We start from the raw sequence: 54430 nt of genomic DNA, 5'->3' as shown, positions 1-54430 counted from the left end.
TGCTTGCGCTTCCTTCTTTAAGATAGCGGCAGCACTTTTCATCATGCGAACAGCCCCTTTTATATTTTGTCGGCGATAGTGATAAAGGGATACAGCAATTTGAATCAGCCCCACCCAATATATGTCTCGTTGTCCGGCAGGCTTCCTCTTCCAATATTCTTCTAATATTTCATGGCATTCAAAATAATCACGATCGCCGTGAAAATGAACCAAATATTGTATGTAGGGTTCTGGATACATATACACACGCTCCTTTTTTCTATTGTACCATAAAGCGAAACTTCACCAGTTATATACAAGTGAATAAAAAAACGTCTTTTTATAGTGGGGAGAGGTCATCCGCATGCAGAAGCGGTCAAACCTTTGTAGCGGTTCATGCAAGGGTAAACCAGAGAGAAGAAGCATGCCATATTCCCTTTTGGTTGCACATAGCACAAAATGTCGAAATTATCATTCACTCATATATAGATGCTTTTTTCAAATGGTGTTAGTTGAGCTAATCGGGCTCTAATGTCCTCCGGCAAGTATACAGACAGAGCGGGGTAAAGAATAAGCGGCCAGAATGTGTTCTGGCCGCACCGTTCATTAGCAGAAGCAAGCTGCTCCAACAATAATCAATAAAATAAAGAGTACCACGATTAATGCAAAGCTGCCTAATCCATCAGCATGATGTCCCATAGTTTTTTACCTCCTCAGCTTTTTACAATGTATCATATGTATAGGATAGGCTGGTGTGCGTAGGCATTCGTCTAGTTTTGGGTGAATTTCCCAAAACTAATAAATTTATGGAATCGGTGAGGGGAAATTTATGAAAATGGTTGGATAGTCTTCTGCCATGCTCTATACTTATACTGTTATAGAAAAAAGTTGGTGGGATGTTTTGTGCAATATAATATTAAAGTCGATGCATTTGAAGGTCCTTTGGATTTGCTTTTGCATTTAATCAATCGTTACGAAGTTGATATATATGATATTCCTGTAGCTGTCATTACAGAGCAGTATTTGAGTTATATTCATACGATGAAAGAACTGCAGCTTGATGTCGCAAGCGAATATTTGGTCATGGCCGCCACTCTGCTGGCTATTAAAAGCAAAATGCTGCTTCCGAAGCATGAGGATGAAATATTGGATGAAGAAGATGCAATGGCTGAAGACCCGCGTCAAGAGCTGATGGAGCGATTGCTTGCATATAAAAAATATAAGCAGGCTGCCATAGAACTGAAAGAGCGCGAACAAGATCGCGCCCAGCTGTACACCCGGTCTCCTATGGATTTAACCGGCTTTCAAAAGCAGGAACCGGAAGAGCGCCTTCCTGTAGACGTAACGCTTTACGATATGCTGGCCGCTTTGCAAAAGCTCATGCGCCGCAAGAAGCTGCAAAAACCCGTTGCAACGAAAATTGTCCGTCAGGAGATCCCTATTGAACAACGGATGGATGAAATACTTATTTATTTGGAAAGTGCAAAAGGAAGACAAAGCTTCTACAGCTTATTTCCTGAAGATGACCGGGACACGCTGGTCGTGACTTTTCTGGCTATCTTAGAGCTAATGAAAAAGAAAATGATTACAATTGAGCAGGATCAAAACTTTGAAGAAATTTATCTGTTTAAGTGTTAGAGAAAGGAGCAAGCATATTGAATCGCAGTGAACAAAAAGCAATTGTGGAAGGATTGCTCTTTGTTGCGGGTGAGGAGGGCGTATATCCGGAGCAGCTTGCTCATGTACTCGATATATCCCTAGAGGAAGCGACCTCACTCGTAATGGAGCTCAAGCAGACTTATGCAGAGCCGGATCGCGGCTTTCAGCTTGTGCAGTACGCAAATGCTTATCGATTAACAACAAAAAAAGAACATGCTATGTATTATAAAAAGCTTGTAGAAACGCCAACATCTACGTCTTTATCACAAGCTGCACTAGAAACGCTTGCTATTATTGCATATCGTCAGCCGATTACGAGAACAGAAGTTGAAGATATACGCGGCGTAAAGACGGATAAAGCTTTGCAGACCCTTGTGTCACGGCTGCTTATTAAAGAAGTGGGGCGGGCAGAGGGAACTGGAAGACCTATTTTGTACGGGACAACAAAAGAATTTTTGGATGCGTTTGGCTTACAAACACTTAAAGAACTTCCGCCGCTTCCAGAAGAGGGCGCGGAGCTTGAGGAAGCAGATTTGTTTTTTGATTCCTTGCGCCAAATCCCAAATAGTTAAGTCTGGCAATTGCCAGGCTTTTTTGATGTCCGGCTCCGCCGGCAAGGCGCTGCCACCAGAGAACCTCCGTCGCACAAAGGTAAAAAGCGCCTTTGAGGACGGAGAACCTCTGTTTCTGCGCCTGAACGAGCCGGTTCCGCTTTTCTTGGAATAGACATACTGTAAAATGAGATACTAAACAGAAAAAGGAGAAGAGGCGCATGACGTACGTGCGGGCAATCTTTTTTTGTTTCGTTCTTTTGATATGCGTTGGCTTATCTGGTGTGTCATATGCAAGATACGATTTTTCTGTACATACGAGTAAAATTATTTCTCAAGAAGAACGAGGACACCATCAGCTCTTTGTACCAAAGCTCACCGTTACTTTTTTAAAGGTAGGCCAAGGAGATGCGACATTAATCGTTTTGCCGAACGGAAGAACGATTCTTGTAGACGGAGGTCCGCATGAAGCGGGAGAAGCAATCATTCATAAGCTTATTGAAAAAAGAATGAAACAGCTTGATTTAGTAGTCAGTACTCATCCGGATATGGATCATATTGGCGGACTTATTTCCGTTATTCAACAAATTCCCGTCACGATGGTATTAGACAGCGGAAAACATTATTATTCATTAACATATCACATGTATGTAAAAAGTGTCCGTAAGCGGAATATCCCGTTTATTTATGCACGGGAAGGTCAATTTTTACCTTTGGATCCCAATGTTTCCATACAAGTGCTGAACAATGGGAAAGGAAAAAATGGGAATAACGAATCATCTATTGTTTTAAAAATTCGATATAAAAAAGCGGATTTTTTATTGATGGGAGACGCGGATACGAAAACAGAAAAAAATATTATGAATACATATGACGTTCACGCTGATGTTTTGAAGGTTGGACACCACGGTTCCTATACATCGTCGGGTAAGGATTTTTTGCAGAAGGTAAACCCTCAATTTGTCGTCATTTCTTATGAAAAAGGGAACCCCTATGGTCATCCGCACAGGAGTGTAATGAAACGTCTCCATCGCTATGGAACGCAAATTTACACAACAGCCTCGCGGGATATTGAATTTCAAACAGACGGAGAAAGCATAAAAATTCAAAACGGCATGCCTCTTCCATTATTGAAATAACATTAGCTGATATTCAAAAAAATAAGGCGAGAATACCCCCACTTCAAGCGTGTGAATGGTGTAGTGTAACGGTAAGTGGGGGATGAATCGCCTTCGCACAAGAGATAGGCTCGTTCCATCTCTATTGTACGAAATGTAAAAATTTTATAAATAAATAGAACGTATGTTTTATTTGTGGTAAAATGAGGAATAGACAGGAGGTGAATCTATGATTCGAGCGAAACGAGTCTATTTCCAAACCTCAAAGACAAATCTGCAGCGATTGTTTGACTGCAACCGCGAGTCCGCCAAAGTATGGAATGATTGTTTGCGTCATGCAAAGGCGTATCATCTGCAACATAATGGAAAACGGATCAACAAGTCTGCCCTCCAAGCTCTGACGAAAGGAAACTACCACTTACATTCTCAAAGCATACAAGCTGTATTTGAAAAGTACTTGTTCGCCAGAGATGCCACAAGAGCTGCCCTCCTAAAAGGAATCAAAACCGCCAAATATCCCTATAAACAAAAGAAACACTACAATACGAAATGGAAGAAAGACGGCTTTTCTGTTAAAGAGAATGGCACCATTCATTTGTCGATGGGCATCCATAACGGAAAACGAGAACAGCCCATTGTCGTATCTGTAAATCCTGCGACCTTACCCGAAGGAAAACTGAAAGAAATTGAACTGGCATGGGACAATGGACTTTACTTAGCCATCTCTTATGAAAACGAAGAACTCCCCATGAAATACGCGTATACAAATTCTGCAGGTGTAGACATGGGAGAAATCCACTCAATCGCGGCGTTTTGTGAAACCGGTGAAGCACTCATTGTCACAGGCAGAAAAATTCGCTCCATCCATCAGCTGCGCAATAAAAAGCTGGGGGAACTTCAACGTCTCATGAGTAAATGCAACAAGTATTCCCGGCAATGGAAGAAATACAATCGCGCGAAGCAGTTCGTCCTGTCTAAGTCAACAAAGCAGCTACAAGATGCCCTCCACAAGACCACGAAGAACTTCGTCGATTGGTGCCTGGAAAACGAAGTGAAGCAAGTTTTCGTCGGCAATCCAGAAGGCGTACAGCGAAGGAAACAGAAAAAACGGACGAAACACGTCAACCAAAAGTTGTCAAATTGGTCATTTGGCACACTCCGCGCGTATTTGGCGTATAAACTGCACGCAAAAGGCATTCTTCTGTTTCTCGTAGACGAAGCGTACACTTCTCAAACATGTCCATGTTGTCAAAGAAGAAAGAAGGTGCGGACACGCAACTACGTTTGTGCGTGCGGCTACGAAGAACATCGGGACATTCATGGTGCTCGCAACATCTTGGCAAAAGAACTGTACGGAGAGATGCGTCATATCTCGGAAGAAACGAAGAGAAAGTATCTACGGATTGCGTAAGCAAAAAGTAGTAGACGGTGTGTTCCCACCCTTCTGTATGTGCAGAAGTTGCTTAGTCAGACAAAGGAAGGAGCCCCTGCATAGGTGCAGAGAGGAGATGGCAAATCCGCTTCTCATGGGACCTTATCTTTGTTGGTGCTAAGAAACCTCCACTTCAAGGAGCGAAAGCGAGTAAGTGGGGGAGGTTCATAGTTCTTCATAATACGTCACATGCCAAAGTGTTTCATGGCATCCGTTTAGCAGTATATCGAGGTCATGCAAAAGGCGGTGTGCTTTAGCGCCTTTATTTGCTCCTTTTATGCATTTTCTACATATATTTTGGCGCACAGCTGAAAAAAATCCGTTCTTTCCAAAGAGAAAAATAAAATGTAATTTCAAATGTATAGACAACTACTCGTATGTATATTATGATGAATGTAGATAAACAGAATATACATGTATATCTTATGTAGAAGGAGAGATTGCTATGGAGCAAAGAGTGATCATCAATGCTCAAATTTACACAGGAGATACTATACTGCAAAACGGTTTTATCCGTTATAAATTAACTATTGAAGAGATGGGGCTCATGGCTCAATATGAGCCAAAAGAAAATGAGATTATCTATAACGCAGAAGGAACAATCATCATACCCGGCATGATTGATGTGCATATACACGGCGGTTACGATGTAGACACGATGGATGCTGACGCCGACGCTTTAATCCGTTTAAGTAAACAGCTGCTGAAAGAGGGAGTCACAACGTTTTTCCCGACAACAATGACACAATCGCCAGAAGCAATTGAACAGGCGCTTCGTGCGGCGAAGGAAGCAAAAGATAGAGGCGCTCACTTTGAATATATTCATCTGGAGGGGCCGTATGTATCCAAAAAACGTGCGGGGGCGCAGCCGCTGGAATATATTGTGCCGCCAAATGTCAAACAGTTTCAGCACTGGCAAGAAGCGAGCGGAAATTTAATCAAGCTTGTCACATACGCGCCGGAGGAACAAGGGGCGGAAGCGCTTGAACATTATTTTGAGGAAACGGACGTAATAGGAACGATTGGACATACAGACGCCGTATTCGAACAGCTGCAAGAAAGAAAGATTCGTCATGCTACACACTTATACAATCAAATGAGAGCCATGCATCATCGTGAGCCTGGAGTCGTGGGACATGTTTTATTAAATGAAGAGACGATGGTAGAGATCATTCCCGATGGTATTCACATTCACCCCGAAATGGTAAAGCTTGCTTATCGTTTAAAAGGTCCAAGAAAAATAAGCGTTATTACAGACGCAATGCGGGCGAAAGGGCTAGAAGATGGTGCATATGAGCTTGGCGGTCAGCCTGTAATTGTAAAAGAGGGAAAAGCGATGCTCGAGGATGGAACATTAGCCGGAAGCGTACTAAAGATGGATCAGGCATTTCGCAACATCATCGCTTTTACAGGCTGCTCCGTTGAAGAAGCGGTTTGGATGACGTCCATTAATCAGGCGGAGGAATTCGGCCTAATCAACAAGGGTGTGCTCAAAGCCGGCAAGGATGCAGACTTTGTGATTTTAAATCGAGACTTATTTATTCAGGACACAGTACGTCTTGGAATCCATGAAACAGAGGTGAAATAACATGAAGATTATCGCAGTCAATACACCGCAGGGGATGGCAGAAGCAGGATATGAGTTAGTTCAGCAAACAGTAGAGGAGAATAAACATCCTGTTCTCGGCATGGCGACAGGAAGTTCTCCTCTTGGCATATATGCTCTGATGAGAAAAAATAAACTTGATGTAAGGCATGCAATCACAGTAAACTTAGATGAGTATGTGAACTTGTCTTCTGAAGATAAAAACAGTTATCATTATTTTATGAACAAACAGTTATTCCATCATTTATCATTCGCGCAAACTTTCATACCAAATGGCATGGCACAGAGTTTGGAAGAAGAATGTAAGCGTTATGATAACGTGATTGAAAATCACCCAATCGACCTGCAAATTCTTGGAATTGGTGAAAACGGCCATATTGGTTTTAACGAACCAGGTACATCGTTTGCTTCTGGAACTCATATCGTGAAGTTAACAGATTCCACAAGACAAGCAAACCGCCGCTTTTTTGAAAAAGAAGAGGATGTGCCGACACATGCCATCACTATGGGAATAGCGTCGATTATGAAGGCAAAACAAATTGCATTGCTTGCATCGGGGCTTAAAAAAGCGGAGGCAATCAAGACGTTGCTCGAAGGACCGGTAACAGAAGAATGTCCTGCAACGGTGCTTCGCAACCATCCGAACGTAGTGATTATAGCCGACCGACAAGCGCTATCTCTATGCAGCGAGGAGAGTTTTCATGAGCATCAACAAGTATTCTCCATTTCCGATTTATTATCAAATTCAAGAGTGGATTAAGCAGAAAATTGAAGCAGGGGAATGGAAGTCCGGTGATAAAATTCCATCGGAAAATGAATTGTGCGATACATTTGACGTGAGCCGGATGACGATTCGACAAGCGATTAATAATTTGGTGGAACAAGGCTACCTGTATCGTAAACGCGGAATCGGTACATTTGTGCAGCTGCCGAAAGTAGAACAGCGGCTGCAGGGAATGACGGGCTTTACAGAAGATATGAAGGCACGAGGCATGAAGCCGAGCAGCGCATTATTAAGCTTCGAGCTTGTTTCTGCCTCTGCAAGGGTTGCCGATAAACTCCATCTAGAAGACGGGGCGTCTGTATATGAGGTACGCCGTATTCGTCTTGCGGATGATGAACCGATCGCTTTTGAAACAACTTATCTTTCACCGCTTGTAGTAAAAGAAATCAATGAAGATATTTTGCAAAACTCTCTATATGAACATTTAGAACAGAAGCTCGGTTACAAGCTGCTTCGTGCTACGCAGACGATTGAAGCAGCAGTTGCTGCAGAAGAAGAAGCGCCGCATCTACATATTTCAAAGCGAGCGCCTGTCCTTGTCGTGGAGCAAACATCTTATGCAGAAGATGATGTGCCGCTGGAGTATGTAAAGTGTATTTATCGGGGAGACCGGTATAAGTTTATTACAAACATCTCTAGGCAAAAATAAATTTTCCGCTACGATGGTAGTGTCGATATATGTATACACCTTTAATTTTTTGTAAGCTTCTTTCTGCCTGTCTTCAGACCATGCTGCTCTCGTTTTTTGCTGAAACAGTTCTCTGAAATTTAAAGTATCGATATAGAGAAAATGAAAATGTTATTTCAAAAAAGAAAACCTGCGACTGAAACGAAATGTTTTAATCGCAGGTTTTCTTACTTTACAAATGAACTGTTGTAGTTTTGTACATATTCAACCGCCTGTTTTACTGTCTTCACAAGATGGTCGGCATGCTCTTTTACCGCATCGTCAGCAATTTCCATCGCAAAGCTGTGAGGTGTCAGCTGAAACATGGAAATATCATTATAAGAGTCGCCGATGCAAGCCATTTCTTCCGGTTTGACATTGTGCTGCTTTAATAATAGGGAGATGGCGGCTCCTTTACTCACATTGGCTGGCACAACATCTAAGCAGTTTTTTGCGGAAATAAATGTGCTTACGTATGCAGAAAACTTTTCTTCCACCTTTTTTTGCATTTCCAGCAAATCTGCTTCTTCTCCGCCGATGGAAATCTTGTTCGGTATAATAGAAACGCCGGCTTCTTCTGCTAAATGCGGCATTTCAATTGAGGTCATTGTTTCTTTCTCTTCCAGCTCCAACACGATAGGCGTTTTTTCCTCAATATAATAGTTATGCTCATCGCTCACATAGCGGATGAAGCGATCACCGCGCGTCATATTGATAAGATCTTGTACAATATGGGGATCAAAAGCTGCCGAAAACAGCTGCTCATTTGCATGTGTATAAATAAACACGCCATTTACACTAATTCGGTGAAAATCCGTTCCTACATCTTTCATGAGAGCTGCAATTTCGTTATCCAATCGGCCTGAAGCAAAGCAAAGAATAACGCCTTCTTCAGCCATCGTACGCAAGGCTTCCAGATCTTCCTTATCGATAAGACCGCCGTGCTGCATCATCGTCCCGTCAATATCGCTTACAAACATTTTAATCATCGAGTATGCTCCTTTTTGAATAAGCTGTGTATAAAATATGCTCTGTTTTTTATTATAGTAGTCTAGATAAGAGATGTCTAAAAAAGGACATTTTTAATAGATGGCAATGTTTTGCATTGACGAAAAAGAACTTTGTTCTGTAACATGAAAACAAATTGCTTTTTGCGTACAAAGGTGGGGTTGTATGAATGAGTGTCTCGAAATCAAGAAAGTTTTAAACAATAATGTTATTATTGCGTCACATCCAAAGCATGAAGAAGTGGTCGTCATTGGTAAAGGGATAGGGTTTGGAAGAAAAGAAAATGATACATTGCCGGGAGAATTGGCGGAGAAAATGTTTGTGCTGAAAAATGAACGGGAGCGCGAACAATATAAGATGCTCGTGCCTCATGTGAGTGAGCAGCTCATTGAAATCATGAATGATGTAATGCTGTACATTCAAGAACGAATCGAATCTCCGCTGAATGAGCACATTCATATTGCTTTAACAGATCATATTGCGTTTGCCATTAGAAGACTTAAACAAGGCTTTGCGATGGATAACCCTTTCTTACTGGAAACGAAAGCATTATATCCGCAGGAGTACAGGATTGCTGCTGAAGTGGTAGATTTAATCAATAAGCGCTTGAATATCCATCTTCCGGAAGGAGAAATTGGATTTATCGCTTTGCACATATACAGTTCTACAACGAATTCAGAAGTATCCTCCGTCAATCAAAATTCACGTCTGATTGCGCACCTTGTGTCGCTGATTGAAGAGCAGCTGGAACTTATAATGGACAGGGAGAGCATTCATTATTTGCGGCTTGTGCGCCATCTTCATTATGCGATTGAACGTGTGAAAAACGGGGAAAAGGTCGAAGAACCGAAGCGTTTTGTCGAAGTTTTGAAAGAGGAGTATCCAATTTCTTATAACTTGGCATGGAAGCTTATTAAGGTCATGCAAAAACAATTGCAAATGCAAATATATGACGCTGAAATCGTATATTTAACGATGCATTTGCAGCGTCTTGTACAAAGCAAGGTAGAAGTGGAGTAAAGTGTCAAGAGATGTCGAAAATGTAAACGTTGAAAAAAACAGTTGAATCGCTTACATGACTTATGTATAATAGCTTACAAGAAAGTTCATCGTTTTCGACAAACGTTACGTACCGGTAAAAGAAACCGTTTGCGTGAACCGTAATGACAGTTGAATATGTACTTATTTTATACTCATTCGACACGTGTTACTGATTCGATCAGGCATGAGTGAAGAAGAGGTTGGAATGCTAGCTGCTGAAAGGGACATACTACCCTTTGATAGCTATTTTCTACCTTTTTTCCTCATGCCTTTTTGTGTTTGTCAAAAGCGAACATAAAAATAAAATAACAAGGGAGGAAGAGTCTAAATGTTCAAGAAGCTATTTGGTGTTCTTCAAAAAGTCGGTAAAGCGCTTATGCTTCCAGTTGCGATTTTGCCGGCTGCAGGTATTTTGCTTGCGTTTGGTAACGCGCTCCAAAATCCAGCTTTAACAGACCGCATTCCTGCTCTAAAAATTGGATGGTTTGTAATGATTGCTAAGGTTATGGAGCAATCTGGGGATATTATTTTTGCTAACTTAGCACTTCTATTTGCAGTAGGGGTAGCAATAGGTTTAGCTGGAGGAGAAGGCGTAGCAGGTCTTGCTGCAATTGTCGGTTTCCTTATCATGAACAAAACGATGAGCGTGGCGCTAAGCGTTGCGAACAAAATTTCAATCATCAGCGATAAGATTCCAGTTAATGTAGGCTTTAAAGAACCGGCTTATGCATATGTATTGGGAATTCCGACGCTGCAGACCGGCGTGTTCGGCGGTATCATCGTCGGTGTTCTGGCTGCGTATTGCTATAACAAATACTTTAATATCGAATTGCCGTCTTACTTAGGATTCTTTGCAGGCAAGCGTTTCGTGCCAATTGCGACTGCTACATTCGCTTTGATTCTCGGTTTGGTTATGTGTTTCATTTGGCCGCCAATCCAGCATGGGTTGAACGCATTTTCCCACAATATGATTGATGCCAACAGAACGTTGGCTGCACTCGTGTTTGGAATAATTGAGCGTTCTTTAATTCCGTTCGGACTGCATCACATTTTCTATGCTCCGTTCTGGTTTGAGTTCGGACAATACGTGGATAAAGCAGGAAACATCGTTCACGGTGACCAAAAAATCTTCTTCGCTCAGCTGAAAGATGGGGTGCCGTTAACAGCAGGTACGTTCATGACTGGTAAATTCCCGTTCATGATGTTCGGTCTTCCGGCCGCTGCATTGGCGATGTATCACGAAGCACGTCCAGAAAACAAAAAATTAGCTGCAGGTATTCTTGGATCAGCAGCTTTAACATCTTTCTTAACTGGTATTACCGAACCGATCGAATTCTCATTCTTGTTCGTGGCTCCTGTACTGTTCGGAATTCATGCGGTTTTCGCAGGTCTCTCTTTTATGGTTATGCAGATTCTCGGCGTTAAAATCGGTATGACATTCTCAGGTGGTTTAATCGACTTCCTATTGTTCGGGGTACTTCCAAACCGCACTGCTTGGTGGTGGGTAATTATCGTCGGCTTAGTATTCGCTGTAATCTACTACTTCGGCTTCCGTTTCGCAATCCGCAAGTGGGATCTTAAAACGCCAGGCCGCGACATTATCGCTGACAATGATGATGAAGGTGCTACAGTCGAAGCGGGCGAACTTCCTCATGAAATCTTAGCAGCGCTTGGCGGAAAAGAAAATATTGCTTCTTTAGACGCTTGTATCACTCGTTTACGTGTACAAGTTAAAGATCAAAAAGATGTAAATAAAGGCCGCTTGAAAGATTTAGGCGCAGCGGGCGTTCTTGAAGTAGGAAACAACATTCAAGCCATTTTCGGACCGAAATCCGATACGCTGAAATCGCAAATTCATGACATCATGAAAGGCCGTACGCCTCAAATTGTCAAAGAAGTGCAGCCTGCTCAAGAAGCAGCTGTGACAAATACAGCAGAAGAAATTGCAATACCAATCGAAGGAAATATCCTTCCGATTACGGCAGTTCCGGATCAAGTGTTCTCTGGTAAAATGATGGGTGACGGTTTTGCAATTGAGCCTACGGAAGGTACGGTTGTATCTCCTGTAAACGGTGAAATCGTAAATGTGTTCCCGACAAAGCATGCAATCGGCATTCAGTCTGAAGGCGGAAAAGAAATTCTGATCCACTTCGGTATTGATACAGTAAAGCTAAACGGCGAAGGCTTTGACATTTTAGTTGCACAAGGCGATAAAGTAACGCAAGGCCAACCGCTATTAAAAGTTAACTTAGACTTTGTGAAAAACAATGCGCCTTCTATTATGACGCCAATTGTGTTCACAAATTTGCAAGAAGGTCAGCAAGTTGTTCTTGCGAAAGAAGGAACAGTAACAAAAGGTCAAAAAGGCGTAGTAATAATTAAGTAATTTGACGAAAAAAGTTCATAATTTATAATAGGTGATATGGTTGACCCCATGTCCCCTATTGTATAAAATGTAATAGTGTCGATATGTTGTCTATACAACTAAACTTTACGATTAAAGGAGATTATAATTTATGGAAAAGATCTTTAAAGTAACTAGCGATTCTGGTATTCACGCTCGTCCGGCAACTCTTCTTGTTAACACAGCAAGCAAATTCAATTCTGATATTAACTTAGAATACGTAGGGAAAACTGTAAACTTAAAATCCATCATGGGTGTTATGTCCCTTGGTATTCAACAAGGTGCAGAAATTAAAATCACTGCAAACGGTGATGATGCGGCTCAAGCACTAGCAGCTATTGAAGAAACCATGAAAAACGAAGGATTAGGAGCATAATGTCTCTAAACATTAAAGGGATTGCCGCATCAAGCGGAATTGCTATTGCAAAGGCATACCGTTTAGAAAATCCTGAGTTGACAATCGAGAAAAAATCCATTGCAGACGCAGGTGCAGAAATTGCACGCTTAGAAGCTGCTCTAGATATAGCAAAAACAGAACTGGCTGCAATTAAAGACCACGCGTATGCGGAACTGGGTGCAGACAAAGCGGCTATCTTTGAAGCGCATCTACTTGTTCTGAACGACCCTGAGCTTGTAAACCCTGTTAAAGACAAGGTCACAAATGAACATGTAAACGCTGAATATGCGATGAACGAGGTTGCAACGATGTTTGTAAACTTGTTTGAGGGCATGGACAACGAATATATGAAAGAGCGTGCAGCAGATATTCGCGACGTAACAAAACGTGTTCTTGCTCACTTGTTAGGCGTTAATTTCTCTAATCCAAGCACAATTACTGAAGAAGTCATTATTATCGCAGAAGATTTAACGCCATCTGATACAGCTCAGCTGAACCGCACATATGCAAAAGGCTTTACGACTGATATTGGCGGACGCACATCCCACTCTGCTATCATGGCTCGTTCCATGGAAATTCCAGCTGTTGTAGGGACAAAGGTTGTTATGGAAAAAATCCAAAATGGCGATCTTGTTATCGTAGACGGCTTGGACGGCGAGGTTATTGTAAACCCTTCTGAAGACGTTCTTCACGCTTACGAAGAAAAGAAAGCGAAATTTGAAGCGCAAAAAACAGAATGGGCAAAGTTAAAGAACGAAGCGACTGTTACAAGCGATGGTATTCACGTAGAGCTTGTTGCAAACATAGGTACTCCAAAAGATGTAAAAGGCGTTCAAGATAATGGCGGTGAGGGCGTAGGCTTGTATCGTACAGAGTTCTTGTACATGGGCCGCGATAACCTTCCAACTGAAGAAGAGCAGTTTGAAGCATACAAAACAGTTCTTGAAAACATGGAAGGAAAGCCTGTTGTCGTTCGTACGCTTGACATTGGCGGAGATAAGGAGCTTCCATACTTACATTTACCAAAAGAAATGAACCCGTTCTTAGGGTACCGTGCAATTCGTCTTTGCCTAGAAGAGCAAGAGATCTTCCGTACACAGCTTCGTGCATTGCTTCGTGCAAGCGTATACGGAAACCTGAAAATCATGTTCCCAATGATTGCAACGCTAGATGAATTCCGTCAAGCAAAAGCAATCCTGCTGGAGGAAAAAGCAAAGCTTGTTGCAAATGGTACAACTGTATCTGCGGATATTGAGGTAGGTATGATGGTAGAGATTCCGGCTTCTGCTGTTCTGGCAGATCAATTTGCAAAAGAAGTGGACTTTTTCTCCATTGGAACGAACGACTTGATTCAATATACAATGGCAGCGGACCGTATGAACGAACGTGTGTCTTACTTATATCAACCATACAATCCTGCAATCCTGCGTCTTGTAAAAATGGTCATTGACGCAGCGCATAAAGAAGGCAAATGGGCTGGTATGTGCGGTGAAATGGCAGGGGACCCTCTAGCAATTCCATTGTTAATCGGACTTGGCTTGGATGAGTTCAGCATGAGTGCAACATCCATTCTTCCTGCGAGAACACAAATCCACAAGCTTTCCAAAGCACAAATGGAAAAATTGGCGCAAAAGGCTTTGAACATGTCTACGGCTGAAGAAGTAGTAGAACTTGTGAAAAGCATGTCATAAGAAAAGAGCTAGCAATGCTAGCTCTTTTCTTTATGGTTTCCATACGACATTAATATGTTCCTTTATTAAACAGGCAGTATCTTTTATCTGTTGAATAATGGAAGAAAAACACTAAAGAACAGATCAGATGCTTCATTTGTATAAGCTTGACAATTGTCTTTGTTTTTAATATGATTCGTTCATGAGTTTAAGCGAACGAAAGGATGGACAAATATGAGTCAAAAAGCTATAGAAACATTTCGTGCCTGTATCCCTTTGTTCCAGGCATTGAGCGATTCAGCAAGACAAGATATCATTTTATTATTAGCGGAGAATGAAGCTCTTACCGTGAATGAAATCACTGAGAATTCTACTTTATCGAGACCGGCCATTTCCCATCATTTAAAAATATTGCGTGATAATCGCCTCGTGTCCATTGAACAAAAGGGGACGCAGCGTTACTATTCTCTTTCTATAGAAGCTTCTGTCGTCATGTTGAAGGAATTAATTCAAACAGTGGAAGAAACTTGTATGTAATATGAAAAAGTATAAAATTGGAGCATGTCCAGCTTCAGCGGTTAGGCGCTGTCACCTAAGAACCCCCGCCACGCTTTTTGGGGCAGAGGTTCTTAGGTTCTCCGCCTGAATGAGCCGGTTCTGCTTTCCCTATATGACAATTGCTATAATGTCGGCGATCCGTACCCGCAGAATGCCTGACCGCGGAATACTGCCTCCTGAAAATAAGGCGATATTATCTGAAAAACCTTCAAATGTAATGGTATTGTAGGTAAAGAAGCTGTTGCGGATGACTAGCTGTGTAATACGCGCCCCTGGAGACAGCCTCTTCAACAGGCCCTTATTTTCATCGGAATCATGCTCATGACGTTTGTAATCCTCTCTGTAAGCCCAGAACATGTCTTTTCACTCCCTTTACACTTATTCATATTCGGTTTCTTTAGGAAGCGATTGGACAAATGGAGAATTTCAGAATATAAAAAAGCGCCTCTGTCAAAAGAGACGCCTTCTTATACTTGTCTTGTTTTATAACGAACAATCAAATAGACCGGAAATGCTAATAAAAACGGAAACAGCGACTGTGAAACTTGCTCAAATATTCCCTTTTGCAGCTGTGCCTCTTTCGCGAATTGCAGCATAGAAATGTTGAATACGTCGCCCATCAAGTAAAGAAGCAAAACGGTAACAAGATAGCTGAGCACCGCCATAAAGCTTCCATGAATCCTCAAACTTATTCCCCCACTTTTTCTATTTTGTAATCATTGTAGCATATTTGTAATAAAAAATACATTAATACGTATCGGGGAGAACATAAATAACATAGCAGCGGCGGTCTTCATCAATTTCTGTGCTGTCTCGTTTACGAAGTCCAATCGTCGGAATATCAACATAATCCTTCAATAAATATCGTATAATTTCCCAGTTTGGATCGAGGAATATATGCTTCCTACGTATTTAGAGGCTGATGAGTTTGCCAAGAAGGGAATTCCCTATGTGAAAAAGCCGACATTCGGCCGAGAAGGCGATACAGTTGAAGTGTATGATGAGACAGGGGAAAAAGCGCTGGAGGATGTACATAAATCGTATGAGGAATACGGCTTTGTGTTCCAGCAGTATTGGATGCCGTGTGGGCGGGAAAATTACAAATAATCTTTCGTATTACTTGCCGTTAAGCATAAAAAAGGACGAGGCCTAAAATTACACCTCGTCCTTTTTTATGCTTATTTTACCCATTCTGTAATTTTATCAAGCTCCATGCGAGAGGATGGATGGCCTGGTACAGTTGCTTTACCGACAGTAATTAGCATAACCGGCAAATAGCGGGATGGCACTTTAAATTCTTCAATGAATGCTTGGGCATTATATCCGCCAATCGGGCAAGTATCCCAGCCCTTTGCTTTTGCAGCGAGCATAAATTGCATCGCAGCAAGAGAAGCGTTGCATACTGCTGCGTCACGTGCATATTGCGTATTTTTATAAGCACCTGCCACATTCATGGCGAGGCGTTCTTTTGCTTCAGGCATCATAAACCCTTGTTCTACAAGAGGACCGAATACTTCCTCCAGGTTCTGCTCTGCTTCTAGGTCGCCTAAAACAGCAATCACTGCAGAAGCATCTACGATTTGCTGTTGATTGTAAGCGATTGGATAGAGGCGCTGCTGCACGTCTTTTCCGTGAAATACGAGAAATTTCCAATGCTGCAGGTTCCATGCAGATGGCGCTTTACCTGCGGCCAGCAATAGCTCGTCCAGCTCCTCTTTCGTTATTTCTTTCTCTGAGTTGTAAGCGCGCGTGGATGTACGTTCATTCATTACAGTGAAGAAGTCTTTATTAGCTGTAGTTATCATAGTGTCCCTCCGTAATAGCTTTTATGAAAAGTAAGTCTGTTGAAAAAATTCTCATGCTTACATTTAGTAAGTATGAGGATTTTAGAATATACTAAGCGGCATGGAAGTGTCAAGTGATTTCATCCTTACTATTAGTATGTCCGAAATGTTTTGTCTGTATGGAATGTGCGCCCTTTTTTCAAAAAAGGGATATTGGCACAAACTTGCAAGAAGCGAGGCTCATACAATAAGAAGGTGAAACAATATGAAGTTCCGAACGAATGAAGTGAGGGACGGGCGTGTGATGAAAATTTTACATTTTTTGTTGGAGAACACAATTTTTCAAAATTTACTCCAAGACCTTGAGGTTAACGTATTGTTTATAACAGTGAATCAAAGTCAGACGCAATTAACAGAAGAAATACGGCCCAAATGTTTATTTTTTGCAAACAACATAGAAGATGGAAAGAGAGTGTATGAAAAGGTTAAACCGCATATTATCATTTTAGATGTGTCGGCTGCTGCTGCTCAAGCTTTTGTCGAGCAAATACAATTAGATATACGCATTGTCGTGATTTGGAAGGAACAAGACTACTTTGCACTTTCTGGCTTGCTCGCTGCGGGTGTGCGTCATTTCGTAATGCCTCCGTTTACGCCGCAAAAGATACTGAAAATGTTGCATGAAAGCTTGTATGAAATAACGTTAGAGCGAGAAGTACAAATGCAAAAAAGCATGGTGCGCGCCATTCTGGAATTTCAGCAAGATATGCTGTTCTTTATAGAAGATGATGAAATTGTAGACTGCAATGTTACATTTCTAAATTTTTTCGGCTATGAAGATTTGTTGAGCTACCAGGAAGAAACCCTAGTGTTTGCTGACCATTTCTTGGATGAAAGAGGATACTACTATCCAATGAATAAATGGAATTGGCTGGATGACTGCTTGGCAGAACCGAAGAAAATAAAAATGAAGAATGCTGAGGGAACAGAGTATGTGTTTTTATTGAGGGGATCTACGCTGCCGGAAGACGGCTCTCGTTTTGTTATTATTTGTACAGATATTACTCAAATGGAAAAAGAGAATAAAGAAAATGAACGATTGGCTGTCACAGACACACTTACAAATATTTATAATCGGTTTAAGTTCCAAGTGTTGTTTGCAGAAGAATGGGAAAAGGCATTTTTGCGTGACGGTGTATTTTCTATTATTTTGTTTGATCTTGATAATTTTAAGAATATTAATGATACGTATGGAAATGATGCAGGCGATTTAGCGTTAGCGCAACTTGCTGAATTAGTGTCCGCTCATATCCGTTTGCAGGATGTTTTTGCAAGATGGGGCGGAGAAGAGTTTGTTCTGCTTCTGCCGGGATCGACTGCAAAAGAAGCTTTTAAGGTAGCAGAGCAGCTGCGTTTTTTTATTGAAACAAAGAAGTTTACAGGAATCGCGAAGCTGACTGCAAGCTTTGGGGTAGCGGCATATGGGGAAAACATTTCACGTGAGACGCTGATGCAGCGAGCAGAAGGGGCGCTTAAAGAAGCAAAGCAAAAAGGAAAGAATCAAGTTTGTTTATATAGAAAGGAAAAAAAATGATTTTTTCGCAACTTATGTTGCGATTTTTTTTGTTTATCAGATAATGGTAAGAGGGGAAGCAGTGTTGTGTTCGATACTGCAGCAATCAGGGGGTCAATATGAAAACAATGAAACTGGTTTGTTTATTGCTTATACTCTTGGCATTGGGGGCGGGCACAGATTCAAAGAGAAAGGAAACGAAGAATGAGCCTGTGCCAGCACCTGTACAACCAGCAAAAGCAGTACCGGGTCCTAACTATGATCAGCTTTCCAAAAACCTGGATACATATTTGCAGGAGCAGCACTTTAATGGTTCTGTTCTTGTTATTCGAGATGGAAAGACTATATTAGATAAAGGATATGGATTTGCAGATTTTGAGAAGAATATAGAAAATAAGCCAACAACAAAGTTTAGAATTGGTTCTATTACAAAGACGGTAATTGCGGCAGCTGTGCTGCAATTGCAAGAGCAGGGCAAGCTTGACATTCATCATAATGTTCATCAATACGTCTCATCGTTTCTGGCAGAGAAGAATATTACGCTCTTTCATCTGCTGACGCATACATCTGGACTTCCGGAAGAGGGGAAGGGGAAAGTTAACGCATCTAATCATGAACAGCTGGTAAAATGGATTGGGAGTCAAAGCCTTGCTTTTGAGCCAGGGAAGGGATGGCTGTATTCAGATCGCAACTATATGGTTCTTTCCTATATCATAGAAAAGGTGTCAGGAGAACCGTTGTCGAAATATGTAACAGAACATATTTTTCTTCCTGCGGATATGCATGATTCCGGAATGGGGGAGGAAAATCAGGATGCTGTTTTCTCGAAAGGCTATAGAAAAAACGATAAAGGAATTGTTCCTGCAGCGAAGCCTTTTGCACAGTGGCTGTATGGCTGCGGAGAGATGTATACAACTACAGGAGATATGAAAAAGCTTGATGAGGCGTTAATGAATGGGAAATTGTTACAGTCGTCCAGCATAAAGCTTATGTTTACGGCCAGTGATGAGAGAAAGTATGGATTCGGCTTTTATGTATATCCGGACTTTTATCACAATCACGGCGTTGTATCAGGCTGGAACACGTTCAATAACATGAACTGGCAAAAGCAAACATTTGTTATCACCTTTTCCAATATACAAAACAGCATAAATGATGACTTTAATAAAACGTTTCGTAATTTGGTTATGAGTACACCATGATATAGAAGGAGAGGAAGAAAAAGATGAAGCAGATTACAACAATTGGATTTATAGGAACAGGCGTGATGGGAAAAAGCATGGTGCGCCATTTGTTAAAAGGCGGGTATACAGTATATGTATATAATCGTACAAAAGCAAAAGCAAGCGACTTGGTAGAGGAAGGAGCGGTTTGGATAGATACGCCAAAAGAAATTGCTGAAACAGCAGATGTAATTATGACCATGGTCGGCTATCCGCAAGATGTAGAGGAAATATATTTTGGCGAGGAAGGCATGCTTGCGCATGCGAAGGAAGGAACAATTTTTATTGATTTCACAACATCTACACCAACGCTCGCAAAGCGCATTTATAATGAGGCTAAAGAACGAAACGTGCATGCTTTAGATGCACCGGTATCAGGTGGAGATGTTGGAGCGAAGGAAGCGCGCCTTGCCATTATGGCAGGCGGAGATGAAGATGCATTTGAGCATTGCCTCCCTTTGTTCCGTTTGCTTGGTACGAACGTTTTGCTGCAAGGTCCGGCAGGAAGCGGTCAGCATACGAAAATGTGTAATCAAATTGCTATCGCTTCTAATATGATTGGCGTATGCGAAGCTATTGCATATGCAAAAAAAGCAGGTTTGAATCCAGAACAGGTGCTGGAGAGCATTTCCACAGGAGCAGCGGGCAGCTGGTCATTAAGCAATTTAGCGCCGCGCATGATAAAAGGAAACTTTGAACCTGGCTTTTATATTAAGCATTTTATTAAGGATATGAAGATTGCGTTAGAGGAAGCTGAACTCATGCAATTGGATGTCCCTGGATTGGCGCTTGCAAAAGAAATGTATGAAGAGCTTGCTGAGTATGGCGAGGAAAACAGCGGTACGCAAGCACTGTATAAACGATACATAAAGGAGTAAAGAAAATGAGTTTGCAACGCTTTGATGAAATCAAGGAGAGTTTTATGTATCGGTTAGCTATGGTTCTGATGCGCTTCATTTGCAGGAGCTGTTTCAATTTTTGAAAGAACATGAATAGCTGCGAAAAGGGTGTCTCAACGCTGAGACACCCTTTTTATCATTTAAATTTCTGATTCGCTTCGCGGCGTGAAGGGAATGACTTCCGCAAGCACTCGTTTTGCAGATTTTGCATACACTTGTTTTAAAACGAAGAAAGCGAACACAGCGGCAACAGGCCCCGCCAAATAAACATCATATATGATAGCGCTTACAGTCGATGCGATGAAACCAAGCATCCCTAGCTCCATTTCTTCTTTTAACGTTCCAATAATTGCCGGGACTGCTCCGCATACCATGCCAATGATTAAAGCACTGATTAAATACATGTGATCCATCCCCCTTTTCCTTATTTGTATGTACGAAGACCGTGTATTGTTTGATGTTCTTATTATATCATATTATAAACTAAATTTTCAGAAAATATTCAAAAAAAATTCACATTTTTGTAAATTTTTGTTTAAAATTAAATTGAAACTTATTAGCGTAATATCTTATCGTGTGGACTTTAATTGAATCAATCGGGCTTTTAGCAGCTGCAGGCATATTACGAATGGGAGCACGAAATAAAAAAGGCCGTACACATTTGTGTACGGCATGCCATAGGAGGATGATATATATGTAGAGCCGGCAGGAGGGAACTATAATCTGCCGGACATGCTACCTTAATAAATAGGAACCCAGCCTTCTGTTGTAACGAAAATACGAACGGCAACTACTTTGCGGTCTTCCATTAATGTAAAGTAGTGACGCACGTTTTCCGGAACAGAAATTAAATCACCAGGCTGCAATTCTACATCAAAGAAGCGGTCATCGTTGCCTTGAATAACAAAAATGCCATGTCCGCTTACGATAAAGCGCACTTCATCATCCGTGTGATGATGTTCGCGCTGGAAGTTTTGCAGCAGCTGCTCCAGGTTAGGCGTGGATTCAGATAAAGAGATTACATCGCTTGCTTGATAGCCGCGACGCTCAGAAATATCAGAGATTTCGCTAGAGAATACATCAAGAATTTCCCGTTTGTTTTCATCAGTTAACGCAAAGTTTTCTTGTAAGTGCGAAGGAAGCTTTGTAATATCCCATTTTTCATAAATCACACCTTGCTCCTCTAAAAATGCTGCCACCTCAACCTCGTTTTCAATGCGAGTGTTTACTTCATGAATGCGAATTTGCGCCATGATAAATACCTCCTTGTATGTGTTGCAAAGATAACCATTTTAAATGAAAACGGAATAAAAATTCATAGGCTTCCAATCTTCGCTTTGCATCAAAGCTGTCTTTTCCCCATACGGTAATGCCATGGTTGCGAATAAGTATAGCGCCTGCATCCCCTTTTACATAGGGGAGAAATGCTTCCCCTAAGGCAGGAATGTGCGCGTGGTTTTCAATAATCGGAATGCGAATTTCTGCGCCTTCTTCCCAAATACCCAATGCCTTAATAATCTCCTGATCGCCGAGAATCACTTCTTTTTGCGAGGCATACAAGCTCGAAACAACATTGTTGTCGACAGTATGCACATGAAGGACGCAGCCTGCATTTGTACGGTTGTATATATGTACATGCAGAAGTGTTTCTGCTGATGGGCGAAGGTGCGTTTCCAATACAGGCTTTCCTTCACGATCGACAAGGAGAAAATCATCCGGTGTTGTTTTTGTTTTATCTCTGCCGCTTGCTGTAACTAAAAAAGTAAGAGGAACATCGCTTACCTTAATTGAAATATTTCCGCTTGTTGCCGGAAACCAATCGCGTGCCGCAAGCTCCTGCTTGACTTCGCTCAATTGCTGCCAGCATCGAAACAATTCCTTCATGATTTCACCTCCAGCAGTTTTTTCAATTCATCCTGCACATCAAAAAATGTAGTAAACGGTGTGTAGGGAATTCCTAATTCTTCACATTTTGTCATTAAAAAGTCGCGGGCAAATACTTTATCAGCCGCTTTGGCGGCTTGTAAATCTGTGATAGAGTCACCAATCACGATCTTTAAGCAATCCTTTCTGCCGAGCTTGCGAAGAAGGGACGGCTTGCATAAACCGCATGCGTTTTCACAGTGTTCATCGCATGGATGAATCCAATCTACATGAATATAGAAATCAGAAAAATCAGTGGCATTGCAATATACGTTATCCTCTGCCACAAGTCCGTCAAGAAGGGGATAGACGAAAAAATCCATCCCGCCTGAAACAATATAAAACTCTATATCTTGTTGCTTTGTAAATTGAACGAATTCTTTAAAACCGGGACGAATAGCCGCTTTATTTGTAAGAAAGCGAACGATTTCTTCTTTAAGAGAAGAAGGGAGAAGACCGAACATGCGGCTTACGCCTTCTCGAATCGAAATTTCTTGGGACAGCACTTTATTTTTAATTTCTTCTGTCTCAGGAGGCCCGAACTCTTTCATAATTGCGACGATGTTGTCGCTCTCGGTAATTGTACCGTCAAAGTCGCAAAAAATTTGAATGGTCATGCTTTCACCTCTTCAGAGGGATTGCCCCATAAACGAAGCGCTTCCTGAAGAAACGGATCATTTGCTTCACTGAGCGGAATGTTTTGCAGCGCAGCATCAATTGCGGCGCGGAAGGCCTTGCCGCCGCCGATTGCCCCGTTTGGATGACCGTGCACGCCGCCGCCGGCATTAATAACAGAATCTAATCCAAAGTCCTTCACAAGAAGCGGAACGAGCCCTGGGTGAATGCCTGCAGATGGAACAGGGAGCGTCCGTTTGAATGGCTCAGTCTTATCGCCTAGCGCCGCTGCAATGCCTAGCGCTTGCTCGCGCTCTAATGCTACACTTCCGTACGGTGACGGGAACAAGGAAAAATCTGCTCCGCTAAGGCGAAGAAATTTGCCGAGAAGAAGCGGTGAAGACAGTCCGTAAAATTCAGAAGGCGTAAATGCTCCGCTTACTGCCGGGTGCGCCATAATGGGTATGCTAATGTCACTGTCTTCTGCTAAAGCTTGCAGGACATCAAGTCCGTATGCGAATACATTAAACAGCAAGACATCAGCACCTAATTCAACTGCTCGTTTTGCTTTTTCCTTCAGCTCGAATGTACGTCCGGATAAGTTTACAGCGTATAAAGTGCGTGTTCCTTGCTCTTCATAAACGTGTCGAAGCACTTCTTTCCCTGCTGTAATACGCTCTTCAAACGGAGTTAAAGGGTTGTCGAATAAAATTTCGTCGTCTTTTACTAAATCTACGCCGCCGAGCGCCTGCTCTCTCAACTGCTCTTTCAAATAGTTCAGATCGCGTCCGAGCACGCCTTTAAAAATGCTCATGAGCAGCGGCCGGTCATATACGTTTACAAGGCTGCGAATGCCGTCTGTACCGAACTTAGGTCCTGGAAATGCGGCTTTGATTTCATCGGTAAATTCTAAATCAACAAGCTTGATTTCGCCGTCCAGCGAAAGCTTGCCAAAGACCGTTGTTAAGATTGCGGGAAGATCGCAGCTGAAGTTCACGCTCGGATAATGAATTTTAACAAGACCGCGCGTCACCTTTCTGCCTAGATATGTATTGGATGATTCACTTGATTCCAATTCCTTCACGCTGATAATAGAGCCTTTATATTTTTTCAGCTGCTGCTGCTCAAGAAGCGGCAAATCCGTCCATGATCCGACTGTGAGACCAAGAGCGATTCCTTCAGCTTTTTTAATTAAGTTGTGAGAACTGTCGTGTATGAAATATGTAGCTGTAACGCCGCACATATGTGATCCCTCCTTGATACAATAAAAAAACCTCTCGACAAGGAGAGGTTTTGGGATACCGTCATCCTTATCTGTCAGCTTTACGCTGCGAGAATTAGCACCGTGCTTACTAATGTAAGTCGGTTGCCGGGCTTCGTCGGGCTCGTCCCTCCGCCTGCTCTTGATAAGAGAAATTATAATACGATTTTGATAATTGGATTTTGCCAGAAAATAATTACGTTGTCAATTGTTTTTTGAAAATTTGTAATTTCGCAATTCGCTGCACAGCTTCGCGAAGACGATCCTCCGTATGCAGGAGACCTACGCGCACATAGCCTTCTCCGTGTTCTCCAAATCCTGCTCCGGGTGCAACTGCCACATGCGCCTTTTCTAGGAGTAAATCGGCGAAGCTTTGCGAAGTGTAGCCTTCTGGCACAGCAAACCACGCAAAGAAAGAACCTTCAGGCGCCAATACATCCCAACCGATTTCATGACAGGCAGAAATAAGCGCATTTCTGCGAGATTCGTACCGATCCACCAATTCTTCGACGCACGTCTGCGGTTGAAGAAGGGCCTGACGCGCCGCTTCCTGTACGGCTCCGAATATGCTGACGTACATATGGTCTTGCAATAGATTAATAGCTTCTATGATACTGGCATTTCCGACAGCGAAAGCGATGCGCCAGCCAGCCATGTTATACGTTTTTGATAATGTGTAAATTTCAATTCCGACATCTTTAGCGCCTTCTGTCTGCAGGAAGCTAAGCGGTTTTTTACCGTTAAAACCAATCGCGCCGTATGCAAAATCATGACATACTAAAATATTATGCTTATTCGCGAAGGAAACCGTTTCTTCAAAAAACTCCTTTGTCGCAATCGCGCCTGTAGGATTGTTTGGATAATTTAAAAACATGAGCTTTGCTCGAGCAGCTGTTTCCGGAGCGATGGATTCATAGTCCGGAAGAAACTCATTTTCTGCCAAAAGCGGCATCATCTCCATTTTGGCTTTAGCCAAAGCTGCGCCGGACCAGTAATCGGGATAGCCCGGATCCGGAACAAGGACAGTGTCTCCTGGTTCTGTAAAGCAGACCGGCAATTCTACAAGTCCAGCTTTTCCACCGAACAAAACGGCGACTTCAGTTTCCGGATTCAGCTTTACGCCGTATTCTCTTTCATAGAAAACAGCAATCGCTTCCTTTAGAGAAGGCTGGCCGCGAAACGGCGGATATTTATGATGAAGCGGCTCCTCTGCCGCTAATTGCAGCGCTTTTACGATATGATCAGGAGTCGGCTGATCGGGATTTCCTTGTCCTAAATTGATGACATCATGACCTTCTGCAATCACTCGGTTCACTTTTTGAACGAGTCCGGCAAAAAACTGAACAGGAAGCTCAGTTAGCGCTCGTGAAGGTTTGAAATGTTTCATGAATCTCACCTCTTTAAAAAATTGTTGCAATGCTAGTGACCAATCATATATCCTTGTGGGGAGTTTGTAAAGAGAAAATTGAAGAAGGGAGATGGTAGAATGAAAGTTGCATGCTTGCAAATGGATATCGCATTTGGAAATGTTTCTAAAAACATAGAAACAGCTGCAAAAGCAGTGGAGAAGGTTATGCAGGAAAGTCCTGATGTAATTGTATTACCGGAGCTATGGACAACTGGCTACGATTTGACTCGTCTTGCTGTTTTGGCGGATGAAGAAGGTCATTTCTCTCAAAATATAGTAAGTGAGTGGGCGAAGCAGTACAGTGTAAATATAGTGGGCGGTTCTATTGCAAAAAGAGCCGGGCACCATGTTACGAATACGATGTATACGTTTAACCGGGAAGGTAAACGTATCGGCGAATACAGCAAGGTTCATTTATTTCAGCTTATGGATGAACACAAGTTTCTGGGAGCGGGAAATGAAACAGGGCATTTTACAATAGACGGCATTTCTTGCGCTGGACTGATTTGCTATGACATTCGCTTCCCGGAATGGGTGAGAACACATACGGCAAACGGAGCTGAGGTTTTATTCGTTGTAGCAGAATGGCCGCTGCCGCGTCTTGCGCATTGGCGTATGCTGCTTCAGGCGCGTGCGATTGAAAATCAATGTTACGTTGTAGCATGCAATCGTGCCGGAAGCGACCCGAACAATATTTTTGCAGGTCATTCCATGGTGATTGACCCATGGGGAGAAATTGTGGCGCAAGCAGGAGAAGAGGTCGCTAGTTTAATAGCGGATATCGATTTGCAGAAAATTTCTGAAGTGCGCAAGGGTATTCCCGTGTTTGCGGATCGGCGTCCCGATTTATATGAATAAAAAAACTGTTGACAAATAGATTTTATTCTTGTTATATTCTTTTTCAGAATCTCGAAACTTTCTGACAACTGAATCTCTTATCTAGAGCAGGTGGAGGGACTTGGCCCGATGAAACCCAGCAACCGGCCGTAATACCATTGTAAAATGGGGCGACAACGAGTCGCCTGTAAGGCACGGTGCTAATTCCAGCAGAAAGAACATCTTTCTGACAGATAAGAGGGGAGAAGCTGCCTTCAAACCTCTTTCGTCATCGAAAGGGGTTTTTTATTTGAAAACCCCGCTACCAAACTATTAGGGGGAAAAATCATGACATACAAACCATTAACAGAAGAAACAGCTGTAGAGCTGGCAAAGAAAATAGGCCCTTTCAAAGAAGGTGCAAACATAGCATGCCGTGAAATCGGTGATGGCAATTTGAATCTTGTCTTTCATATTCAAGACGAAACAAAAGGCATTATTATAAAACAAGCTCTTCCTTACGCAAAGGTGGTAGGAGAAAGCTGGCCGCTGTCGCTGCGCCGTGCGACAATCGAAAGCAATGCACTACGGACTCATGCCAAATATGTGCCTGAGTTTGTTCCAGAGGTACATTACCACGATGAAGAGCTGGCTGTCACCGTAATGGAAGACCTTTCACGTTTGACTATTGCTCGTAAAGGACTTATTGATGGTGAAGATTATCCTTTGTTGTCACAACATATCGGGACATTTATCGCCAAAACTTTATTCTACACATCCGACTTTGGGCTTGAAGCACAAGAAAAACGTGTGCTGGACGGAAAATTTGTAAACCCGGACTTGTGTAAAATTACTGAAGATTTAGTATTTACAGATCCGTTCGCGGATATTGATACGAACGCATTTGAACCGGAATTGAAGAAAGATGTAGAGACGCTGTGGCGGGATGAAGAGCTACAGGTTAAAGCTGCACAGGTGAAATATAAATTTTTAACAAGAAAAGAAGCGCTTATACACGGTGATTTACATACAGGCAGCATTTTTGCAACAGAAACAGAAACGAAAGTAATTGACCCTGAGTTTGCGACTTTTGGTCCAATCGGTTTTGATTTAGGCCAGTTCTTTGCAAATTTGCTGCTGAACGCAATTTCTCGTGAAGAAAGCAAAAGAGATATTTTGTTCTATCACGTGGAAAATACATGGAAGGTCTTCGCAAGCACTTTCACAAAGCTTTGGGAAGAAGAAGGAACAGAAGCCTATACGAAAACGAAGCAATGGCTGCCAATCGTTTTGCAAGACATTTTCGCAGATTCTGTTGCATTTGCAGGCTGTGAAATCATTCGCCGTACAATCGGCTTAGCACATGTTGCTGATTTAGACGGCATCGCAAACGAAGAAACAAAACTAGAGGCAAAGCGGCACGCGCTGCTTCTGGGTCGAGCTTTATTATTGCATCATGAGCAAGCGAAGGACGCTGAAATTTTCCGCACATATTTTACAAATACGCAGCAAAGAAAGGAAGTGGAGGCGTGAGCACGGTTTTATCCATCCCTCGCTCTGTTTCATGGAACGGTGACTCAATCAGTCTTTTAAATCAAACGAAACTGCCTATAGAGGTGGAATATAAAACATTAACAACTGTTCAAGATGTGTGGGAGAGTATTGTTGCGCTAGAAGTGCGCGGCGCTCCGGCAATCGGAATTACGGCTGCTTTCGGGCTGGCGCTGGCTGCGAAAAACTACGAAGCAGAAGATATCACGGAGTTTCTGGAGAATTTGCAAACGAACAGAGCGTATCTCGCAAGCTCTCGTCCGACAGCTGTAAACTTGTTTTGGGCACTTGACCGGGTAACGGCAAGCGTGGATGATACATTCACGGTTGAAGAAGCAAAGCAACGCGTTGAACAGGAGGCGCTTTTGATTCAAGAAGAAGATGAACGTGTTTGCCGAACGATTGGAGAGCATGCTTTAACGCTGTTTCAAGAAGGAGACAGCGTGCTGACTATTTGTAATGCGGGCAGCATCGCAACGGCGCGCTACGGAACGGCATTGGCTCCATTTTATCTTGCGAAAGAAAAAGGAATGAACTTGAAAGTATATGCTAGTGAAACACGACCTGTATTGCAAGGAGCTCGTTTGACAACATGGGAATTGCAGCAGGCAGGTGTTGATGTAACTCTTATTACAGACAATATGGCAGCAAATACAATTCAGACAAAAGGGATTTCTGCGATTATCGTCGGAGCGGACCGCATTGTTTCAAACGGCGATACTGCAAACAAAATCGGCACATTTGGTCTTGCCATTTTGGCAAAGTATTTCAACATTCCGTTTTACGTAGCAGCCCCGCTGTCCACATTTGATCCTACGCTTGAAACAGGAAAGGATATTATTATTGAAGAACGTAATACAGAAGAGGTTACCCATATTCAAGGAGTGCGCACAGCCCCTGAAGGAATCGGCGTGTACAACCCAGCCTTTGATGTAACACCGAATGAACTCATTACAGCGATTATTACGGAGCAAGGCATTTTGCGAGGCAATTATAAAGAAGAAATCGCTAGATTATTTGAATAAAAAAAGGAGCTTCCGTTTTTTGGATGCTCCTTTTTTTATCATCGATTTACAAGAGAGAGAATGATAAATACGACAAGGCCAGCGAGCAGCAAATAGATGATAAATTTAAAAGCTGCACCGGCTAATCCAATTACAAACTTTAATAACAAAATTACTAATAGACCGACTAAGATATAAGATAAAATTTTCATGGTGTCACCCCTATTTTCATAATATATTGCTGTTATTTTTACTATATCAAAGCTTGCAGAGAAAATGATGAAGTATAAAAGTTTTGTAATCTGTTTCTTTATAAATGATACCAACCTGTTATATGCGAGGTGCATTTGTTTTAGACAATATCGCCATACTAGAAAAAAGGGAAGAGCATTGTATAGGAGGAGAGGGAAATTACCACATTTGTATATATGTTCTGTTTTGTTATAATGACAGCGTTTATGGCCTTTTTAGATTCTATTCTCAATTCTCAAACCTTTGCACATTCCCTCGTTTATCTCCTTGCTAATTCAAGAAATCGTTACATAGTGTTATTTTCTGTCGCTGCAAGCTTAATCTGGTGCTTTATTAATGATTATCGAAGCAAAAAAAGGACGAATGGTCAATGAAACAAATTACAAAGGAATATATTTCTCTTTGGCAATTGTTCATTTTAATTATGAATTTTGAACTTGGAAGCGCTGTTGTCATTGGAATCGGTGTGGGTGCAAAACAGGATGCGTGGCTGGCTGTGTTTCTGGCATCTATATTTGGAGCCGCATTAATGTATGTATATTGTAAGATTGTTGAATTTTCAAAAGGAAAAAACTTGTACGGTATGTTGGATCAAGCTTTTGGAAAATGGATTGGTCGGACTATATCAGTTTTTTACACTATTTATTTTTTTTACATAGCAGCGCGTGTTATCCGTGACTTTGCGGAATTGATCAGCAGTGCCATATTACCTTATACACCAATCGAAGTGGATGTATTTTGTCTCACGTTTCTCGTTGCTTATATAGTGTATAAAGGAATCGAAGTGATGGGACGAACGACAGAGGTTTTTATGCCTTTTGTTTTATTTTTTATAGTGGCTTTCATACTTCAGATTTAAATATACTTCCTGTCCGATTGGTTCATATAGATGGGATCCTTGTATTCTTTAGCACCCTGGTTGACTCGCAGCACATGAATGAACAACTGGCTCAAGTATTAACAGACATTGATTTAGATTATAATCATGAAATAACCAGCAGCTGTATATTAGAAGATGTACGGAAACGGTTTATTAATGGGCTTCCGTATCAATATGTTCATGATAAACACCAAGCTATGACGGCTCTATTAAAAGGTTATGCGCTTCTGTTGCTGGAAGGAATAGAAATCGGTTTAGCGCTCCAGCTGAGAAAAGTAGAAGCGCGCGCTATTAGATTCCGGACAAATTGAAGAATTTATTGCAGACAAGGCCATTACAATCTTCCCTACTACTTATAATACAGAACGACCTAATACGGTTGCAGGACACTTACTGGAAGGGAAAGCAGTGGTACAAGTTCAGTAATTGTAGTTGAGGAGGGCAACTCTATACATGAACTTATTAGAGAGGATACAGTCAAAGGTTACATGTGAATTGATTTATTCACACTTACAAATGTTTGTTATCAGTGAAGATGTAGGAAGGAAAGGGCTTGATGATATTATAGATTGACTGGAGCGAAACCGCCAAATTCGAACCGGCTTGAATCTTATAGTGGCGAAAGATTCCACTGCATTTCAAGTGTTAGAGACGTCTTATCCAATTCAAAAAGTGACTACGCTTAAGATGAAAAGGCAGCTTAAGACTGCCAGTAAGCATTGGGGGCTAAGTCCTGAGGTGCAAGTTCAGGAATTTTTGGAATCGCTAATTGCCAGTGGAAAGCAAGCGGTTTTGCCTGCCTTCACCTTTAAACAAAATGATGGAGGGGGCAGCGCGAATGGTAAAACGGAAAAGAAGCCTAACCCTGTTGCTGCCATCACACATTTAGCTGTGTTCAATAAGGACAAACTAAGGGGCTTCTTATCAATGCAAGACGCAAAGAATTATATGTGGATACAAGGAAGCATAAAACAAACGGAACTAGATACCTTTTGCAAGGCAGAGAAAAAACGGAAATTTATGGTTAGACTTTACGATATTCATACGGGTGTAAAGGCCTTTTATAAAGACGGCATCCCTCATTTTCAAGTTAATATTCAGCAGGAGGGAAGAATTGATAGTGCAGTATGCAATCGCTCTCTTTTGAATAATGCTACATACAAAGAATTCAATAAGAGGGTAAATGAATCAGTTGAGAAAGATATTTTACAAACCATTCACAAAGTGCAAACAGAATTTAAGGCTGATATTTTCGGTTTTGGCGAGAGGATGTACCGTCAAAACTATAAGCAATTTAAAAAGGTGAAAAACTGGAATGAAGAGTTTGTTCGCGCCAAGATTCAAGTGAATGTGACGACAAATCTCAACCGTTCCGGAATTCGGACAAATTCTTTTATTGATGCTGTAAAATAATAAGCCTATTTGCTCTTTTCTCGTTTATATATAAAGCGAGAAAGGAGGAATGGGCATGGAGGAATGGATATCCTTAATCGGCAATGTCGGGTTTCCTATTGTGGTTACACTCTATTTGCTGCATAGGATTGAAAGCAAGCTTGATGCTGTTGTACTGGCAATTGAAAAGCTGCCGCAGCAATGGAAGCAAACAGTTGAATGATGAGGGAGCACCGGGAAACTGGTGCTCTTTCCCGTACATTCTACTTTTTTGTATATACAATGTGATGGGAAAGCAGAGAGAAATATTTTACATATACCCAATCTTCTCCACAAAAAAAGTAGCCTCTACAGGTTACTTTTTTTGTGGAGAAGAGGGCTCTGCAGCGCTGTTTCAAGCTGATTGGCTGAGAGAAGACGGTCAAGCTGCCGAATGTGCTTTGGAGTGGGAACGACAGCATGCATCAAATTAAAAGGATCAGGGTGGTGAACAGAGCCATGCGGGGAATCGGGATCAGCATTTGTAAGGAAGCCGTCTTTACGGCGCGTAAGAAGAATATGTCCAAGCTCATGAGCCAGCGTATACATATTAGGACGGGAGGCGGCAGAGTTTGTCAATAAGATAAATCCTTTCCATGTGTCTTTGCAGCGCTGGGAATAAGCACAGCCAATCACATGAGGTTCTTGAAAATAATCACCGCCCACATAGCAAACGTAAATTTCGGATTCGGGAGAAAGAGAGGCGCATTTTTGCAGCAAGCTATGCACTTTCGGCTGTTCTCTAAACGGTGTAATGTAGCTGATCTCCCGGTCACGAAAGGTATAGGCGGAAAGCTGGATTACTTTGTTTAGCTGAAAAGAAATAGGACGCCAAATTTCTTTTGACAATACAAAGTCCCGCTGGATGCGATTGCCTCTTGTTTCCGCTTCAGGAGTAATACAAACACATACTTTTACATAGGTCATACAAACACCTCGAACGTGGGATATAGCAGTGTATGTAAATGGGACGAATTTGCTTGTACCTTTGTCCCGGCATATAAGAAAACCATCTCGTTTTCTTAAATGAATCTTCGTAAAGTCGTTACATCATTTTTTATGCGAATGGTGTTAGATGAAGGAGAAGAGTTAGATGAAGGAGAAGAGTTAGATGAAGGAGAAGAGTTAGATGAAGGAGAAGAGTTAGGCGAAGGAGAAACGTTAGGTGAAGGAGAAGCGTTAGGCGAAGGAGAAACGTTAGGTGAAGGAGAAGCGTTAGGTGAAGGAACAGTGTTAGACAAAAGCGGAGGCAGCGGTATATCGCCTTTGCCAAGCAGACTGTTTAAATTTGTTATCATTTGCACGAATTGCTCATCATTGATCATGCCACTTGTATGCCAATAGCAGGCCATCGAATAGGCTAAAGAGCTTGTATCTACTTGTACATTCACGTTGACATTGGAATTTCCGCTGTTTTTAATGCTTGCATGGTTGCGCATTCTATCTCCCTCCCTTTTATAAAGAAAAAGGCTACAAGAGTAGCCCATGGAACTGTCAGCAATTGTGGTTTTGTTTTTTTCCCCGGCTCTTTTTCTTGTAACAGCTTCTCTTGTTATTGATCATTTTTCACTAACTTATTAAGCAGCGGAATTAAAGACGCAAGTAATTGTTCATTTAACAGTCCATTGTTTGTCATAGCTGGTGATGCAGCTGTGGTTGTGTCAGCAATCAAATTTGATACGGCATCTCCCTCTTGACTTTGATTTGATCGTACTTCGGAGTCCGCATTTAAACTCACGCTGGAGTTACCGCTGTTTTGAATGTGTGCATGGTTTTTAGTCATTTAAGATCCTCCCTTATGGATAAAAAGTCACCTTTATATAGTAGCCTGTGGCAGTACTGGCAATTGTGGTTTTGTTTTTTCCTTCTTGTCGTTTCTTGTAACAGCCTTCCTTGTTATTGCTGCTCGTCGCTTACTATCCTGTTAAGCATGGGAATCAGCGAAGCGAGCAGTTCTGTGTTCAATAGATCGTTGTTCGGATCATTTTGTCGCGTTCTCGCATTTGATGCGGTAGTTGCCACTTGATCTTGATTTGTTCCTACCTCGGAGTCGATATTTAAACTCACTCTGGAGTTACCACTGTTTTGAATGTGTGCATGGTTATGTGTTCTTCCATTTTCTGAACCAGCACCGCCAGCACCACCGCCAGCACCACCGCGAGCGTCACCGCCGGCACCATCGCCAGCACCACCGCCGGCACCACCGCGAGCGTCACCGCCGGCACCACCGCGAGCGTCACCGCCGGCACCACCGCGAGCGTCACCGCCGGCACCACCGCGAGCGTCACCGCCGGCACCATCGCCAGCACCACCGCCGGCACCACCGCGAGCGTCACCGCCGGCACCACCGCGAGCGTCACCGCCGGCACCATCGCCAGCACCACCGCCGGCACCACCGCGAGCGTCACCGCCGGCGCCATCGCCAGCACCACCGCCAGTGCTTGAATTGTTATTATCAGTGCTTGAATTGTTATTATTAGTGTTATCATTGCTGCGTGCAGTATTATTATCCATCACTTCACCAATGAAACTTTGCCCTAAAACATTTGCTAAATTATTATTTCTGTTGCGCCTAACCGAAGCTAAAGCATTTGCTAAATTATTGTTTCTGTTGCGCCTAGCCGAAGCCAAAGCATTTGCCAAATTATTATTTCTGTTGCGCCTAGCCGAAGCCAAAGCATTTGCCAAATTATTATTTCTATTGTTTCTAGCCAAAATGACCTCTCCTTTTTCCATCTCCTCAATATGGTTACACCATACTTTATGCACGCTGGGACAAAGGAGTTTGGGCAAATGAACTAGTACAAACGCTGGTTTTTTGTACTGGTATGATAGATGGAGCGGAAATGAAAATGCCTAATGGATTATGTAAGCTATATAAATGCAACTAAAAAAATCGACATAAAAACTTCTCTTTTAGGGGGGAGAGAGCATCCAACTAAGCATAGAAGCGGTCAAACCCTTTTCGTGGCCCATGCAGGGGTAAGCCAGAGAGAGGGAGCGAGTGCAGTTTCCCTTTTGTTCTACGTGGTAAACGATAGATATGTCGGAATAACAAAGTGGACTTATATAAGTAAATCATTCGAGCTTTTTATTTTTTGAGAGGTTGTCAACAGAATAGGAAGAGTAGTAGAGTAGAAAGGAGCGAGGAGGAGAGCCGCAAATGAGGTATATTCAAGAATTACGAAACATAGTAGGGACAAGACCGCTCATTATTGTCGGGTCGGCAGTTATTGTTTTAAATGAAAAGCATGAAGTACTTCTGCAGCTCCGGTCAGACACGTTGGATTGGAGTGTTCCTGGAGGGGCAATGGAGCCGGGGGAAACAATAGAGGACACTGCGGCACGCGAGCTGCTTGAAGAAACAGGTTTACATGCCCAAGCATTTCGTTTTCTGGGCGTTTTATCGGGTCAGGCCTTATATTATAAATATCCGCACGGAGATGAGGTATATAATGTAATCAATGTTTTTCAAGCGGACGGAGCAGAAGGAGTGCTTCAGCTTGATGAAGAAGGTTTGGATTTAAAATACTTTCCGGTAGACAGATTGCCGAAGCTGAATGCTACTACAGAAAAGATTCTGCACAAGTTTTTTGTGGTGTTAACTGAATAAAAAAGAAGGCTTCCAAGTTCAGAAGCCTTTTCAGCATGAACGCATGGGGAAAATCCAAATTGGTGCATTTTGTTCCTATGTATATGCAGCAGTACTCCTCTATATGACAAAAACAGATAAACGTACAACGCTCAAGTTTAAAAGGATTCTTGTTTGTTTACACCCGGCCAAAAATCCTTACTTGCAAAGACAAACACCCTCAACCTTCCAGTCATTCCAGCATATGCTGGTACAGGCAGTTCGGAAAGGAGCATGAGGCGTGAGGGGGATTGCAGCCGCTGTGGGATGTGCCGGAACGCTTTGCTTAAAACTGATTTGGATGCTGGTGTTTGCTTGGAGTCCTGATTTTCTATTCATATGGGTGCAGCTTTATATAGCCAGCTTCTTTTTGTTTGGAGTGCTGGGGGCGCATTGGCTTGGCAAGTATATATGGTATGTGCTGATCGGTGCGTTTTTGCTTTCGTATGTTTTATATCTCAGCGAAGCGGCAGATGCAACCGTACTTTTATATGTCACTGCTTTAAAGGATAGTCTCCTTATAGTGGGCAGTATGTTGTTTGGAAACGGTGTATACAAGCTGTTATTTAATAAGATCACCAGTAAGTAAGGGAGCCGGGGGATTGCACCTGGCTTTTTTTGGCTTTATAAGAAGCTTATAAAGCGTTGCATACTAAGAAAAAGGAGGGTGTCCATGGCGGCGGTTCTTATTATTAGTACAGCTTGTTTGCTTAGTTACAGCATATGCAAATTGTTTTTAGAGAATGCATTTGTGTCGTATATTCCCTCTCTGTTGTATATGTTCGGAGGAGCATATTTCTTGATGCTGTTTTTTATGGGTTCCGGGAAAATGGGGGAAGAGCTGCGCATATGGGCATTGATTTTAATCGGAGCAGCGCTAGGCAGTTTTTTTGTGTCAGCGTGGCTGCAATATCGGCGTGAGCAATAAAAAAGCTTATGAGGCCTCGTTCACCCTTCCTTGAAAAAGGTGCATAAGCCAGACTATAAAGTAAACTTGATCTTTTTGGAATGTAACGCCTAATTGGCCTGTATAAAAATAAGTATGATCGAATTCTTGTGAATGAACAGATAATCCATTCACAATGGCGAGATCGCCAAATGAAATGCTGTAATCGATTTCACGTTGTACTGCCATTTTCCATTCCTCGCTTTAATAGTACTCTCTTTTTCATTGTAGCACGGCTGTTTTCAATTTGTTACAAAAGGGCGCAGAGTCCCTTGTTTACAAGTAATAAATGGACATGTTACGATGAACATCGTAAAGAATGTACAGAAAGGTAGACCGTGAATATGAACCTGAAAATGCATCGCCCGGCTGTAACAATGAATCGCATTGGAGCCGCTGTTATGGATATGTTTCTTATTTCTCTTCTGTATGGAGCGATTGTTGCGCTGGCAACAGGAAATTACAGCGCCATTGCGAATCGATTTAATGTGAGCTTCGGCGATTACCGCTATGATTTTACGCTTGCGTTTGTATTAATGTCAGCATATTTTGTGATTCTGCCCCTGTTATGGAATGGTTGTACGGTAGGAAAGAAGTTTACACGTACGCGTCTTGTGAAGCAAAATGGCGAAAAAGCCGGATTTGGCACACTTGTATTGCGTTTTATTTCCGTGCTCATTCCTAATATGGTATTGCTTGGCATTCCCGCAATCGTGAATGTATATATGATGCTGTTTCGACGGGATAATCGGGGATACCATGACTTGGCAGTAGGAACGAAGGTTGTCAGTACGATATAAAAAAGAAGAAGGGCAACGATTATCTTCTTTTAATCAATGGAGAAATAAAAACCATTCAAGCTATAATCATTACGGAAAATCAAAATCGTCATATTACAGTGAGTGCAAATCAATTTTGTCCGCATGAGCAGTCATATTATAAACATATATTGCACTATGCAGCAAGAATATAGGTGTATATCATAATAATTGTATATACGTTCGATATAATTCGACATAGAATGTAGAACAATTATTTTTTAAGTTTTATGGAATTGGTTTCAGAAATCCTTATCATTCTTCAATTTCTCTTATCTAATTTTTCTGAAAATATTTTCAGGATTTATGCATAGTTTTACAAAATTCGATAAGGATAGTTGGTATAATAGTTTTATATAGGACTGGCATCTCCTATATAAGTACCCTCCATTGAAGGGCACGCATCGGTGGGCGTGCCTTCTTTTTTATGAAAATGTTAACCTCAATTCTTTTTTATTTCTTTATCTGCGGTGCGTGAGCTCAAATCTAAAAAATGATTTAGGAGTTTAAACGTATGGATCATAAAGTATGGGAAGCTGCCTCTGGCAGCTTTTTTTTATAGATAAGGTATAAAATTTGGCTCTGCACCTGAACGAGCCGGTTCCGCTTTTCTTAATAGGCAATCCGACAATTTTTTTATTTTATTCGGCACACGATTTGGAATAGCTGAATATGATGATTACTGTAAAGCATCACCTTGAAGGAGGTGAAATGAATGGATAACTTTATGAAGTTTTTCTTAGCTGCATTTGTCGGATGGCTTTGGACAATGACAGCAGGAACAATTGACAGCTCTCTTACTTCTTTCTTCCATTTCTTTAATATTAGTGCTTTAGACGGATTTTTTAATTTCGTAAAATATATTGTGACATTTATCGGATGGTTTGCCGTAGCATTCTTTGGCTTCCGTGTACTTCGCGATGCGTGGAAAACACGCGGTTAATTTTACGATAAATTGTAAGCGTTTACGCAGAACTAAGCAGAGAGCTTTGCTCTCTGCTTAGTTCTGTTCCTTCAAAAATTGCTCTAAGCGGTCGCATCCTTCCATAAGCAGCTCCATGCTGTAGGCATAAGAAAGGCGTATGTAACCTTCGCCGTAATCTGAAAATGCGCTTCCCGGCACGACTGCAAGACCAGCTTCTTTTACTAGACGCAGTGAAAAATCAAAGGAGCTTTGTTCAAATGTTCCGATGTAAGGAAACAGATAAAAAGCGCCGCTGGGCTTTTCTACCTGAAGTCCCATGCTTGTGAGCCGGTGATATACATAGTCCCGTCTTTTTTTATATTGATGGCGCATCATGCGTGGGGCATCTTTGGCAGCAGTAAGTGCTTCAATTGCTGCATACTGGGAGATAGAAGACGCACAAGTCACGTTATATTGATGCACTTTCAGCATTTCCTTCGTGATATAGGCAGGTGCAAACAGGAATCCGATGCGCCAGCCAGTCATGGAATGAGATTTAGATAAACCATTTATTACAATTGTTTTATTTCTCATAGAAGCTATTTGCGCAATAGACGTGTGGGCGCCTTCATATACAAGCTCGCTGTAAATCTCATCGGAAAGTACAAAAATATCCTTCTCTTCCAATACATTTGCAATTTTTTGCAGCTCTTCTTTATTTAAGGTAACGCCAGTCGGATTAGATGGATACGGTAAGACAACACAGCGCGTTTTCTCTGTAATGGCAGCTGCGAGCGCTTCTGCTGTAAGACGAAAACCTGTTTCACGCACATCGATAAAGACAGGTGTTGCTCCGCAAAGGCGGATAATAGGTTCATATCCCGGGTAAACAGGAGCAGGAAGAATAACTTCTGATCCTTCTTCTAAAATGGTGCGAAACGCAATATCAATAGCTTCGCTCGCGCCTGTTGTTACAATAGTTTCCTCTAGGGGATCATATACTTGTCCGTAGCGTTCTTTTACAAATTGACAAGCAGCTTGTCGCAGTTCGGGCATCCCGGCATTATGTGTATAGCTTGTAATGTTATCCGTAATGGCACGCTTTCCGGCTTCCTTCACAAGAGACGGCGTCGGAAAATCAGGTTGTCCAATTGTAAGAGCTACAAGATTTTCATATTTTTGAATCATGTTGAAAAATTGTCGGATACCGGAAATTTGAATGTTTTTTACACGAGGATTTAACAAATATTTCATAAGTTCTCCCTTTCTTCCGTAGCAAAATGTCTTTTTATTGTACCATATTTGCTTTCATAAGGGGATGTTATGCAGAATGTAGTTATTAAGAAAGAGGGACGGGCCTTGTTATACTAGAGTACAAAGAGTACAAAGAGTACAAAGAGTACAAAGAGTACAAAGAGTACAAAGAGTACAAAGAGTACAAAGAGTACAAAGAGTACAAAGAGTACAAAGAGTGCGAAGGGGAGAGGTGATTTGGATTTGTGCCGTTGCGAAAGAACAAACTATATATAAGTGAAAAAATGTTTTTTGATAGTGGGTAGAGATTAAAAGACGTGCAGAAGCGGTCAAACCTTTGGTTCATGCAAGGGTAAACCAGAGAGAAGAAGCATACCATGTTTGACAAATAAATTGTTAACGAATAGTTAATTTCCTCTAACGTTTTTCAGAAAGAATGAATATAATACCAAACCTATCATATGTATGATGATAATCTCATGAAAACGGGTGGTGAAAGAATGCAACAAACCTTTAGTCAAGCATTCATATACGAACCGCTTTATCGGCATGAAATTAAGGCGTTTCCTCATGAGTTGGAATTATTTCAGTCGAAAACGCTGCGAAGATTGAAGTTCCTGAGCCATTATGGAACTGCGTCTTTATTTTCTTCTATTATGCATTCTCGTCTTGATCATACAGTCGGTGTCTGGTCTATTATCTCTCGTTTCTTTCCGAAAGATGAAGAGCTGCGTCTGGCGGCACTGCTGCATGATATCGGACATTTGCCGTTTTCCCATGCAGTAGAAAAAACGCTGGGCTTTAATCATCATAAAAATACAGAGAGGCTTGTACAGGACGGGGAGGTCTCCTGTATCCTTCAAAAATATGGATATAGCCCTGAACGGATTGTCAGCTTATTGAATACAGATACTCCTCTTACAAGTAATACGAATTATCTGGGCGCTGACCATTTCGACAGCTTTTTGCGGGATGCGTATTTTGTAGGGGGAACGCCGCAAAAGCCGCATGAGTTTCTTGACAACGTAGGATTCAGTGGAAACTTCATTGAAACTGACGTGGAAACGGGGCTTCACATTATGGATGCGATGGTGTTGGATCACCTTTCCTTTCTCAGTCCGTATGCACTTGCGGTAGATGGGCTGCTTGCCAAGGCGGTAGAAGCTTACGGGAGATTTCATGAAGTGGACATTTCCTTTATTGAACCGCTCACAAATTATGAGCTTATGTATCATTTGCAAACGAGCGAATGTCCGGTTGTAAAAGAACTGATGAACATCATTCTTTGGGAACCTCATCGTATTATCGTTTCGGAACAAGACAGCGGGAATATGATGAAGGTAGAGGTCAAAAAGATTTACGATAAAGAGGTACTTGTGGGAGGGCAGCCTATCACTCTCTTGTCCGAAGGGGCGAAAGAAAAACTTCGGCGGGTAAAATCGCTGCAAAAAACTTATTTTGTCACATACGATACCTCTGCTTTGTAGCAGAGTTTTTCTATTGAAAAAGACCGTGATTGCTCACGGTCTTGCAGCGTTAATATCCGTATTCCCAGTCAATCTCTTCTTCGCTCCAAAGGATAGAACATGATTTTCCAAAATGAACCATTTTCTCGCGGTTATACAGCTCTTCGCATGCCGCTTTGTCAATATTCTCAAGTACCATGAAAACTTCCTCGTTCACCAACACAAGTGCGGTTCCTGTCATTTTTCATTTCCTCCTATCGCGTTCCTTAACCCATTTATATTGTAGTCTTATTTGGTGTATTATGGTACCTGCTGCGCTTTCATTTCGAAAAGTTGTAACATTTCAAACAAGATATTTACACAATTTCCACTCGGAACAGAAAGAAAATTCTAAATTTTTAATAAAATGTTTCCATAAAAATGGTATAATAGGGAAGTTAAAACTATAAAATTCAGGGGAGTGTGGATCAAGTTCGCGATTTATGGATTCAAATTGCCATTATTATTTTACCGCTTTTCTTGTATGATGCAATTCGCTTAAATCGGTATCATGTGACACTTCCAAAGCTCAATCGTTCATTTCTTGCTTTGTTGTCCGCAGCGACTGTTGCGATATGTATGACGTACCCAATTGATTTAGGAAAAGGCTACACCTATGAATTTCATCAGATCCCTATTATTACCGCTTTTTTATATGGTGGAATTGTTGGGGCGGTTCCTGCACTTACCTCTATTTTCTATTATTGGTTTACACATGGGACAGAATTTCTTTGGGTTCGTATACTTGATACGATCATTATTTCAGCTATTCCTTTTATCCTTTCTAGAAAGTGGGAAGCATTTGCAAAGAATAAGAAAATTGTAATTTCGTTTATGATTGCTTCATTTTATGCCTTAATTTATTTGGCGGCAAATGTATTTGGGGTACTGATAACATCTGGTTTTACACATGGAGTTTCTCAAATTCCTGCATACTATATCTTATCTTCTGTCATCATGGCCGTTACCTTAATGTTTCAAGTATATATAACAGAGTACTGTTATGAAAATGCATTTTTACGTGCCGAGATGTTAAAATCCGAGAAATTAAATATCGTTAGTGAACTTGCAGCGAGTGTAGCGCATGAGGTGAGAAATCCGCTAACTGTAGTAAGAGGCTTTATACAGCTGTTAGAAGGCGCAGAGCATACGAAAAACAAAGAGTACATGCAGCTTGTGCTTTCGGAGCTGGATCGGGCAGAGCAGATTATTTCAGATTACTTGAATTTAGCGCGTCCACAAATTGAGCAAAAGGAAATGATTTCGCTGACGTCACAGCTTATTGAGATGACGACACTTATGTCCTCCTTCGCTGCTATGCAAGGCGTGTATTTACAGGTGGAAATTGCGGAAAACTTACATACGGTTGGCGATAAAGCGAAATTAAAGCAAGCCATCATGAACATTGTAAAAAATGGCGTAGAAGCTATACAAGAAAATAAAGGGTATTTAAAAGTAACTGCTTATCAGACTGGAGAAGAGATTGTAATCTCCGTCAAGGACAGCGGAATCGGTATGACAAAGGAACAGCTTGCTCGTCTTGGACAGCCGTATTATTCACTAAAAGAAAAGGGAACAGGTCTTGGACTTATGGTAACCTTCAGCATCATACAGGCTCATAATGGCAAAATAGGCTATAAAAGCGAGGTTGGCAACGGTACAGAGGCTATTATTATCTTACCGGCAGCCAATTGGAAAGAATAAAAAAAGTTACCGAAGACACATTCGGTAACTTTTTTCGTTATAAACGAGATGAGGCTTTTTCCGGTTTAAAGCGAACAAACATATTCCGAATAGATTTGAGAAATGTTTGTTCTTGGGAGGCAGCAATCATTCGCTTTGTTTCCTGCATCTCACGAATAAGCTGCATGAGCTGCTCATCTCGGCTGGACTCCTTTTTATAGACGTGGTTAATAAGCTTGCCCATCTTTTCCTCTTGTTTTGCTTCTTTTTTATACATATGATTGAGTAAATCGTTTAATTTTTCATCTTGCTTGGATTTGTTTTTGTGAACATGATGAACGAGATCATGAATCATTTCCACTTGCTTTGACTCCTTGACGTATACCTGCTGCATCAATTCATCAAGCTTATCATCCTTTTGACGGTTTTGTGAAATTAACGTTGAATTTTGGTGAATAATCGCTTCATTTAATTGAGCAAGTGTATCCAATTTACCCATGAATTCTTCAAACTTTTTATTTTGTTGGCGTATTGTGGCACTCACATCTTCAACTGATGCGGTATGCTTGACCATTGCAGATGCTTCTGCCGAAGGTATCTGTGTTTCTTGCAAAATTTCCTCTTGTAAAATAGCTGCTACAACGTCACTTATATCTTCATTTAACCCTGCTGCGCGTTCATGAATTGCTTTTAAAAGACGTAAATCCTCCATCTTAAAGCAACGAGTGTTGGATACTTTATTAAACTCGAATCCATGTTGCTCCAGGATTTGACTATATTTTCGCACTAAATTTCCAGGAATGCCGGTTTTATTTGCTGCATCCTTTGTTTTATACGTTCCTTCCATGACCTAATTCCCCCCCAAAAAGTAATCGTACTTACCAATTCCATATGCCATTCTCTTCCTCCTTTGAAAAAGAATGTCGGATGGTTGTAAATTTTCTACAAGACTCGCTGAAATAAGCAAAAAGCCGCATGGAACTGTAGGGAGAAATGTTAGAATTTGCCGTGATATAATAGAAGGTGGAGAAGAGAACAGCGGGAGGATTGGAAATGAAGATATGGAAGTTTTTTTATACAGCAGTATTCGTGCTGTTATTGACGTCATGCTCCGTTCGAGAGGAAAGCCATTCATCCGAATCGTATGATGTGACACTGCAGTTTCCTGCCAAACGGTATCCAGAGACAGGCGCGCATATTCGCGACGCTATTGCGAATGGTCATTCCGACATTTGTACAATTGAGCGAAAAGGAGTAGACGAAAGGCGAAAGCAATCGCTCGCTCCTTATCCGTCCAAAAAGGGCTATGACAGAGATGAGTGGCCCATGGCTATGTGCAAGGAGGGAGGAGACGGTGCAGATATAAGATATATCAAACCGGCTGATAACCGAGGCGCAGGCTCATGGGTAGGAAACCAGCTTGAACAGTATCCCGATGGAACAAAAGTGAAATTCATCCTGAAGTAGGAGCTATGTTAACCATTTCGTGTTCTCAGCTTATTATAGCAAATCAAGGAATTGAAATGCTTATTGTAGACTGGACCGAAGCGGGAGACGCGATAATTTTTGAAGCGCTATCTGACTATATGTGTGAAATTGCCATTATAAGCGGCAGGTCAGGAGGTACGAGTCAAAACTCCGTGACGCCAAAATCAAGCGTTGACAGAAATTGAAAGGGAAGCGCGCGCGATGGGAGTACAAGCAGTTGTTGGTGTGTCCTTTGACTATGAATCCGTCGGCACAAAGGGTATGCTGATGTGTGTGGTGACCGGCACTGCAGTTCGATTAGAAGAATAAAGTGGAGGGCTTCTGATTACGATAACCGAATCATGCTACATAACGTGAGGACAGCGCAGATGCTGTCCTTTTTTGTTTAGAAAAGGGAAAAGGAATGCTAAGAAGCAATGTCGAAAAGCAATGGAAAGGTGAAAGGATAGGTGGAAAATATGAAGAGAGTGCTCTTGTTCGCAGCGATTGCCCTTGTTCTTGCGGTATCCGGAATACTGTGGGAAAAAGCAGGACAGTTCAAAAATGCAAGCAAGGATACTGAATATACAGGAGTCACGCTTGATAAAATTTTTAAAATAAAGGAGGGTATGTCCTATACTCAGGTGAAAGAGGTGTTTGAAAAGGACGGAAACTTCTTATTTGCAAAAGGCAGAAAAGGAAGCGTAAATTATACAGAGGTTTATAAATGGAAGGGAGCAAAGACAGAAACATTTATAGAAGTTACATTTCGTGACGGCAGGGCAGCAGGTATGCAGTTTTCAAAATGATCAAGCGATCGGCAGATGAATATGTAAAGAACCATCAATGACTTGATCAAGGTGCCACCACCATTCCTCTATAGGATAGACAGAAGGAGAAAAAGAAGGGATATGCTGAAGCTGCTTATAAAAACCATTTGCCTTATGAAGGAGAAGTCGGTCGTACGATATAAGTTCAAAACGCTCTTGTTCATTTAATATATGCACAGCGGCGGCCAGTTTACTGCGCAAATGGAGCATAATAAGAGTTTCTTGCGGCGTACAGTAATGAACAAAAAAACCGTATTGCTTTAGCTCGAAATACATGAGTCGCCCCCCTGCTCATTTCATCTATCCCAACTATACAGAAGCTACTCATAACAGGCAAATACATAAAATAATGAAACGGCTGGAGAAAAGAAGCAAGAAACAAACAAAAAATGCAGCAAAACTTTGTGAAATATAAAAAAACAGCCGCGTGTGAGACGGCTGTTATTCGTTCATTCGTAATTCTTCGATAAATGTATCTTTCTCAGCGAGCCTATTGTGAACCACATCTTCATGTAATCGTATCAGCCAGCGCAATTCCGTATACATATGCTCAATAACACCGGCTAAAATGTGAAGCTGTGCCCGCGGTACTTTCCCGACTTTTCTTGTATATACATCTTTCATTGTTTGCAATAAGCCCTTAATTTCCTTTATCCTTGTTTCTAATATAGAGGCAATTTCCTGCTCGTTTCCAAGCGCGGCAAAGGCCAGACCCGCATAAATAGGCTTATATACATGGAGCAATATATACAAGATTATGCGCATCCGCCAAAAGCTGCTCATTTTAGAGCAGTTTTTTATTTCATTCAAAAAAATAAAATGGTTTCTGTTTCCTGCTGTCGAATAAAATGGATGTACAGTGTTTACTTTTTTAAGCGCAAAAACATGCGAAAGCGTTTGCGTAAATTCCACTGTAACTGGATGAAGGAAAACAAAGGTACTCTCATATATATAAAACTGAGAAGCGAGGTGAAAAGCATGACAATGAACGCAAACATGTATGAGTGCAGGTTGTGCGGGCAAATATGAATTGTGCCCAGGCTGCGGTTTATGTATGCAATAAAACGGAAGGAAGCGGCTGGAGTTCGGCTGATTGTTATCAAGCCGGTGATACAGCAGGCATTAAGCTTGATATTTGCAATAATGGAAATGAAGAGATGGTCCAAATTTCTGTGAGTCATATGATTCGAGATTACTTGTTGGTCATGCCGAATACATTAAAAGCAGAGCAAGGGGACGCAAGCTTGCTGTTTCAGCTTGTGCGATGGCGTATCGCATCGCTGAAACCAGGAGAAAGTGCCGCACTCTTTTTTGAAGCGAAAATAAGAGATGTTGCACATTCTCCTATCTCTTTAACTGCAAGTTATACCTTTCAGACTTTTCATAAGCTTCATGGTCCTTATCAAGCACAAGGTGCAGCTTTAGAAAAAAGGGAACCGTGAATGCGGTTCCCTTTCTGCTTTATACATATGAAAAATATAAATAAAAGAATACAAGAACAAAGAAAAATATGCTGATGAAGAGCATATATAGATGCAACTAAAAAATCGACATAAAACTTTTTTTAGGGGGAGAGATTAAAAGACGTGCAGAAGCGGTCAAACCTTTGGTTCATGCAAGGGTAAACCAGAGAGAAGAAGCATACCATACTCCCTTTTTGTTGCACATAGCACATGCAAATGTCGAAGTTATAATTTACTCATATATAGACTTGTGGGGATATTTGTAATCTGTGGTTAATTTATGTAAAATAAACAAAAAAAGTTATTTTCGTGTCGAATGTATTACAATTATTTAAAAATAATGTTACAACGTTCTTTAAAAAATACCAGAATATGAATATAATAGATAGTAGATAAATAAAGTTTGCCAAGTGTAGAGAAAATCTACACTTTTCATTTGCGAGTTATGGGAAAAGAATTCTAGTATGCATATTGTGCGGTAGAGGTTCATACGGTTGGCTTATTTTGCAGAGGAGTATAATAGAAAGGAAATGATAGAATGTTAAGTACATTGCTTCGTTTGCCAAAGGGGATAAAACGAGGGCTCATTCTAATCGGGGGAGTTGCAATAGGGATTGCAGGTTTTACAATTTTTCAATCTCTTTCTTCCCCTGCAAAAGCGATATCAGAACAAGTCAATGCAGTTCAGCTCGTAAGCGAACAACCGAAGAGTGATCGGAAAAAGACGATGCCAGAAAAATATAATGGTCAAATTCGCAAAGTTGCATATTTGACGTTTGATGATGGACCTAGCAACTATCAGAAGACAATTCTGGATATTCTTGCGAAAAATGAAATTAAAGCTACCTTTTTTATGGTTGGAACGAATGTGCCAAGCCATAAAGACAGTATAAAAAGACTTGTAAAAGAAGGACATTATCCTGGACTCCATAGTATGACGCATAATTATAAAAAGCTTTATACGGACGGCCAAATTGTGAATGAAATGAAGCAAGTGCAAGATTTAATTCGTGATGTGACAGGAATCACAGCACATTTGACACGGTGTCCTTACGGAAGCATGCCGGGTCTTAATCAGGGGCTTCGCGATCAAATGGCGGCAGCAGGCTTTAAGGAATGGGACTGGACGATAGATTCACTAGATTGGAAACTGTCTGGAAATCCGAATGCAGTGACACAAAACGTGCTCTCTCAAGCCAATAAAGATTTAGAAATCATTCTTCTTCATGAAAAAGAACAATCTGTTCAAGCACTGCCGGCCATTATTGACGGATTGCGAAAGAAGGGATATGAATTTGAGGTGTATGAAGAAGGAGCCCATTTCCCTGTAAACTTTTGGCATGATAATCGATTGTAAGGATTGGTGAGGATATTGTTTAAGTATAAAATAGCAGTGCTGGCAATTTTTGTGCTTGCATTAACTGGCTGTGGTCCAAAGCCGGAAGAAGAGCTGTACAATATATTTGAGGACGCTGCAAAGCAAGAAAAGGGGATGTTTCAGGAGACTTCTAAGCTGGAGTCTTTAGAAAAGAAAAATAAAGAGCTGTACAGCAAGATTTTGCAAGAGGGAAAAGAAGATAATCAGCCTGTAAAAGCTCTCATTGACGAGGGAATACAAAGCGCGAAGGAACGGGAACAGGCACTCAGCAAGGAGCATGATATGCTGAAGCTTGCACAGGATAAGATGAAAGATGCGAATCAGCATATGAAAGATTTCAAAGATGAAAAGCTGGAAAAACAAGCGGAAAAAGTAGAGAGCACCTATAAGGAGCGTTATGCTGCTTTTCAAAACATGCACAACAGCTACAAAAAAGCTTTAGAAGCAGAAAAGAATTTGTATGATATGCTGCAAAAGAAAAATGAGAAGCTGAAAACAATAAGCGATCAAGTAAAAGAAGTCAATAAACTGTACGATGATGTACAATCGCAAAATGAAAAATTTAATCAGTATACGAAGCAGTATAACGAAGAAAAAATACAATTCTATAAACTGGCAAAGTTCAAAATTAAAGAGGGGAAATAGAAAACTCCGATGCGCAGGCATCGGAATTTTCTATTTGCGGGTATATGTGCGCTGGTACCATGGAGCCGGTTCAGAAAGCTTCTTTTCCTGCTCGTATGCTTCAGAGCCAATATATTGCTGCAGCAGCTTTTTGGCAAAAGACAGTCCCATCTGTGTTTTGGGATTTCGATATGTTTGATTCAGCTCACCAAGGTGATGGAGAGTTTGGAAGTCTTCTTTGGAAGGTGGGATGTGAAAATAGTAATCCCCAGCGTGGACTAAAACATCTGACTGCTGCTGGCTCAGCTTCGGATTTTTAGAAAAATGCAAGCCTTTTTTATATGCTTTGCCTTCTTGAATGAGTTTTTCAAGAGCTTTCTTTTTTAGCCAATATAAATATTTCGGATTTGTTGCTGCTTTAGCATGACGGTTTACAACAAAAACAGCCTGTGACAATTGCTCAACTGAGGGAGCGGCATGAGAGTGCGAGTTAATATTCATACCCTTTCCTCCTTTCATGTCTACCTTATCACGTATACTTCTTACTTTGCAATATTCTATATGTTTGAAACAAGACCTTCTGGAAAATATGCAGGTAAACAAATATTGTATTGTAAAACGAACGTCTTGTACAATAGAGAAAATATCGTTATTTTTAACAAATAATTATAATTTATGTATGATCCTTACATTCCATTTAAGAAAAGGGTGAACGAAGATTGAATGAGCAATACGGCATTATCGACATCGGTTCTAATACGATGCGTCTTGTTATATATGAACAGCACAGCGGAGGCTTTCATCATGAAATCGAAAATACAAAGGTGACAGCGAGACTGCGCAAATACTTGGTGAATGGAACTTTAACAAGTGAGGGTATTCGCGTACTGCTCAGTACATTAGAGCAATTTCAGGAAAGCACTCGTTTTCATCAATTGCAGCGTGTTATTTGCACGGCGACGGCTACTATTCGGCAAGCAAGCAATCAGGAGGAAGTAAAACGGTTAGTTGAAGAGCACACAGATTTTAAGCTTCGTATCTTATCTGAATTTGAAGAGGCTTATTATGGCTATTTGGCAGTAATAAACTCAACTTCTTTTAAAGAAGGTATTACAATTGACATTGGCGGCGGCAGTACAGAGATTACCTACTTTCATAACCGTGAGCTGGTAAACTATCATAGCTTTCCGTTTGGCGCTCTTTCGCTGCGCCAGCAATTTGTAAAAGGAGATGTGCCGACAGTAGGAGAATATATAGAGCTACAGCGCTATTTGCTTGAGCAATTTCAAACATTGCCTTGGATTTGCAAAAAGGGTATACCGGTCATTGCCATAGGGGGAAGTGCACGGAATATGGTGAAAATTCATCAAAATATGATTTCATATCCAATATCCGGACTTCATCAGTATGAGATGGATAAAAGTGATGTGGAGTTAGTGCTTCAGCACATCGCCTCCATTGATTTTGCGGAATTGCAAAAGCTTGAAGGATTAGCCAAGGACAGAGCGGATACCATAATCCCGGCTGTCGAGGTGTTTCATACTCTTCTCCAAGTAACAGAAGCATCATCCTTCATTTTAAGCCGAAAAGGTTTGCGCGAGGGTCTTTTCTATGAAGAAATTACAAAGCCGTTTGGGGTTCTGTATTACCCCAACGTGGTGGAAGAGAGCTTTCACTTGCTGGCCCATGAATATGAAATAGATATGCATTATGTTATGCAGCTCATGAAACATACAACCGCTCTTTGCAAGGAGCTTGAGAAGTGCTATGCTGCCAGTTTTACAAAAGAAGACTTGCATTTTATACGCAGAGCGGCAAAAGTATATAACATTGGCAAATATATCGATGAAGAGTCCAGCAGTCAGCACACCTTCTATTTATTAGCAAATAAAACAATTGATGGAATAATGCATAAAGACAGAGTAAAATTGGCACTCTTAGCTTCCTATAAGTCCAAGCTTTCGTTTAAGCAATATATAAAACCGTTTGAAACATGGTTTTCAAAGGAAGAGCAGCGAAAAATCCGTATGGCCGGTGCAATCTTGCAGTTTGCAGCAGCTCTAAATGTTACAAAACGAAATGCGGTAGAAGCCATTAATATTCTAGAAAGTGAAGAAGGTTTGATCATTTACATATGGTGCTGCCAAAAAGTCTTGGCAGAAAAGGTAGAGGCGGAAAAGCAAAAGAAACAATTGGAAAAAGCGTTAAAGCGGAACATCAAGCTGCATTTTCAGATAAGGTCATAAGTTCTCTTTGAAAATTTACAAAAGTTTTACATTTCGTTTGTTAAAATTTGCTATGATAAACGTTAAGTGAAAAAGTTTAAAAGGAAGTGCAGCATTCATGGAAATGATCAAAAAGGATGTAATGAACCTGAATAATATCGCTTATTTTAATAATCGTGAGTTAAGCTGGCTTGCGTTTAACGAACGAGTATTGCAGGAAGCGCTGGATGAACGCAATCCTCTTCTGGAGAGACTGAAATTCACGAGCATTTTCAGCTCTAATCTTGATGAATTTTTTATGGTGCGTGTTGCCGGTCTTAAAGACCAGGTCAAAGCTGGTTTTAATCAGCCTGAAAACAAGGCAGGGCTTACGCCGAAGCAGCAGCTTCATGAAATTTCAAAAAAAACACATGCACTGGTGGAACTGCAGTATGAAACGTATCAAAGCATTCTGCTCCCGGCTTTAAAGGAAGAAGGAATTGAGCAGCTGTTATTTACTGATCTAACACCGGAGCAGCGTACATTTATTGAAGAGTATTTTGATGAGCAAATCTTTCCCGTGCTCACTCCGGTTGCAATTGATGCGTATCGTCCGTTTCCCATGCTTTTAAATAAAAGCTTAAACTTGGCCGTTATGCTGTATGATGAAAATCAAATGCTAGAAGAAAATCGCACAAAGCTTGGAATTGTACAGGTCCCTTCTGTTTTAGAGCGATTTATCTTTCTTCCATGTGAAGAAGGAAAACGAAAATTTATTTTCTTGGAAGAAGTCATCAGCAATTTTACACATAAACTTTTTACCGGATACCGTGTGCTGTCAGTCACTCATTTTCGTATCACGCGCAATGCCGACTTAACGATTCATGAGGAAGGCGCGCGCGATTTACTGAAGGTGATTGAAAAAGAATTGAAGAAGCGAAAATGGGGAGCGGCAGTTCGTTTAGAGGTAGGTGCATTAGGATTAGATGAGCGTGTGCTCTCGCTCATGTGCGGAGTGCTGGAAATGAATGAACAGGATGTATATACCATTGAGGGGCCGCTTGATTTAACCTGTATATTTGCATTATATAAAGCGCTGACTCAAACACACGAGCATCTTACATATGAGGCGCTGATACCACAGCCGCCGCAGGATTTGGGTTCGGATGAAGATATCTTTGAAAAAGCGCTGGAGCAGGATATTTTGCTCCACCATCCGTTTGAATCATTTCAGCCGGTCATTGATTTCGTTCAGGAAGCAGCAGAAGATCCGGATGTTTTAGCCATTAAACAAACGTTATATCGGGTGAGCGGTGACTCCCGGGTAATCCAAGCATTGAAAACAGCGGCTGAAAATGGTAAACAAGTAACGGTGCTGGTAGAGCTGAAAGCACGATTTGATGAAGAAAACAACGTACATTGGGCAAAGGAGCTGGAGCAGGCAGGCTGTCTCGTCATTTACGGGGTGAGCCATCTGAAGACACACAGTAAGATTACGCTTGTTGTAAGAAGAAAACATGGCAAAATTGAACGTTTCGTCCATCTTGGAACCGGTAACTATAATGACGCCACCGCTAAGTTCTATACGGATTTTGGATTCATCACATCCCGCAAGGATTTTGGCATAGATGCAACGAATTTTTTCAACTACTTAAGCGGATATACAAGAAAGCCGCAATTTCACCAAATATCAGTGGCACCGCTGGACGTTAGGCATACATTTATTGAACGGATTGAGGAAGAAATCAGTTATCATAAGCAGTATGGCTCGGGTCATATTATTGCAAAAATGAACTCATTGACAGATAAGATGCTGATTCAAAAGCTGTATGAGGCCTCTTGCGCAGGAGTAAAGATAGATTTAATTGTCCGAGGCACTTGCTGTCTGCGTCCCGGTATTCCAAATGTAAGCGAGAGAATTCGCGTAATCAGCATAGTCGGACGCTATTTGGAACATAGCCGTATTTATTATTTCCGTCATAACGGTGAAGAAAGACTGTATTTGTCATCAGCAGACTGGATGACTCGCAATATGGAGAAGCGAGTAGAAATTGCGTTTCCTATACCGGACCGTAAAATGAAAAAGCGTATTATCGACTTGCTGCAGCTTATTTTATTAGACAATGTAAAGGCACGTGAGCAAAATGAATGCGGAGAGTACAAGTACGCCGCATGGAAAGCGGAAGAAGCGGAAATTGACAGTCAAATGATTTTATTTGAAATGGCTTACGGCGATGCCGAAGAAGAATAGCGTGTATATAAAAAAGACCATTTTCCAATGATGGAAAATGGTCTTTCATAGTTTTTGTGGTTTCCAGTATCAGTAATAATAAGGCCCAAAGGGCTGACATGGGTATGGACCGCATGGATAAGGCGGATAGAATGGTCTAGGTCCGAAAGCAAGTGCTCCGCCAAGCAGACCGCCTGCAAGTCCTGCTAGAAACGGAAATCCAAAAAACGGAATGAAGCGAGTATCGCCTATGGGTACAGGAACAGGAACGGAACGGAACGGGATTGGCTGCATTTGAGGGTACATTCGAAAACCTCCTTATTTAAGCTCAATGTATTGTATGGAAAATTGTCCTGTTAAGAGCCAGTACAGCGGAGAAATTTGTAGAAAATGGGCAAATGAAAAGCACGGCTTCAGCCGTGCTGTAAAGTGAAAATTATAATTTCCGGTTTTGCAAAAAAGCGGAATGGTACGCGTGTGGTCCCCAACCCACGATTTACATAGACAGTCATTGACTGCCCATCTTTTCTTTTTACCGAATAAAACTCCTCTATATATTCCTCAGCAAGAGGAGGAGTAATGATAGAGTCTATAAAAGGAATTTGTACCGTATCCTCCATGGTCATGATTTCCGTAAATCGAAAATTCTCCAAGCGGCGCTTGTACAGCTTGCAAAATTGGTGCAATAAGAGCAGATTCCCCAAAATTCTGCTGATCATCAATTAAATCTCCCGTAAAAAATACTATGTCCGGCTGTTCAGTCATGTTTGTTTCTTATATATGAGTAGGAAAAGAACTTTTGTTTTTAGAATTTTTCGAAAATATTGTGTTTGCTATAGAAGAAAGTGGTAAAATGAATGTGTATTCAGTTGAGGAGGCGTGGGAGATGAAAGGAAAAGTAGCAATTGTCACAGGCGGTTCGAACGGAATGGGGAAAGCGATGGCTGCCCGTTTAGCTAAGGAAGGTGCATATGTTGTTATCACAGGTCGTACACTTGAGAAGTTAGAGGAAACAAAAAAAGAGATTGAACAATTTGACAATCAAGTGCTGACGGTTCAAATGGATGTGCGTCAGCCGGAGCATGCAGACCATATGGTTGCAGAGACTCATAAGGCGTTTGGACGTATTGATTATCTTGTGAACAACGCCGCCGGAAATTTTATCTGTGCGGCAGAGGATTTATCGATAAACGGATGGAACTCTGTAATTAATATTGTTTTAAACGGCACGTTCTATTGCAGCCGTGCTGTTGGAAAGTACTGGATTGAAAAAGGTATTAAAGGAAGTATGGTAAACATGATTGCGACCTATGCGTGGGACGCTGGTCCCGGCGTTATTCACTCTGCAGCAGCAAAAGCCGGCGTTCTGGCTATGACAAGAACACTGGCAGTTGAGTGGGGAAGAAAGTACGGCATTCGTGCTAATGCCATTGCACCGGGGCCGATAGAGCGTACAGGCGGAGCGGATCGCCTTTGGGTATCAGAGGAAGCGGCACAGCGTACATTGAACAGCGTTCCATTAGGCAGACTGGGAACACCTGAGGAAATTGCCGGACTTGCCTATTATCTTCTTTCGGATGAATCCGCTTACATAAATGGTGCATGCGTAACGATGGATGGCGGTCAGCATCTTCATCAATATCCGTTTTAACAAAATAACAGCCCTCTGTGAGGGCTGTTATTTTCAGGCTGTAGAGAAAGTCTTCTCTACAGCCTTTTTTGTGTCTGAACGCCTTTTCATCTGTTCATACTGATAGAAAAGAGGAAAAGGAGCGATGTCCCATGATGGGAGCACTGAAAAATCATCGAGATGAGCGTGTAATGGTTTCTGTTGAAGAGTTAGTTCCACAAGACCACTTTTTACGTGCCGTGGAAGCAACGATTGACTTTGATTTTATAGAGGAAAAGTTACGTCCTTACTATTGTAAAGACAATGGTAGACCTTCGATTCATCCCATTACTCTTTTTAAAATGATGTTTATCGGCTATTTTTACGGCA

Annotated in this window: 68 protein-coding genes, 4 pseudogenes and 2 riboswitches (1 of these 74 cut by a window edge); of the genes and pseudogenes, 46 read left to right on the top strand and 26 right to left on the bottom strand. The window is 41.5% G+C overall.

Annotation, left to right across the window (positions count from 1 at the left end):
• Both H540_RS0103960 and H540_RS31760 read right to left on the bottom strand, forming a co-directional pair.
• Positions 1-240, bottom strand: partial view of a DUF309 domain-containing protein gene (locus H540_RS0103960; RefSeq protein ID WP_028399514.1) — the beginning only. It extends 279 nt beyond the left edge of the window; 240 of the gene's 519 nt are visible here — the first part of the coding sequence; its start codon is at positions 238-240; the stop codon falls past the left edge of the window.
• A 345-nt stretch (positions 241-585) separates the two neighbouring features.
• Positions 586-678, bottom strand: coding sequence for a YjcZ family sporulation protein (locus H540_RS31760; protein ID WP_081415001.1), 93 nt, complete (start codon positions 676-678; stop codon positions 586-588).
• A gap of 204 nt (positions 679-882) precedes the next feature.
• Between H540_RS31760 and H540_RS0103950 the strand changes: the two genes are divergently transcribed.
• From H540_RS0103950 to phnF, 7 genes are all read left to right on the top strand, one after another.
• Positions 883-1617 (top strand): segregation/condensation protein A, encoded by a 735-nt coding sequence (locus tag H540_RS0103950; RefSeq protein WP_028399513.1) that lies wholly within the window; start codon positions 883-885, stop codon positions 1615-1617.
• Positions 1618-1634: 17 nt separating this feature from the next.
• The gene (gene scpB / locus H540_RS0103945; RefSeq protein WP_028399512.1) at positions 1635-2210 is read left to right on the top strand and encodes an SMC-Scp complex subunit ScpB; all 576 of its coding nucleotides are present in this window, start codon (positions 1635-1637) and stop codon (positions 2208-2210) included.
• A 200-nt stretch (positions 2211-2410) separates the two neighbouring features.
• Entirely contained in the window at positions 2411-3328 is a 918-nt protein-coding gene (locus tag H540_RS0103935; RefSeq protein ID WP_028399511.1) for a ComEC/Rec2 family competence protein, read from the top strand.
• 208 nt (positions 3329-3536) lie between these two features.
• Complete coding sequence (locus tag H540_RS0103930; protein ID WP_028399510.1) at positions 3537-4718, top strand: RNA-guided endonuclease InsQ/TnpB family protein; 1182 nt, start codon at positions 3537-3539, stop codon at positions 4716-4718.
• Between the two features lie 466 nt (positions 4719-5184).
• Positions 5185-6327, top strand: coding sequence for an N-acetylglucosamine-6-phosphate deacetylase (nagA, locus tag H540_RS0103925; protein WP_028399509.1), 1143 nt, complete (start codon positions 5185-5187; stop codon positions 6325-6327).
• A gap of 1 nt (position 6328) precedes the next feature.
• Complete coding sequence (gene nagB, locus H540_RS0103920) at positions 6329-7105, top strand: glucosamine-6-phosphate deaminase (protein WP_028399508.1); 777 nt, start codon at positions 6329-6331, stop codon at positions 7103-7105.
• Complete coding sequence (gene phnF, locus H540_RS0103915) at positions 7047-7778, top strand: phosphonate metabolism transcriptional regulator PhnF (RefSeq protein ID WP_081415000.1); 732 nt, start codon at positions 7047-7049, stop codon at positions 7776-7778. Before nagB ends, phnF begins: the two co-directional genes overlap by 59 nt.
• Positions 7779-7984: 206 nt before the next feature.
• Here phnF and H540_RS0103910 read toward each other — a convergent pair whose 3' ends face one another.
• On the bottom strand, positions 7985-8785 hold the full coding sequence (locus H540_RS0103910; RefSeq protein ID WP_028399506.1) for a Cof-type HAD-IIB family hydrolase: 801 nt from the start codon (positions 8783-8785) through the stop codon (positions 7985-7987).
• A 184-nt stretch (positions 8786-8969) separates the two neighbouring features.
• On the opposite strand from H540_RS0103910, the gene glcT reads away from it, so the two are divergent.
• The 5 genes from glcT to H540_RS0103885 all read left to right on the top strand — a co-directional run bounded on the left by glcT (position 8970) and on the right by H540_RS0103885 (position 14853).
• Positions 8970-9824: a glucose PTS transporter transcription antiterminator GlcT gene (gene glcT, locus H540_RS0103905; protein WP_028399505.1), complete on the top strand. Its 855-nt coding sequence runs from the start codon at positions 8970-8972 to the stop codon at positions 9822-9824.
• Positions 9825-10173: 349 nt separating this feature from the next.
• Positions 10174-12231, top strand: a complete 2058-nt coding sequence (ptsG, locus tag H540_RS0103900; RefSeq protein ID WP_028399504.1) for a glucose-specific PTS transporter subunit IIBC — start codon at positions 10174-10176, stop codon at positions 12229-12231.
• A gap of 130 nt (positions 12232-12361) precedes the next feature.
• On the top strand, positions 12362-12625 hold the full coding sequence (gene ptsH / locus H540_RS0103895; RefSeq protein WP_028399503.1) for a phosphocarrier protein HPr: 264 nt from the start codon (positions 12362-12364) through the stop codon (positions 12623-12625).
• Positions 12625-14337, top strand: coding sequence for a phosphoenolpyruvate--protein phosphotransferase (ptsP, locus tag H540_RS0103890; RefSeq protein WP_028399502.1), 1713 nt, complete (start codon positions 12625-12627; stop codon positions 14335-14337). Before ptsH ends, ptsP begins: the two co-directional genes overlap by 1 nt.
• Positions 14338-14550: 213 nt before the next feature.
• Positions 14551-14853, top strand: coding sequence for an ArsR/SmtB family transcription factor (locus tag H540_RS0103885; RefSeq protein WP_028399501.1), 303 nt, complete (start codon positions 14551-14553; stop codon positions 14851-14853).
• A gap of 129 nt (positions 14854-14982) precedes the next feature.
• Here the strand turns inward: H540_RS0103885 and H540_RS0103880 are convergent, their stop codons facing one another.
• A complete protein-coding gene (locus H540_RS0103880) occupies positions 14983-15231 on the bottom strand; it encodes a hypothetical protein (protein ID WP_028399500.1) in 249 nt (82 codons plus the stop codon).
• 110 nt (positions 15232-15341) lie between these two features.
• Complete coding sequence (locus tag H540_RS0103875; RefSeq protein ID WP_155890936.1) at positions 15342-15560, bottom strand: hypothetical protein; 219 nt, start codon at positions 15558-15560, stop codon at positions 15342-15344.
• Positions 15561-15759: 199 nt separating this feature from the next.
• Here H540_RS0103875 and H540_RS0103870 point away from each other — a divergent pair.
• Positions 15760-16027 (top strand): annotated as a pseudogene (locus H540_RS0103870) (glutathionylspermidine synthase family protein); the annotation flags it as partial.
• A gap of 25 nt (positions 16028-16052) precedes the next feature.
• Here the strand turns inward: H540_RS0103870 and H540_RS0103865 are convergent.
• Positions 16053-16679, bottom strand: a complete 627-nt coding sequence (locus tag H540_RS0103865) for a nitroreductase family protein (protein WP_028399497.1) — start codon at positions 16677-16679, stop codon at positions 16053-16055.
• 283 nt (positions 16680-16962) lie between these two features.
• On the opposite strand from H540_RS0103865, the gene H540_RS0103860 reads away from it, so the two are divergent.
• The 4 genes and pseudogenes from H540_RS0103860 to H540_RS32935 all read left to right on the top strand — a co-directional run.
• Complete coding sequence (locus H540_RS0103860) at positions 16963-18252, top strand: sensor domain-containing diguanylate cyclase (protein ID WP_028399496.1); 1290 nt, start codon at positions 16963-16965, stop codon at positions 18250-18252.
• Between the two features lie 98 nt (positions 18253-18350).
• Positions 18351-19433, top strand: a complete 1083-nt coding sequence (locus H540_RS0103855) for a serine hydrolase domain-containing protein (protein ID WP_028399495.1) — start codon at positions 18351-18353, stop codon at positions 19431-19433.
• A 23-nt stretch (positions 19434-19456) separates the two neighbouring features.
• Positions 19457-20332, top strand: coding sequence for an NAD(P)-dependent oxidoreductase (locus tag H540_RS0103850; RefSeq protein WP_028399494.1), 876 nt, complete (start codon positions 19457-19459; stop codon positions 20330-20332).
• Between the two features lie 31 nt (positions 20333-20363).
• Positions 20364-20450 (top strand): annotated as a pseudogene (locus H540_RS32935) (DUF3909 family protein); the annotation flags it as partial.
• A 43-nt stretch (positions 20451-20493) separates the two neighbouring features.
• On the opposite strand, the gene H540_RS0103845 reads toward H540_RS32935, so the two are convergent.
• The 6 genes from H540_RS0103845 to H540_RS0103820 form a co-directional block, all read right to left on the bottom strand.
• Entirely contained in the window at positions 20494-20757 is a 264-nt protein-coding gene (locus H540_RS0103845; RefSeq protein WP_028399493.1) for a hypothetical protein, read from the bottom strand.
• A 336-nt stretch (positions 20758-21093) separates the two neighbouring features.
• Entirely contained in the window at positions 21094-21606 is a 513-nt protein-coding gene (locus H540_RS0103840; protein ID WP_028399492.1) for a 1,2-dihydroxy-3-keto-5-methylthiopentene dioxygenase, read from the bottom strand.
• On the bottom strand, positions 21584-22237 hold the full coding sequence (locus H540_RS0103835) for a methylthioribulose 1-phosphate dehydratase (protein ID WP_028399491.1): 654 nt from the start codon (positions 22235-22237) through the stop codon (positions 21584-21586). Before H540_RS0103835 ends, H540_RS0103840 begins: the two co-directional genes overlap by 23 nt.
• The gene (locus tag H540_RS0103830; protein WP_028399490.1) at positions 22234-22893 is read right to left on the bottom strand and encodes a 2-hydroxy-3-keto-5-methylthiopentenyl-1-phosphate phosphatase; all 660 of its coding nucleotides are present in this window, start codon (positions 22891-22893) and stop codon (positions 22234-22236) included. Before H540_RS0103830 ends, H540_RS0103835 begins: the two co-directional genes overlap by 4 nt.
• On the bottom strand, positions 22890-24134 hold the full coding sequence (gene mtnW, locus H540_RS0103825; protein WP_028399489.1) for a 2,3-diketo-5-methylthiopentyl-1-phosphate enolase: 1245 nt from the start codon (positions 24132-24134) through the stop codon (positions 22890-22892). Before mtnW ends, H540_RS0103830 begins: the two co-directional genes overlap by 4 nt.
• A 64-nt stretch (positions 24135-24198) precedes the next feature.
• Positions 24199-24304, bottom strand: a riboswitch (SAM riboswitch).
• A 44-nt stretch (positions 24305-24348) separates the two neighbouring features.
• Positions 24349-25539, bottom strand: coding sequence for a pyridoxal phosphate-dependent aminotransferase (locus H540_RS0103820; RefSeq protein WP_028399488.1), 1191 nt, complete (start codon positions 25537-25539; stop codon positions 24349-24351).
• Between the two features lie 99 nt (positions 25540-25638).
• On the opposite strand from H540_RS0103820, the gene H540_RS0103815 reads away from it, so the two are divergent.
• The 3 genes from H540_RS0103815 (at position 25639) to mtnA (ending at position 28952) form a co-directional block, all read left to right on the top strand.
• A complete protein-coding gene (locus H540_RS0103815; RefSeq protein WP_028399487.1) occupies positions 25639-26418 on the top strand; it encodes a carbon-nitrogen family hydrolase in 780 nt (259 codons plus the stop codon).
• 74 nt (positions 26419-26492) lie between these two features.
• A riboswitch (SAM riboswitch) is annotated at positions 26493-26637 on the top strand.
• Between the two features lie 87 nt (positions 26638-26724).
• Positions 26725-27909, top strand: coding sequence for an S-methyl-5-thioribose kinase (gene mtnK / locus H540_RS0103810; protein WP_028399486.1), 1185 nt, complete (start codon positions 26725-26727; stop codon positions 27907-27909).
• Entirely contained in the window at positions 27906-28952 is a 1047-nt protein-coding gene (gene mtnA, locus H540_RS0103805) for an S-methyl-5-thioribose-1-phosphate isomerase (RefSeq protein ID WP_028399485.1), read from the top strand. Before mtnK ends, mtnA begins: the two co-directional genes overlap by 4 nt.
• Positions 28953-28990: 38 nt before the next feature.
• On the opposite strand, the gene H540_RS32930 is transcribed toward mtnA, so the two are convergent.
• Complete coding sequence (locus H540_RS32930; RefSeq protein ID WP_155890935.1) at positions 28991-29143, bottom strand: hypothetical protein; 153 nt, start codon at positions 29141-29143, stop codon at positions 28991-28993.
• Between the two features lie 410 nt (positions 29144-29553).
• Here H540_RS32930 and H540_RS28950 point away from each other — a divergent pair, with 410 nt between their 5' ends.
• The 6 genes and pseudogenes from H540_RS28950 to H540_RS31750 all read left to right on the top strand — a co-directional run bounded on the left by H540_RS28950 (position 29554) and on the right by H540_RS31750 (position 31678).
• Positions 29554-30042 (top strand): GerAB/ArcD/ProY family transporter, encoded by a 489-nt coding sequence (locus H540_RS28950; protein ID WP_051316983.1) that lies wholly within the window; start codon positions 29554-29556, stop codon positions 30040-30042.
• Positions 30043-30059: 17 nt separating this feature from the next.
• Positions 30060-30374 (top strand): spore germination protein, encoded by a 315-nt coding sequence (locus H540_RS0103785; protein ID WP_162144524.1) that lies wholly within the window; start codon positions 30060-30062, stop codon positions 30372-30374.
• The gene (locus H540_RS35455) at positions 30370-30489 is read left to right on the top strand and encodes a spore germination protein (protein WP_081415007.1); all 120 of its coding nucleotides are present in this window, start codon (positions 30370-30372) and stop codon (positions 30487-30489) included. Before H540_RS0103785 ends, H540_RS35455 begins: the two co-directional genes overlap by 5 nt.
• Positions 30490-30516: 27 nt before the next feature.
• Positions 30517-30858 (top strand): annotated as a pseudogene (locus H540_RS35825) (Ger(x)C family spore germination protein); the annotation flags it as partial.
• A gap of 96 nt (positions 30859-30954) precedes the next feature.
• On the top strand, positions 30955-31476 hold the full coding sequence (locus H540_RS0103775; RefSeq protein WP_483782870.1) for a Ger(x)C family spore germination C-terminal domain-containing protein: 522 nt from the start codon (positions 30955-30957) through the stop codon (positions 31474-31476).
• A 55-nt stretch (positions 31477-31531) separates the two neighbouring features.
• The gene (locus tag H540_RS31750) at positions 31532-31678 is read left to right on the top strand and encodes a YvrJ family protein (protein ID WP_081414999.1); all 147 of its coding nucleotides are present in this window, start codon (positions 31532-31534) and stop codon (positions 31676-31678) included.
• A gap of 125 nt (positions 31679-31803) precedes the next feature.
• Here the strand turns inward: H540_RS31750 and H540_RS0103765 are convergent, their stop codons facing one another.
• Positions 31804-32421 (bottom strand): M78 family metallopeptidase domain-containing protein, encoded by a 618-nt coding sequence (locus tag H540_RS0103765; RefSeq protein ID WP_034670314.1) that lies wholly within the window; start codon positions 32419-32421, stop codon positions 31804-31806.
• 99 nt (positions 32422-32520) lie between these two features.
• Here H540_RS0103765 and H540_RS0103760 point away from each other — a divergent pair, with 99 nt between their 5' ends.
• On the top strand, positions 32521-32838 hold the full coding sequence (locus H540_RS0103760) for a hypothetical protein (RefSeq protein WP_028399480.1): 318 nt from the start codon (positions 32521-32523) through the stop codon (positions 32836-32838).
• Positions 32839-33046: 208 nt separating this feature from the next.
• Here H540_RS0103760 and H540_RS0103755 read toward each other — a convergent pair whose 3' ends face one another.
• From H540_RS0103755 to H540_RS28945, 3 genes are all read right to left on the bottom strand, one after another.
• Positions 33047-33277 carry a hypothetical protein gene (locus H540_RS0103755; protein WP_028399479.1) on the bottom strand — a complete coding sequence of 77 codons (231 nt, stop codon included), beginning with the start codon at positions 33275-33277 and terminating at the stop codon, positions 33047-33049.
• 113 nt (positions 33278-33390) lie between these two features.
• Entirely contained in the window at positions 33391-33561 is a 171-nt protein-coding gene (locus tag H540_RS32925) for a hypothetical protein (RefSeq protein WP_155890932.1), read from the bottom strand.
• Positions 33558-33914 (bottom strand): hypothetical protein, encoded by a 357-nt coding sequence (locus H540_RS28945; protein WP_155890931.1) that lies wholly within the window; start codon positions 33912-33914, stop codon positions 33558-33560. The genes H540_RS32925 and H540_RS28945 overlap by 4 nt, the downstream gene beginning before the upstream one ends.
• 17 nt (positions 33915-33931) lie before the next feature.
• Between H540_RS28945 and H540_RS32920 the strand changes: the two genes are divergently transcribed.
• The 4 genes from H540_RS32920 (at position 33932) to H540_RS0103730 (ending at position 36053) form a co-directional block, all read left to right on the top strand.
• Positions 33932-34291, top strand: a complete 360-nt coding sequence (locus tag H540_RS32920; RefSeq protein WP_155890930.1) for a hypothetical protein — start codon at positions 33932-33934, stop codon at positions 34289-34291.
• A 366-nt stretch (positions 34292-34657) separates the two neighbouring features.
• On the top strand, positions 34658-35107 hold the full coding sequence (locus H540_RS0103740) for an NUDIX hydrolase (RefSeq protein ID WP_028399477.1): 450 nt from the start codon (positions 34658-34660) through the stop codon (positions 35105-35107).
• 259 nt (positions 35108-35366) lie between these two features.
• The gene (locus H540_RS0103735) at positions 35367-35714 is read left to right on the top strand and encodes a hypothetical protein (RefSeq protein ID WP_028399476.1); all 348 of its coding nucleotides are present in this window, start codon (positions 35367-35369) and stop codon (positions 35712-35714) included.
• Positions 35715-35798: 84 nt separating this feature from the next.
• Positions 35799-36053 (top strand): hypothetical protein, encoded by a 255-nt coding sequence (locus tag H540_RS0103730; protein ID WP_028399475.1) that lies wholly within the window; start codon positions 35799-35801, stop codon positions 36051-36053.
• A 6-nt stretch (positions 36054-36059) separates the two neighbouring features.
• Here the strand turns inward: H540_RS0103730 and H540_RS0103725 are convergent, their stop codons facing one another.
• Positions 36060-36260 carry a hypothetical protein gene (locus tag H540_RS0103725; RefSeq protein WP_028399474.1) on the bottom strand — a complete coding sequence of 67 codons (201 nt, stop codon included), beginning with the start codon at positions 36258-36260 and terminating at the stop codon, positions 36060-36062.
• 155 nt (positions 36261-36415) lie between these two features.
• Between H540_RS0103725 and H540_RS0103720 the strand changes: the two genes are divergently transcribed.
• Both H540_RS0103720 and H540_RS0103715 read left to right on the top strand, forming a co-directional pair.
• Positions 36416-36871 (top strand): RDD family protein, encoded by a 456-nt coding sequence (locus H540_RS0103720; protein WP_028399473.1) that lies wholly within the window; start codon positions 36416-36418, stop codon positions 36869-36871.
• 733 nt (positions 36872-37604) lie between these two features.
• Entirely contained in the window at positions 37605-37832 is a 228-nt protein-coding gene (locus H540_RS0103715) for a hypothetical protein (RefSeq protein WP_028399472.1), read from the top strand.
• 57 nt (positions 37833-37889) lie between these two features.
• Here the strand turns inward: H540_RS0103715 and H540_RS0103710 are convergent, their stop codons facing one another.
• Positions 37890-39047, bottom strand: a complete 1158-nt coding sequence (locus tag H540_RS0103710) for an aminotransferase A (RefSeq protein ID WP_028399471.1) — start codon at positions 39045-39047, stop codon at positions 37890-37892.
• Positions 39048-39547: 500 nt separating this feature from the next.
• On the opposite strand from H540_RS0103710, the gene H540_RS28935 reads away from it, so the two are divergent.
• Positions 39548-40534, top strand: a complete 987-nt coding sequence (locus H540_RS28935) for an HD domain-containing protein (RefSeq protein WP_051316982.1) — start codon at positions 39548-39550, stop codon at positions 40532-40534.
• Between the two features lie 49 nt (positions 40535-40583).
• Here H540_RS28935 and H540_RS33970 read toward each other — a convergent pair whose 3' ends face one another.
• Positions 40584-40754 carry a hypothetical protein gene (locus H540_RS33970; protein ID WP_169729563.1) on the bottom strand — a complete coding sequence of 57 codons (171 nt, stop codon included), beginning with the start codon at positions 40752-40754 and terminating at the stop codon, positions 40584-40586.
• A gap of 221 nt (positions 40755-40975) precedes the next feature.
• Between H540_RS33970 and H540_RS0103695 the strand changes: the two genes are divergently transcribed.
• Entirely contained in the window at positions 40976-42256 is a 1281-nt protein-coding gene (locus H540_RS0103695) for a sensor histidine kinase (protein WP_028399470.1), read from the top strand.
• A 37-nt stretch (positions 42257-42293) separates the two neighbouring features.
• Here the strand turns inward: H540_RS0103695 and H540_RS0103690 are convergent, their stop codons facing one another.
• Positions 42294-43082: a DUF3967 domain-containing protein gene (locus H540_RS0103690; RefSeq protein WP_028399469.1), complete on the bottom strand. Its 789-nt coding sequence runs from the start codon at positions 43080-43082 to the stop codon at positions 42294-42296.
• 206 nt (positions 43083-43288) lie between these two features.
• Here H540_RS0103690 and H540_RS28930 point away from each other — a divergent pair, with 206 nt between their 5' ends.
• From H540_RS28930 to H540_RS31295, 4 genes are all read left to right on the top strand, one after another.
• Positions 43289-43702: a NucA/NucB deoxyribonuclease domain-containing protein gene (locus H540_RS28930; RefSeq protein ID WP_081414996.1), complete on the top strand. Its 414-nt coding sequence runs from the start codon at positions 43289-43291 to the stop codon at positions 43700-43702.
• A 5-nt stretch (positions 43703-43707) separates the two neighbouring features.
• The gene (locus H540_RS31300) at positions 43708-43908 is read left to right on the top strand and encodes a hypothetical protein (protein ID WP_028399468.1); all 201 of its coding nucleotides are present in this window, start codon (positions 43708-43710) and stop codon (positions 43906-43908) included.
• Positions 43909-43924: 16 nt separating this feature from the next.
• A complete protein-coding gene (locus H540_RS31740; RefSeq protein WP_081414995.1) occupies positions 43925-44032 on the top strand; it encodes a heavy metal-binding domain-containing protein in 108 nt (35 codons plus the stop codon).
• A 149-nt stretch (positions 44033-44181) separates the two neighbouring features.
• A complete protein-coding gene (locus tag H540_RS31295; protein WP_051316981.1) occupies positions 44182-44511 on the top strand; it encodes a hypothetical protein in 330 nt (109 codons plus the stop codon).
• On the opposite strand, the gene H540_RS0103665 is transcribed toward H540_RS31295, so the two are convergent.
• Together H540_RS0103665 and H540_RS31290 are read right to left on the bottom strand one after the other, a co-directional pair.
• Entirely contained in the window at positions 44512-44808 is a 297-nt protein-coding gene (locus H540_RS0103665; protein WP_028399467.1) for a hypothetical protein, read from the bottom strand.
• Positions 44809-44973: 165 nt separating this feature from the next.
• Complete coding sequence (locus tag H540_RS31290; protein WP_155890929.1) at positions 44974-45297, bottom strand: hypothetical protein; 324 nt, start codon at positions 45295-45297, stop codon at positions 44974-44976.
• 260 nt (positions 45298-45557) lie between these two features.
• On the opposite strand from H540_RS31290, the gene H540_RS28910 reads away from it, so the two are divergent.
• The 3 genes from H540_RS28910 to H540_RS0103645 all read left to right on the top strand — a co-directional run bounded on the left by H540_RS28910 (position 45558) and on the right by H540_RS0103645 (position 48018).
• The gene (locus tag H540_RS28910) at positions 45558-45974 is read left to right on the top strand and encodes a hypothetical protein (protein WP_051316979.1); all 417 of its coding nucleotides are present in this window, start codon (positions 45558-45560) and stop codon (positions 45972-45974) included.
• Between the two features lie 559 nt (positions 45975-46533).
• Complete coding sequence (locus H540_RS0103650) at positions 46534-47352, top strand: peptidoglycan-N-acetylglucosamine deacetylase (RefSeq protein ID WP_028399466.1); 819 nt, start codon at positions 46534-46536, stop codon at positions 47350-47352.
• Positions 47353-47367: 15 nt separating this feature from the next.
• Positions 47368-48018 carry a YkyA family protein gene (locus H540_RS0103645; RefSeq protein WP_028399465.1) on the top strand — a complete coding sequence of 217 codons (651 nt, stop codon included), beginning with the start codon at positions 47368-47370 and terminating at the stop codon, positions 48016-48018.
• Between the two features lie 30 nt (positions 48019-48048).
• Here H540_RS0103645 and H540_RS0103640 read toward each other — a convergent pair whose 3' ends face one another.
• A complete protein-coding gene (locus H540_RS0103640) occupies positions 48049-48498 on the bottom strand; it encodes a YkyB family protein (RefSeq protein WP_155890928.1) in 450 nt (149 codons plus the stop codon).
• Positions 48499-48758: 260 nt separating this feature from the next.
• Here H540_RS0103640 and H540_RS0103635 point away from each other — a divergent pair, with 260 nt between their 5' ends.
• Complete coding sequence (locus H540_RS0103635) at positions 48759-50243, top strand: Ppx/GppA family phosphatase (protein ID WP_051316989.1); 1485 nt, start codon at positions 48759-48761, stop codon at positions 50241-50243.
• Positions 50244-50340: 97 nt separating this feature from the next.
• Positions 50341-52452 (top strand): RNA degradosome polyphosphate kinase, encoded by a 2112-nt coding sequence (locus tag H540_RS0103630; protein WP_028399462.1) that lies wholly within the window; start codon positions 50341-50343, stop codon positions 52450-52452.
• A 69-nt stretch (positions 52453-52521) separates the two neighbouring features.
• Here H540_RS0103630 and H540_RS0103625 read toward each other — a convergent pair whose 3' ends face one another.
• Together H540_RS0103625 and H540_RS0103620 are read right to left on the bottom strand one after the other, a co-directional pair.
• Entirely contained in the window at positions 52522-52737 is a 216-nt protein-coding gene (locus H540_RS0103625) for a hypothetical protein (protein ID WP_028399461.1), read from the bottom strand.
• 107 nt (positions 52738-52844) lie between these two features.
• Positions 52845-53187 (bottom strand): annotated as a pseudogene (locus H540_RS0103620) (metallophosphoesterase); the annotation flags it as partial.
• Positions 53188-53317: 130 nt separating this feature from the next.
• Here H540_RS0103620 and fadH point away from each other — a divergent pair.
• Together fadH and H540_RS0103610 are read left to right on the top strand one after the other, a co-directional pair.
• Positions 53318-54082 (top strand): 2,4-dienoyl-CoA reductase, encoded by a 765-nt coding sequence (gene fadH / locus H540_RS0103615; protein WP_028399459.1) that lies wholly within the window; start codon positions 53318-53320, stop codon positions 54080-54082.
• Between the two features lie 131 nt (positions 54083-54213).
• Positions 54214-54430 (top strand): transposase (locus tag H540_RS0103610; RefSeq protein WP_034670308.1); only part of this gene is annotated, 217 nt, incomplete at its 3' end.

The organism is Ectobacillus panaciterrae DSM 19096, from assembly GCF_000430785.1.
In the GTDB taxonomy this organism is placed as follows: Bacteria; Bacillota; Bacilli; order Bacillales; family Bacillaceae_G; genus Ectobacillus; species Ectobacillus panaciterrae.
This window is presented reverse-complemented; position numbering and strand designations above follow the sequence as displayed.

Coding starts and splice junctions, on each gene's coding strand:
- H540_RS28910 (WP_051316979.1), top strand. CDS start 45,558: ATGAATTGTGCCCAGGCTGCGGTTTATGTATGCAATAAAACGGAAGGA.
- H540_RS0103855 (WP_028399495.1), top strand. CDS start 18,351: ATGAAAACAATGAAACTGGTTTGTTTATTGCTTATACTCTTGGCATTG.
- H540_RS0103860 (WP_028399496.1), top strand. CDS start 16,963: ATGAAAATTTTACATTTTTTGTTGGAGAACACAATTTTTCAAAATTTA.
- nagB (WP_028399508.1), top strand. CDS start 6,329: ATGAAGATTATCGCAGTCAATACACCGCAGGGGATGGCAGAAGCAGGA.
- ptsP (WP_028399502.1), top strand. CDS start 12,625: ATGTCTCTAAACATTAAAGGGATTGCCGCATCAAGCGGAATTGCTATT.
- H540_RS0103650 (WP_028399466.1), top strand. CDS start 46,534: ATGTTAAGTACATTGCTTCGTTTGCCAAAGGGGATAAAACGAGGGCTC.
- H540_RS0103740 (WP_028399477.1), top strand. CDS start 34,658: ATGAGGTATATTCAAGAATTACGAAACATAGTAGGGACAAGACCGCTC.
- H540_RS31740 (WP_081414995.1), top strand. CDS start 43,925: ATGGGAGTACAAGCAGTTGTTGGTGTGTCCTTTGACTATGAATCCGTC.
- fadH (WP_028399459.1), top strand. CDS start 53,318: ATGAAAGGAAAAGTAGCAATTGTCACAGGCGGTTCGAACGGAATGGGG.
- H540_RS0103935 (WP_028399511.1), top strand. CDS start 2,411: ATGACGTACGTGCGGGCAATCTTTTTTTGTTTCGTTCTTTTGATATGC.
- H540_RS0103665 (WP_028399467.1), bottom strand. CDS start 44,808: ATGTATTTCGAGCTAAAGCAATACGGTTTTTTTGTTCATTACTGTACG.
- H540_RS0103880 (WP_028399500.1), bottom strand. CDS start 15,231: ATGTTCTGGGCTTACAGAGAGGATTACAAACGTCATGAGCATGATTCC.
- H540_RS32930 (WP_155890935.1), bottom strand. CDS start 29,143: ATGAAAATTTTATCTTATATCTTAGTCGGTCTATTAGTAATTTTGTTA.
- H540_RS28945 (WP_155890931.1), bottom strand. CDS start 33,914: ATGGCGCCGGCGGTGACGCTCGCGGTGGTGCCGGCGGTGGTGCTGGCG.
- mtnK (WP_028399486.1), top strand. CDS start 26,725: ATGACATACAAACCATTAACAGAAGAAACAGCTGTAGAGCTGGCAAAG.
- H540_RS0103885 (WP_028399501.1), top strand. CDS start 14,551: ATGAGTCAAAAAGCTATAGAAACATTTCGTGCCTGTATCCCTTTGTTC.
- H540_RS31750 (WP_081414999.1), top strand. CDS start 31,532: ATGGAGGAATGGATATCCTTAATCGGCAATGTCGGGTTTCCTATTGTG.
- H540_RS0103630 (WP_028399462.1), top strand. CDS start 50,341: ATGGAAATGATCAAAAAGGATGTAATGAACCTGAATAATATCGCTTAT.
- H540_RS0103755 (WP_028399479.1), bottom strand. CDS start 33,277: ATGACTAAAAACCATGCACACATTCAAAACAGCGGTAACTCCAGCGTG.
- H540_RS0103820 (WP_028399488.1), bottom strand. CDS start 25,539: ATGAAACATTTCAAACCTTCACGAGCGCTAACTGAGCTTCCTGTTCAG.
- H540_RS0103850 (WP_028399494.1), top strand. CDS start 19,457: ATGAAGCAGATTACAACAATTGGATTTATAGGAACAGGCGTGATGGGA.
- H540_RS0103830 (WP_028399490.1), bottom strand. CDS start 22,893: ATGACCATTCAAATTTTTTGCGACTTTGACGGTACAATTACCGAGAGC.
- mtnW (WP_028399489.1), bottom strand. CDS start 24,134: ATGTGCGGCGTTACAGCTACATATTTCATACACGACAGTTCTCACAAC.
- H540_RS0103835 (WP_028399491.1), bottom strand. CDS start 22,237: ATGAAGGAATTGTTTCGATGCTGGCAGCAATTGAGCGAAGTCAAGCAG.
- H540_RS28935 (WP_051316982.1), top strand. CDS start 39,548: ATGCAACAAACCTTTAGTCAAGCATTCATATACGAACCGCTTTATCGG.
- H540_RS31760 (WP_081415001.1), bottom strand. CDS start 678: ATGGGACATCATGCTGATGGATTAGGCAGCTTTGCATTAATCGTGGTA.
- H540_RS0103625 (WP_028399461.1), bottom strand. CDS start 52,737: ATGTACCCTCAAATGCAGCCAATCCCGTTCCGTTCCGTTCCTGTTCCT.
- ptsG (WP_028399504.1), top strand. CDS start 10,174: ATGTTCAAGAAGCTATTTGGTGTTCTTCAAAAAGTCGGTAAAGCGCTT.
- H540_RS28930 (WP_081414996.1), top strand. CDS start 43,289: ATGAAGATATGGAAGTTTTTTTATACAGCAGTATTCGTGCTGTTATTG.
- H540_RS31300 (WP_028399468.1), top strand. CDS start 43,708: ATGTTAACCATTTCGTGTTCTCAGCTTATTATAGCAAATCAAGGAATT.
- H540_RS28950 (WP_051316983.1), top strand. CDS start 29,554: ATGAAACAAATTACAAAGGAATATATTTCTCTTTGGCAATTGTTCATT.
- H540_RS0103725 (WP_028399474.1), bottom strand. CDS start 36,260: ATGGCAGTACAACGTGAAATCGATTACAGCATTTCATTTGGCGATCTC.
- H540_RS0103640 (WP_155890928.1), bottom strand. CDS start 48,498: ATGAATATTAACTCGCACTCTCATGCCGCTCCCTCAGTTGAGCAATTG.
- H540_RS31290 (WP_155890929.1), bottom strand. CDS start 45,297: ATGCGCATAATCTTGTATATATTGCTCCATGTATATAAGCCTATTTAT.
- phnF (WP_081415000.1), top strand. CDS start 7,047: ATGAGCATCAACAAGTATTCTCCATTTCCGATTTATTATCAAATTCAA.
- H540_RS0103765 (WP_034670314.1), bottom strand. CDS start 32,421: ATGACCTATGTAAAAGTATGTGTTTGTATTACTCCTGAAGCGGAAACA.
- H540_RS0103815 (WP_028399487.1), top strand. CDS start 25,639: ATGAAAGTTGCATGCTTGCAAATGGATATCGCATTTGGAAATGTTTCT.
- H540_RS0103710 (WP_028399471.1), bottom strand. CDS start 39,047: ATGAAATATTTGTTAAATCCTCGTGTAAAAAACATTCAAATTTCCGGT.
- H540_RS0103690 (WP_028399469.1), bottom strand. CDS start 43,082: ATGGAAGGAACGTATAAAACAAAGGATGCAGCAAATAAAACCGGCATT.
- H540_RS0103865 (WP_028399497.1), bottom strand. CDS start 16,679: ATGATAACTACAGCTAATAAAGACTTCTTCACTGTAATGAATGAACGT.
- H540_RS0103715 (WP_028399472.1), top strand. CDS start 37,605: ATGGATAACTTTATGAAGTTTTTCTTAGCTGCATTTGTCGGATGGCTT.
- H540_RS0103840 (WP_028399492.1), bottom strand. CDS start 21,606: ATGGCGCAAATTCGCATTCATGAAGTAAACACTCGCATTGAAAACGAG.
- glcT (WP_028399505.1), top strand. CDS start 8,970: ATGAATGAGTGTCTCGAAATCAAGAAAGTTTTAAACAATAATGTTATT.
- H540_RS0103720 (WP_028399473.1), top strand. CDS start 36,416: ATGAACCTGAAAATGCATCGCCCGGCTGTAACAATGAATCGCATTGGA.
- H540_RS0103910 (WP_028399506.1), bottom strand. CDS start 8,785: ATGATTAAAATGTTTGTAAGCGATATTGACGGGACGATGATGCAGCAC.
- H540_RS0103730 (WP_028399475.1), top strand. CDS start 35,799: ATGGCGGCGGTTCTTATTATTAGTACAGCTTGTTTGCTTAGTTACAGC.
- H540_RS0103930 (WP_028399510.1), top strand. CDS start 3,537: ATGATTCGAGCGAAACGAGTCTATTTCCAAACCTCAAAGACAAATCTG.
- nagA (WP_028399509.1), top strand. CDS start 5,185: ATGGAGCAAAGAGTGATCATCAATGCTCAAATTTACACAGGAGATACT.
- H540_RS0103635 (WP_051316989.1), top strand. CDS start 48,759: ATGCGTCTTGTTATATATGAACAGCACAGCGGAGGCTTTCATCATGAA.
- H540_RS0103760 (WP_028399480.1), top strand. CDS start 32,521: ATGAATCTTCGTAAAGTCGTTACATCATTTTTTATGCGAATGGTGTTA.
- ptsH (WP_028399503.1), top strand. CDS start 12,362: ATGGAAAAGATCTTTAAAGTAACTAGCGATTCTGGTATTCACGCTCGT.
- H540_RS0103845 (WP_028399493.1), bottom strand. CDS start 20,757: ATGTATTTAATCAGTGCTTTAATCATTGGCATGGTATGCGGAGCAGTC.
- H540_RS33970 (WP_169729563.1), bottom strand. CDS start 40,754: ATGACAGGAACCGCACTTGTGTTGGTGAACGAGGAAGTTTTCATGGTA.
- H540_RS31295 (WP_051316981.1), top strand. CDS start 44,182: ATGAAGAGAGTGCTCTTGTTCGCAGCGATTGCCCTTGTTCTTGCGGTA.